Genomic DNA, 42,826 nt, shown 5'->3' on the forward strand with positions numbered 1-42,826 from the left:
TTCGTGGTAGATCCCCGTGGCTTCCATGCCCACCGCCGCTTCCGGGGCGTGAGCCTGTCTCCAGGCCAGCAGTTGTTCCCAACCCGCGGCGGTGTTGCCGAGCTTGCCCCGGGTGCGGTACTTGCCCTGCCCCAACGGCAGGGCGATGTCGAAGGTGGCCTTGGCCACGTCGATGCCTATCACCTGCATGTCTCTGTCTCCTGCTGTCGAACCGGATCCAGTGACCGCCTGGCTTGCCCTTGTTCGTGCTGGCTCTCGCAAAAGCGGGCCGAAGATACCGTTCAAGCTCCAGGGCGGAAAAGGGTTCCGATGTGCCGGATCTACGGTGCGAGCTCGAAGGCTCAAGTGCGGAGACGGCATCATCGGAACCTCCCGGATCACTCCGGGGAAGTCTGCCTGATCGGGGCTGGCTTCAAGACACAAGGTGCGGGGCTTGCCCCGCACGGAGCGTTCCCGGCGAGGCCTCGTGCCGGGCAAGCCCGGCCCTACATCATGTTTGCCGATGTCTTGAGGGCCTTCCCGAAGGCTGAATGCGCGGCCGGTCATGAACCGTACCGATACCGGTTTCCGCCCCTTGCCGGAACCTTTTTTCAGGCGTAGGGTCAATCGTCCGGGCGGCAACGTCGTCGCCCGGACAGCAGGAGGACCGGGCCGGTGCAGCAATGGCGCGAACCAGTACCAAGCAACTTCCGGGGCATGGCCCGGAAGCGGGGCGGGGGGTCGGTCATGCGTGGCCAGGTTTCTCCGATCCAGCAACGCCCCGTGCCGCAAGGCCGGGGCGTTCTTGTTTCCGCATGAAGGAGGTCACCATGTTCGAAGAGCAGCCGCAGAATGAAATCGATGCACTGATGAAGGCCAACCCCGAATTCAGGCAGCTCTACCAACAGCACAAGAAGCTGAACAAGAAATGCATGGATGCGGAGCTGGGGGTACTTCCCATCGACGATGCCACGCTGGGAATGATGAAGCGCGAGAAGCTGCTGGCCAAGCAGCGGCTGTTGCGCATGTACGAAAGCCGACCCAACTGAACCTTCCCCACGCAGCACCTTTCCGTCGCGGGCGGTGGTGGCCTCCTCGTCGGTCGCCGCCGCCCGCGTCACCTGCCGGCCGCGGTGCGGGCAGCGACCTTGCCTGACTTTCAGGCACATCCATCGGATAATCGGGCTCCAGCCGCGGTGCGGCGCGATTCCCAGACACATTCGATGGCCATCCATTCCTCCGTACTCGAACTCATCGGGCGCACGCCGATCGTCAAGGCGCAGCGCCTGGACACCGGCGTCTGCGAGCTGTTCTTGAAGCTGGAGAGCGCCAACCCGGGCGGTTCGATCAAGGACCGCATCGGCCTGTCGATGATCGAGGCGGCGGAAAAGCGCGGTGACCTCAAGCCCGGCGCGACGCTGGTCGAAGGTACCGCCGGCAACACCGGCCTGGGCCTGGCGCTGGTGGCGCAGCAGAAGGGCTACAAGCTGGTCCTCGTCGTGCCGGACAAGATGAGCCGGGAAAAGATCTTCAACCTCAAGGCGATGGGGGCCGAAGTGGTGCTGACCCGCTCGGACGTGGCCAAGGGCCACCCCGAGTACTACCAGGACCTGGCCAGGACCATCGCCGAGCAGACCCCCGGCGCCTACTTCATCAACCAGTTCGGCAATCCCGACAACCCGGCCGCGCACGAGTTCGGCACCGGCCCGGAAATCCTCGAACAGATGGAGGGCGAACTGGACGCCATCGTGTTCGGCTGCGGCAGCTCCGGCACCATGACCGGCCTGTCGCGCGCCTTCGCCAAGCTATCGCCGGCTACCGAACTGGTGCTGGCCGACCCGGTGGGGTCGATCCTGGCCGAATACATCAACGACGGCACGCTGAACGAAAAGTCCGGCAGCTGGCTGGTGGAGGGCATCGGCGAGGATTTCCTGCCGTCGATCTCCGATTTCAGCCGGGTCAGGAAGGCCTACGCCATCAGCGATGCGGAAAGTTTCCACACCGCGCGCGAACTGCTGGCAAAGGAAGGCATCCTCGGCGGTTCCTCGACCGGCACCCTGCTGGCGGCGGCGCTGAAATACTGCCGCGAGCAGGCCACGCCGAAGAAGGTGCTGGTGCTGGTGCCGGACACCGGCAACAAGTACCTGTCGAAGATGTACAACGACTACTGGATGCTGGACAACGGCTTCATCGAGCGCCCGCAGCATGGCGACCTGCGCGACCTGATCCTGCGCCCGTACAGCCAGCGCGACACCGTGGTGGTCGGCCCCAACGACCTGCTGACCACCGCCTACCAGCGCATGAAGCTGTACGACGTCTCGCAGCTGCCGGTGATGGAGGGTGAGCAGCTGGTCGGCATCATTGACGAGAGCGACGTGCTGCTGCACGTCTACGGCGACGAGGCCCGCTTCCGCGACCCGGTATCGGTGGCGATGGTCAGCAAGCTCGACCGGCTCGACGTGAAGTCGCCGATCGAGGCACTGCTGCCGGTGTTCGACCGCGGCCAGGTCGCCATCATCATGGGCGACGGACACTTCCTCGGCCTTATCACCCGCATCGACCTGCTGAACTACCTACGGCGGCGGGTGCAGTGATGCGACAGGGCCCAATGGCCGGTTCAGGCCAGGCTGGTAGAATCCCACCCCTTTAGCTGGAAGGCACCATGACGGATCAGCATCCACGCGGCCAGGAAGGCGAGCGCAGCTTGTCGCTTGCCACGCTGGCCATCCACGGCGGCCAGTCGCCCGACCCGGGCACTGGCGCGGTGATGCCGCCGATCTACGCGACCTCGACCTACGCCCAGTCCAGCCCCGGCGTGCACCAGGGCTTCGAGTACTCGCGCACCCACAATCCCACACGTTTCGCCTACGAGCGTTGCGTGGCGGCGCTGGAAGGCGGCAGCCGCGGCTTTGCCTTCGCCTCGGGCATGGCCGCCAGCTCCACGGTGATAGAACTGCTTGACGCCGGCAGCCACGTGGTGGCGATGGACGACATCTACGGCGGCAGCTTCCGCCTGTTCGAGCGCGTGCGCCGCCGCACCGCCGGGCTGGATTTCAGCTTCGTCGACCTGACCAACCCGGCCGCGCTCGAGGCCGCGATCACGCCGAAAACCCGGATGGTGTGGATAGAAACCCCCACCAACCCGATGCTGAAGATCGTGGACATTGCTTCGGTTGCCGCCATCGCCAAGCGTCATGGCCTGATCGTGGTGGTCGACAACACCTTCGCCTCGCCGATGCTGCAACGCCCGCTGCAACTGGGTGCGGACATCGTCGTGCACTCGGCCACCAAGTACCTCAATGGCCACTCGGACATGGTCGGCGGCATGGTGGTGGTCGGTGACAATGACGAACTGGCCGAACAGATGGCCTTCCTGCAGAACTCGGTGGGCGGCGTGCAGGGCCCGTTCGACAGCTTCCTCGCCCTGCGTGGTTTGAAGACGCTGCCGTTGCGGATGAAGGCGCACTGCGCCAACGCACTGGCACTGGCGCAATGGCTGGAAACCCACCCGGCCATCGAGAAGGTGATCTACCCCGGCCTGCCCTCGCACCCGCAGCACGCGCTGGCGGCCAAGCAGATGAATGGCTTCGGTGGCATCGTCTCGATCGTGCTCAAGGGCGGTTTCGATGCCGCCAAGCGCTTCTGCGAGCGCACCGAACTGTTCACTTTGGCCGAATCGCTGGGCGGTGTGGAAAGCCTGGTCAACCACCCGGCGGTGATGACCCACGCCTCGATTCCGGTCGAGCGCCGCGCGCAGTTGGGCATCAGTGATTCGCTGGTGCGCTTGAGCGTGGGGGTGGAGGATGGAAGCGATTTGCGGCTGGATGTTGAGTCAGCACTTGCATGAACCAATTGGATGCACAGAGCAGGGCAGCGAGCGAAGCATTAAGGCGGCGGATGACCATCAAGATTTTTTCCCAACTCAACCTGAGTCTGCGACGCCCCGAGTTCTGGGCGTATTCCAGTTGGCTTGACATCGTTACGCGGTATCGGCGGACGAGGCTTGGCCTGGTCTGGCTGCTGGCGCCGGTAGCCGTGTTCATGCTGATCACGGGGCCACTGTATGCGCGGATGTTCAATCGCGATCTGGCCTCGTACATGATCCATCTGGGCATGGGTTATGCCGTCTGGCGCCTGATGGTGATGGTGCTCAACGATTCGGTGAGCGCATTCCGCAGCAACAAGTCGTTCATTCAGGACGGCAATACCCGTTTGACCGACTACACGCTAAAGTCGATCGCCAAGTCATTGTTCTATTTCGCATTCTCGATGATCGGCATGCTGGCCGTAATGATATGGTCGCCAGCCGTATCTGCCCCCGCCATCCTGACCCTGTTCATCAGCATTCCGATAGTGCTGATCAACCTGTTCTGGGTTGGCTACAGCCTGAGTATTCTGGGCGCACGCCTGCCGGATCTTGGCGAGGTGCTCAACACCATATTGATGGTCGGTTTCCTGTTTACTCCGATCATCTGGGAGGGAAATCGCTATCCTGCGGACAGCCTGGGGGGCGTGGTCGTCAGGCTCAATCCAGCTTTCCATATGCTGGAAATCGTCCGCGAGCCATTGTTCGGGCGGATGCCGCCGCAATCCTCGATTGCATATGTGGCACTGCTGACCTTGTCAGGCTGGCTGCTCGCCATCTTCCTCTGCCGACGGTATTCGCGTTATGTCCCCATCTGGATCTGATGAAGTGGCAACTCCCGTATCCATCGAGGTCCGCAACCTGTCGTTGGTGGTTCCCTATTACGCACAGCCGGACAAAATAGCTTCCTCCTGGTTCTCCACGCTGATCGGTGCCGCGACTTCTGTGCCGCGGCGGCGTTTCGCAACCTTGCTGGACGATGTGAGCTTCACCATCAGGGAAGGCGAGCGCGTTGCGCTGGTGGGGCGCAACGGTGCAGGCAAGAGCACCCTGCTACGCGTGTTGGCGGGTGCGTTCGAACCGACTGGCGGGACCGTGAACATAGATGGTACCCGGCAGGCACTTCTCAGCATCGGTTTGGGTTTCAACCCCGAGGCGACCATCATGGAGAACATCTTCTTGCGTGCTACCGCAATGGGGGTGCCCTCCCAGGAAATTCGTCACATGGTAGAGCCGGTGCTGGAGTTCTCCGGGTTGCGAGAAGTCGCTAACCGGCGTCTGCTCACGCTTTCCAGCGGGCAGCGCATGCGACTCGGGTTCGGCATCTCCACTGCGGTTCATACCGACATCATGTTGCTGGACGAATGGTTCGGGGCTGGTGACGCAAAATTCGTAAGGCGTGCGCGGCAGCGCATGACGGACCGGGTGAATGGAAGCAAGATAGTGGTGGTCGCCAGTCACAACGATTCACTGCTTCGGAAGCTCTGCAACCGTGCATTGCTGGTCGATGATGGAAAAATTGTGTCCGATGGCAGTGTGGCGGACGTGATGGCCGAGTATCGCCGTCTGCACCCGATCATCGAGACGCCCGAGGACGCAGCACGCCGGCGTGCCGCCCGGAAAGCCAAGCTCAAGGCGGCCGAGAAGCTGGTCGCCAAGGCCAAGGCCAGGGAGCTGGCAAAAAAAGAGGCAAAGGCGACTGCCATGGCGGAAAAGAAGAAGGCGAAAGCGTCGGCTCTGACTACTGAAACCGAAGTTGCAGGGCAGGAGATGGTTGCAACAAATGGCAATGCGGATGCGCGAGCCAGCGTTGGGTCGCATGAATCACATGGCGAACTCCAAGGCAAGAACAATCCTTCCGCCACTTGAGCCGCGATATGCGCATCCTGCTTATCGCCTATGAGTTTCCGCCCAGTCCATCACCGCAGTCCTTGCGTTGGACCTACCTGTGCCGTGAACTGGCGCGGATGGGGCATGAAGTCCATGTGCTGACGGCTGAGCTGGGTTGGGAAACCGCTGGATTGCCTGAGTTGCCGGGGCAGGTTCGAGTACACCGCGTGTTCGGAGGACCGATCACCGGTGTGGTAGCCATGCTGGCACGACGCCATGCGGGCAAGGTGGCGAAAGCTGCCCGGAATCGACCGGCTGCAATGGATATCGTGGTGGGAATGGCAGTGCCACCGGTGGATGGCGCCGTGGTGAAGCCGGTGATGGCCCTGCGCGAGTCACGGCTGAACTGGAAGGGAAGGCTGGTAGAGAAACTGAGGAAGATCGCAACGCAGGCAATATTCCCGGATGCGCGTGGCGAATGGTATTTCCCTGCACGGCGCGCTTCGATGAGCCTGCTTGGGGATATACGTCCGGACATCATCGTGAGTTCGCATGAACCGGCAACGACGCTGGAGTTGGCAATCAACCTGAAACGGCGCTACCGGGATATTCCCTGGATTGCCGACCTTGGCGATCCTGTGCTTGCCGATTACACGCCAAGGCGCTGGCGGCGCCGGGCGTTGCGGCTCGAACGCCGGGTCATGGAATTGGCCGATGGCGTTACCGTCACCGCACCGGGGACGCGTGATTTGCTCCTGGAACGGCATGGCGCGGCAGGACTGGCACCAAACAGGGTGCAGATACTGACGCAGGGTTTCGAGGATGATGCGCCGCCGCCGATTTCTTCCGCCGCGGGGTTCTTCGATACCTTGCGGCTCGAGCTTCTCTATACCGGTTCGTTCTATCAGTTCCGGCGTCCGGATGTGTTGCTGGATGCGGTCGCGCAGACGCCTGGGGTCAGGCTGAACATTGCGTCGTCGAATATTCCGGAGTGGCTCAGGCCCAGGCTGGAGGCGCAACCGGAACGATTCCGGATGCTCGGCTTCCTGCCGCACCGCAATGCCGTGGCTTTGCAGCGGCAGGCGGATGTATTGGTCAATATCGCCAATGACAATCCATGCCAGGTGCCGGGCAAGATCTATGAATATCTTGGGTCAGGGCGCCCGATCATCCATGTCGGCAATGTCGTGGAGTCGGATGTCTCGGCGGCTCTAATCCGGGGGCGACGGAGGGGATGGGTATGTGGCAATGATCGGGAGGCGATGGCTGGGCTTCTTGAGGCGCTGGCCGAGCGAAAGCGGGCTGGAAGGCTCGATTCAATCGATCTGGATCTGGACGACCGGGTTGTCGCGGAATTTGGCTGGAGCCAGGTGGCCCGTCATATGGCCGCGATGATGGAACGCCTGGTGGCAACGGGCGAACGGGCCCCGCCGGAACAAGGGCAAGGGTGCTGAGCGAATGGATCGATCGAATACACAGATTCTCGGTAGGCAACTGGCGGAGGCTCGCCGGGACGTGCAGCGGCTGGAGTCTACGCTTGCCAATGAGAAGGGAGCATGTGCGGCCCTGCTCCAAGAGCGTGATGCAATGCTCAGGAGTCGTTCCTGGCGGCTGACGGCTCCACTGCGCTGGCTGGTAGCCAAATTGCAGCGTGGCTCGGCCGGACCGGCTGTGCATGCTCCGGTAGCGACCGCGGTGGCGGGCGATGAAGGCATGGCAGCCAAATGCGGGCTGTTGGGCCTACCGGCGGGTTTGCGCCGACCGCAACTGGACGATCTGGAAGCGGCCAATGCCACCTGCCGGATGCTCAACTTGTACCCCGGGTTGGAAGGGGTCGTGCAGACCAAGGTATTGCATGCTCTAGATGGTCTCGGATCGGAACCGGGTGATGAATACTTGGGCTGGAGGGATGACGCGCCAGCCATCGGTTTCATCGGCAGTGCCGAGCTACGTACCGAACTGTCCTTCGATGCCAAGGTGGCCATGCTCGATGAGGCGAACTGGCGGACCAGGCTGGTTCCCGGTGCGCTGCGTTTCCTGATTATCGAAACCGTCTGGCATGTCGAGCACCGGAACTGGCGCTATGCATTCACGAGTGAGGGTGATCGCAGCGAGTGCCAGCATCTATTGGATCATTGCAAGGCGGTGGGGCTCCCGGTCATCGTATGGTTCCGGGAAACACCCGGCAACTACCGGCATTTCGCATGGTTGGCCGGCCAGGCCGATCTGGTCTGCGTTGCAGATGCGGAGGTTGCCGCGCAACTCCACAAGGATTTTCCCGAAGCCAGAATCGAGTACCTGCCTCCGGCGATCCAACCGGCGCTGCATAATCCCTTGCGTAGTTGCGGGTTGATGGGGGCTGCCGATGCTTTGCGCACCAACATCGTGTTCGATGGTTGGTGGGATCTGCATAACGGGCTTGCCGAATTGCCCCGTTTGCATGAATTGAAGGCTCATGGCCTGCTCGTTGCCGAGAGCCATTGGGATTTCGGCAAGGTCCGGCTTGCCGATTGCGCCGCTTTCGAAAATTTCACCATTGGGTGTCTCGGGTGGCAGGAAAAACTGGTCATGAACCGCCTGCAGGGGGCGGAAGTCTTCGCCGCGGCTCCGCTTGCGGGTGGCTGGCGCAGTGAGCTGGGAATGGCTCGTGCTGCTGCTAGTGGCGCGATGGTTCTGCGTCTGGATGGGAACGAACCGTGGTTGCCGGAGTTGAGGCTGCCTGACGACACCCATGGGGAAGGGCCATTGGCGGGACTGTTGAAGTTCATGGCCGATCCGTTGCTGCATGCGCGCCGGGGCCACTTGGCATGGCGCAGGCTGATGTCGGCCCACACCATTGCCCATCGGCTCCAATACATGGCCGATAAGCTTTCGATAAAAGTGGATTTCATTCCCTCCTGCCCACGCATCGCCTGCCTGCTGGTGACCATGCGCCCCGATCGGTTGGAGGAATGCATTCGGCGTTTCCGCAGTGACCTGTACCCGAATAAGGAATTGGTGATCGTCATTCATGGCGACGACGTGGATATCGACAGATACCGAATCTTGGTGCATGAAGGCGAGCCTATCCGCTTCTTCCGGGCCGGCAAGAGCCTCAGCCTTGGCGCGTGCCTGAATTTTGCCGTCAGCCAGACCGATGCCCCCTACTGGACCAAAGTGGATGACGATGATCTATATGGAGCCAATTACCTGAGCGACGTCATGCTGTACCAGCAAACGGGGCAATTCGACGTTTTCGGCAAGCCCCCGATGTTCAATTATCTGGAAAGCCGTGACGAACTGTTGTGGGATGCGGAGTGGGCAAGGCATGCCAACCTCGTCCATGAGGCCACCAAGGCACGCTCGGCCTTGGTGGCGGGCGGAACCTTGGGGGGACACCGTCGTGTACTGGAAGCGATTCCATTCTCGGAGCGTCGTCGCGGAGGATCCGACTCCGATTTCATCAGGCATTGCTACGAAGCGGGGTTGAATGTGTTGTCCATGGATGGATTCAACTTCGTACGCTGCCGCAGTGCACAGCCGGGATTCCATACCTGGAGCATCGACGAGCAGGATATCCGACTGAGATCGCGTCGAGTCGGTGGCCTGGTGGACTCTTCCCGAGAGGCATTGTGTTGATGCCTCAAACGTACATGTTGCCTGTGCGGCCCCAGCGCTCCCCGGGCCAGTCGTTGGCGAATAGTCTTCGTTCATCGCATGGCAGGCAATGTCGGATGCGACGGGGAGGATGTTTCATGGGAAACCTTCGTTTCACATGTGGTGGCAGACATTGGCAAACTGCGAAGAATGCCGCGTCCACAAGGAGTCAAGGGTGCCATAATGTCGGATGGCACAGCGATTGCGTCCTGGTGGAGTATTGAGTGTCCCGGCAACTATGCCTCGGCCAGTTGATGATGGAGTCGAGAATGCGTACTTGCGCGGGTCGAGTGCTTCCAGCGGTCTCTCGGATCACAGACAAGGCATCCGCCGACCACCAGCCGTGGATGCCGCATGATGTTGAGTGGATTGCTGCTCGTGCGTCTCCTTGGGCCTTTGCGGAGAGTCGATGCCCGAGGCAGGCTCTATTGGAATGAGAGTGATACATGGGCGGGTAATCGACGCTTGTAATGGATTGCCGCCTGTTTTTTTATGGCCTGAAACTGATGAAGAGGGAATGATGGGAAAGACTGTTTATGTCGGAATGAGCGCGGACCTGGTACATCCCGGGCATCTGAACGTGATTCGCAAGGCGGCGGAGCTGGGCGAGGTGACGGTGGGGTTGCTCACGGATCGTGCCATCGCCAGCTACAAGCGGCTTCCCTACATGGCGTATGAACAGCGATGCCAGGTAGTGGAGCAGCTCAAGGGCGTAAGCCGCGTCGTTCCGCAGGAGACGCTTGATTACGTGCCGAACTTGCGTCAATACAAGCCGGATTACGTGGTGCATGGTGACGATTGGCGTGAGGGCGTCCAGCGTCAGGTTCGACAGGACGTCATCAATGCACTGGCCGAGTGGGGCGGGGAACTGGTCGAGGTCAGCTACACCGACGGGATATCTTCCACCCAGCTCAACAAGGCACTGCGCGAAATCGGCACCACCCCGGACATTCGTCGCAACAAATTCCGTCGCCTTCTGGATGCCAAGCCACTGGTGCGGCTGATGGAAGCGCATAACGGCCTCACTGGCCTGATTGTGGAAAACGCCTACTTCGATGGCCCGGAAGGGCGCCGGGAATTCGATGGCATGTGGGGCAGCAGCCTCACCGAGTCCACGGCCAAGGGCAAGCCCGACATCGAAGCGGTGGACGTGACTTCGCGCACCAATACCCTGCACGACATACTCGAGGTCACCACCAAGCCGATCGTCTATGACGCCGATACTGGTGGCAAGGTGGAGCATTTCCAGTTCACCGTACGGACTCTTGAGCGCCTTGGCGTTTCGGTGGCGATCATCGAGGACAAGGTGGGCCTGAAGAAGAACTCGCTGTTCGGTACCGATGTGCCGCAGATGCAGGACTCGATCGAGGGCTTCTGCGAAAAGATCAAGGCGGGCAAGGCCGCACAGGTCACCGACGATTTCATGATCGTTGCCCGTATCGAAAGCCTGATCCTGGATCAGGGCCTGGAGGATGCGATCACGCGGGCGGATGCCTACATCAAGGCCGGCGCCGATGGCATCCTGATCCATAGCCGCAGGAAGACCCCGGACGAGATCTTCGAATTTTGCGATCTGTATGCAAAGTTGGAGCGACGCCCCCCCCTCATCGTGGTTCCTTCCAGTTACAACCAGGTTACCGAGCAGGAGTTGATCGATCGTGGTGTACGGGTGGTGATCTATGCCAACCACCTGTTGCGTGCCGCCTATCCGGCGATGATGGATACCGCGCGCTCGATCCTGGAGCACGGTCGCTCCAAGGAAGTTGATTCCAAGCTTCTGTCCATCAAGGACATCCTTGAACTGATTCCGGGGACCAAGTGATGTTGCAGCCGGAGAAGACCTTCGAGCAGATCCGCGCTCAGGGCGTGCGCTTGTTCACCGGGGTGCCGGATTCGCTGTTGGCCGATTTCTGCGCATATGTCACCGACCATGCGCCGGACAGCGATCACGTGATCGCTGCCAACGAAGGCAATGCCATCGCGCTGGCGGCGGGACACTATCTCGGCACTGCCGAGCCGGCTCTGGTTTACATGCAGAATTCCGGGCTGGGCAATGCGGTCAATCCGCTGCTGTCGCTCGCCGACGCAGAGGTGTACAGCATTCCGATGCTGATGCTCATCGGTTGGCGTGGCGAGCCCGGCGTCAAGGACGAGCCGCAGCACGTCAAGCAGGGACGCGTGATGACGGCGATGCTCGATGCCATGGAGGTGCCGTGGTTCGAGCTTGACGCAAGCATGGATGACGCAGGGGACGTGATAGCCAAGGCGTGCGGCCTGATGCGGGAACGCAAGATCCCGGTGGCGCTTCTGGTGCGGAAGGGGACATTCGCCAAGTACAAGCTGAAGAAGGATCAGATGACCGACTTCCCGATGAACCGGGAAGGAGCGGTGAAGTGCATCGTCGACCTGCTTGGCAGCGAAGACGTCGTCATCTCGACTACAGGCAAAACCTCCCGGGAGCTTTATGAATACCGGGCGTCGCGAGGCGAGGGGCAGGGCAACGATTTCCTCACGGTCGGTGCCATGGGGCACACGGCCTCTATCGCGTTGGGAATGGCCAGGGTGCAGCCGGGACGCCGGGTCGTGTGCATGGACGGCGATGGGTCGGTACTGATGCACATGGGTTCCCTGGCGATCATCGGCCAGTCAGGCCTGTCGAACTTCGTGCATGTCGTTATCAACAATGGCGCGCATGATTCCGTCGGTGGCCAGCCCACCGCGGGCTTCGACATCGACTTGGTGGGGATTGCCAGGGCCTGCGGATACAAGCAGGCGCTTTCGGTGTCCACGCGCGAGGATGTCGCTTCGGCACTGGCAGAGCTTTCGCATGCCCAGCAAGGACCGGTGCTGCTCGAGGTCCGGGTGAACAAGGGCGCGCGCGATGACTTGGGCCGCCCGAAGTCGAGTCCGGTCGAGAATCGCGATGCTCTGATGAAGCAGATCGGCTTGTGATCGTTGCGGTGGCGGCCAAGCCGCCACTTCTTCCTTGAAGCCGAACCATGGAAATACAGGTGTGATCGTGACGAATTGGACGTATTTCAACCCAGTGCGGGTGATTGCCTCCGCGGGAAGCTCCGCGCGATTGGCCGAGCATTCCGGCTTCCGGCGGATGGTATTGGTGACCAGTCCAGGTTTTTCCCGGCGAGGTGTCGTCGATCGCATCCGTGCTTCGTTGGGCGACCGTCTGGTGGCGGTACTCGATGACGTCAAGCCGAATCCCGATGTCCGCGATGTGGACGCACAGGCGCATGTGCTGCGCGGGATGGAGCCGGATTGCATCGTGGCGCTGGGCGGGGGCAGCAGCATGGACACCGCCAAAGGGGTGGCGCGCCTGCTTACCCAGCCGGCGGGGACAACTTTGGCCGGGCATTTCCGCGAGGGCATCGCCATGCCCTCGCCGGTGAAGGCACTGCCGGTAGTCGCCATCCCCACGACCGCCGGGACAGGCGCCGAGGTGACCCCGTTCGGTACGATCTGGGATTTCGAACTGGGCAAGAAGTATTCGGTGACCGGCGTCGATCTCTATCCGGCCATCGCAATCCTGGATCCCGAACTGACTCTGGAACTACCCGAGGAGGTGACCATATCCTCGGGCCTGGATGCCGTGTCGCATGCCCTAGAGTCCACCTGGAACCACAATGCCAATCCCATTACCCTGGGACTAGCGGCGAAATCGTTGCAACTGTCGCTGCCCGCGCTGCTCCGCCTGAAGGGGAACTCCCGCGACATCGAAGCCCGTGGCCTGATGATGCAGGCCAGCCTGCTGGCGGGCATGGCGATCAGCCAGACGCGCACGGCGCTGGCACATTCGATCTCGTACCCATTGACTACGAAGTTCAACCTTCCGCATGGGGTCGCATGCAGTTTCACCTTGCCGGTGCTGATGAGGTTCAACGCCGGGGCCGACGATGGAAGGCTCCATGACCTTGCGCGTGCGGTTGGGCATGCGGATGTCGATGAGTTCGTGGGCCGGTTGGGCGAACTCTTTGGGGAACTGCAGGTCGCGGAACTGTTCCGCAAGTATGTACCCGATAGCGGGGATGCGATGGCCCTCGTTGGTGAGATGATCACGCCGGGAAGGGCCGACAACAATATCAGGAGCGTTTCCACCGGTGAGGTGGCGGAGTTGCTCGCGGCAGCGTTGGAGCAGGTGGAAACTGACTACGGGTTGCAGGTTCGGCAGGGTGCCGCTTCTCCGATTTGATGCCTGGCTTCCGGTCCTGCCGTCTTTTTGTGAATTGGATAACATCTCGTCATGCGCATAGGTTTTCTCGTCTGGAACCAGTTCCAAGTCGCCCATTCCGTCGAAATCGCCAGGCATTTCGACGAGCCGGATTTCATCTTCATCGACCGCAGTCCCGAGGCGTTAAGGGATTTTGATCCTGCTTGGCTTGTTCCTTACGGTGCGTATTGCCGGTTCCTGTCGGAACTTGACCTGCACTCTCTGGATGGCCAGTACGATGCCATCGTCAGCCAGTTCCGCCCGCCGCTGAAGCAACCCTGGAAACTCACGAAGCTGGTCATGCAGCAATACTCGCTGGCCAAGCCTAAGACCGCATACAACGCCCGCTGGTTCACCGCGGAACGGGGCCTTGTATACGGCGCCTACAGTGAGTCCCTGATCGGACAGATGTGCCAAGTCTCCCAGACCGGCAACCCCCGTTTCGATCCATATTTCGAACATCGGCTCAACCCGGACCGGCTGGACTTGGTGCGGAGCCGCCTTGATCCAGAAAAGAAGACCTTGGTCTACCTGCCTACATGGGGGGACTTGAGCACTTCGGATGCGTTTGCGACGGCACTTGGCGGGTTCAGCGACGAGTTCAATGTCATTGTTCGTCCGCACCACCTGAGCTCGATCAGGGACAAGGAAGATGGCGCGCGTTCGTCGGGGCTCATCTATGCCGATTCCTTTCCCCCGATGCTTGATCTGGGCCTCCATCTGCAGGAGGTCGCCGACGTCGTTGTTTCGGACATGTCCGGCGCGATATTCGATGCGCTCTATTGCCGCAAGCCTGTCGTGCTGGTTGGCGACGAGGATGCCGACTTCGCCGGGCACAGGAAAGCGGACGATTCGGCGCTCGAGATATCACAGCGGCATCGCATCGGTCCCTATATGACGGACAAGGGAGATCTCAGGCGTGTTGTGGATGAACTGGTCGAGCACCACCCCTACCATGATGTGAACGAAGCGCTCGTGGAAGAGTGCTTCGTGCAGCGCGGCGGATGTGGCGCACTGGCGGCGGCAGCCATCCGTGAGACAGTTGAGGTCGAACCTCGGCGTCCCTTGCTGCAAACCTATGCTGCGCCCGATTTTTCGGCTCTGCTGCTGTCCCGCTCAGTTGCCGCTGCAAAGCAGCGCAGGAGCAAGAGCAGGAAAAACAGATTGTCGGAGAATGGGCAGGATGCCGTCGCAAAGACAGGGATTGCAGCGGGTCAAGTTCCCATGACTGCATGGTCCATGCGCACGACACAGGGAGAAAGGGGGGGGCAGGCCGCCAGAAAGGCCGGCGCCGAACCTGTGACGATGAAGGCGCTGGTAAAGAGTGGGCGCTTCTTCGAAGCAGGACTCAAGCTCGAGGAGTGGAGCAGGCGTCCCCAGGAGGCGCGTGCGCAGAACCTACTTCAGGCTCATAGAACCACATCGTCGATCAGATTCAGTCGTACTGCCTGGAGGGACATTCTGGCCAGGTTGTTCCACGGCGCGTATTCGCCATCCACGGCGGATGGCCGGGCGCTGCTTCAGAGGCTCGGCATGCTCAGGAGCGCCGAAGCACTGTACCTGCAGGAACAACAGGTGGAACCGCAGGAGCTCATCGAGCGCGTGCAGATGCTCGGGTCGCTTTCCGGTGTCATCGACCTGGCCGCACGCAACGAGGTCGCATGTGCCGATGAGCAAATGTGCATTACTCCGCGGGGAGAAGTCGTGGAACTGGCCGGCCGTGAGGGAAACCGGGCGGTCGAGCTCTATCTGCTGTCGAGCCTGTCGCTTCAACTCAATGACGAGGAGCAGCGCGCCTACCGTTCATCGCAGCTGAGGTTCGCGCAACATCTGGTCGAAGGGCTTCTGGCTGCGGGGTACAGCGTCTATCCGCGTCTGCAGGCCGGCGTCGATGGTGCCACCCCGGTTTCCGCGCTACGGCCTGCATTTACCTGGCATACGCTGGACTCAGGCCGGCGTGGGCAGTTCCACCTCAAGATCGGAACGCTGTTCGGCTATTTCATCGTCGACTCAAAGGGCTATAGCGGCTGGAGCTCGGTTGCTGGCAGGCCGTTGCCGGAACTCGTTGCGGAGGTCGACCAGACTGAGGCCGACGCGCATTGGCGACAATTGAATGGAGAACTGGTCGCGGGCGGGAAGTCGAAGTACGCGCAGGCGGAAGAGGAGCTTCCCGCGGAATTGGGTGAGTACATCTTCCTGCCGATGCAGGTTGCCAACGACACCGTCGCGCGCCTGGCCGATATCGATACGCTGTCACTGCTACGCGCGCTCGTGAGCTGGGCCAGCACGAGGGGTTCCACCGTGGTCGTGAAGCGCCACCCGATGTGCCGCAGCGACGAAATCGCCCAGACCATCGAAGAGGCCGAGCTCGCAGGACACATCCGCGTTTCCAATGCGAACATCCACCAGTTGGTGGCTGGTGCTGCCTGCGTGGTGACCGTCAACTCCGGCGTTGGCGCCGAAGCGTTGCTCCAGCTCAAGCCCGTAGTGAGCACCGGACGATCGGATTATGCAGCCGCCACGAGGCGGGTGAGGACGGAAAATGAGCTTTTCACCGTACTCGATAACAAGGATTGGTCGCCCGCCAGCGAGGGCGACATAAAGAAGTTCCTCTGGTTCTACACCAAAAGATATATGGTCCGCTTTGATGATGTCCCGGCCATCGGGGATCGTCTGCGCGAACTGCTTGCCGGGGTGGGCCATGCGGTGCCCGGTGCCGAGCCGGACGGGGGGATGGCCTTGGATCTTCCGGGCATTACGGCCATCCCCTTCACGTCTCCCAGGGAGATGCCTGCCGAAGGCCTGCATGCTGGCGATGATCCATTGCTCGGCGAGCAGTGCGAGCAACTGCTGCGGATGTTCAACGCGGAGGGCGTGCGCTGCTGGATGGACAGCGGCTCGTTGCTTGGCCTGGTGCGTCATGGGCGGCTGAACCACTGGGAAAAGGATATTGATCTCGGGATTTGGATCGACGACTATGAGAAGGCACGGGATATCTGTCGTGAAGTCGCGGAAAGATATTCGCTCTGGTATCGCGAGAAATGGCTGAAGGGGGCACCCTATGCATTCCTGCTGTGCTCGCATCCCGGTGGGAAACGGACGACGCTGCCCCTGTCGGTTCATGTGTTCTACAGGCACGGAGATGCTGCTTGGTCACCACAGAAATATTCGCTGGTTTCCGCCAGGTCGAAATATCCCCGCTACGTCTACAGATCGGTCAACGGCGAAGGTAGGGCAAGCCTCCGGAGGAAACTGGCATTCATCGCCCGCCGTCCCGCCTACAGCCTTTGTATTATTGCGGAGAAACTCAACCTCACCAAACGGATAGGTCAACCGCTGATGAGGATTGAGCAAGGCGATTCCCTGAAGGACCGATTGCTCACGCACCTGTTCGTCGAAATATTCCAGTGGAAGATTCCAGGGCGGTATTTTGACGATCTGCAGCCGATATCCGAGAGTCATCCATACATACTCGCCCCGAGCGACGTTAATGGGTATCTGAGAGCCAGATATGGCGATTGGCAGACGCCCGTGAAGAGCTGGTTCTATCTCGTCGATGATGGTTGCATCTCGTCAATATCGGGCGACGAACTCAACATTCGCTTGGCCGATGCCAGGAGGCAGGTGCCGGTTCCCCTGCCGACGCGAGGGTGAGTTGTCGCCCGGTCTGATGCTGGGCTTTGCGCGCCTGGGGACCTCGGGGAATTGCGAATCCCGCAATTGGATGTAGGAACTGGAAGAGGTGATCGTGCGAAACCAGGCCATATAGGTGCAGCAGGTGAGGACGAAATCTTTTCGGAAGCTATGGTGCGCGGATAAGCTGATTTCCGTCCCTGTAATGCAATAGTTTTTTCTCTCCGGAGGCAATGAGGCAGAAGAGGGGAGAGTCATCCTTGAACATGGTCTCCTCCGCTTCGGCCTGCGATGCAAAGGCAATATCAGCCATTGGAAGGGCCGTTCTGTACCTGGAAAGTCGCTTTTCCCAGTTATGGCGCTTGAGCTCTCCGTTGAAATGGAGGGGCGACAGAACCATGCTCTGCGGGAATCCGTCTTTCATGTCGTCCGGAATGACGTCAGCCAATCTTGCGATGATGCTCACGTTGTAGCCATATCGAGCCAGGCGCGCGGAGCCCATGTCGAATCCCGACATGCCGAAGTTGAGGAGCAGCATTCCGGGGTTCCAGAAGCTCAGATGATTGAACGCCATCTTCTCACCGCGAATCGGCGGGACGGTTGCAACGCAATAGCCATCCGGCGCCAGATCCAGGGTCATTTTGTCGATGAACAAGCCGACGTTGCGGACATGCTCGAGTACATGGCTTGACCATACGACGTCATAAGGCAGGCGCGGTTTGAACTGAAGATAATCCCCGACGAATGCCGGGGGTTCATCACCGGCGACCATATCGACGAGGTCCACATGGATACCATGGTCACGAAAGAATCGCGCATGGACCCCATGTGACCCTCCTATATCGAGCAGACGTACTTTCCTGTTCGCGTGCGTACGTTCCAGATCTGAAAGCAATTGGTAAGCGGCAAGACATGCACGGAAGGCGTGTACCCCCGTTCCGACCTTGGGATTTTTCCTGGCAGCCATGGGGGGATCTCCTGATATCTCAATTCAAGAGCAGTGGTATGCCTGGTCTTGGTGGTTCGATCAGGCCTGCGGTCCACGCGGGAATCGTTGGCCCGAAATCATATGCGCCATCCTTGTTCGATGCAGGTATGTCGCCATCATTCGTTTGCGGCGTCAATGGGCAGGCACGCCATGAACTGGAATATGCCGCTGGCCAATGAAGCTCATGTGCCAAGGAGCATGCCGGGGAGCTATCGTGCAGTGGTTTGTCCTGCAAGGTCGAGGTGGCATGAATGAACATATATTCGGCTTCCATCATATATCGAGTCGAGCAACCTCGGTCTGTCATTTCATCGCCTTGAAGGCAGGGGGAGCTTCGACGGCCTCGCCGCTTGCAATCCTTGATTCGAGCACCTCCAGTGCTTGTGCCGGCTTGTCGAAGGGGAGCCCGGAGAGCGTCTTGGCATCGAACCTCCACCACTTCGTTTCCAGAAGTTGTTGGATGGTATTTTCGGGGAACCTCATGCGAATTACCTTCGCAGGAACCCCGGCGACTATTGCATAGGGTGGCACGGACTTGGTCACGACGGATCCTGCCGCGATGATCGCGCCATCTCCGATGCTTGCTCCATTCAGTATGGTGACGCCGGTGCCGATCCAGACATCATGGCCGATGGTTGTCGGCAGGAGCTTCCTGGTCGGATCATTCTCTGTTGTCCTTGGAGTAAAGTGGAATCCTTCGTGCCAGTTGGAAAATGCGAACTTCTTCTTCGAATACTGGAAGGGCGAAGTGCTCAACCAGTTGGTCGGGTGATCGGAAGGGGCTGCATTCAGGCCGGGAGCAATGCTGCAGTATCGACCGATGGAGCGTACGTTTCCGATTCTGGCTGGCCCCACGATATAGGTATAGGCGCCAATCATTATGGAGTTCGCAATCTTGATCGAGCCAATCAGGTTGACTGGTGCTTCATACTGGACTATCACTTTCTTGCCGGGCCTGACCCCGGGCGCTGAATATTCGTCAATGTGACTCATGCTTTGGTCCATGTATTCGTGGTGATTGTAAATCCGTGTCAGCCTGCCCGGGGCATGAGCGTAACGATGCGATGCGTGCAGAAGTGGACAGGCATATTAAAGTGCACTTTGCCCGGTTGTTTGCGGGCAGGGCCTGCCATCTATTTTCCCGCTGCGGCCGCAGGCTTCCTTGGTGGTTGATGGTAGCAGGAGACGAAGATCGATGATCGAGCTGCAGTTATGGGGGAGCGTCGGCCAAGCGGGCTCCCCTCCTGCACATGGGCAGCGCCCATTCTGCTGTGATCGCCCAGGTCTTGGTATCATGATGAAAGTGCCCGATGGACGTGATGCCGGCGGGATTCCATGGCTCCATTTACAGGCAATCCTTTCAAAGTGAGAAGCTTCAGAAAGTATCTGCGGAAATTCATCGATTCGCGTGGACCACGTACGCGTTTCGTCATATTCAAGGCGGTCATCATGGCCGGCCGGCCGTTCGACGTGGAGATACTGCATCGGCTGGCGATCGAGTTGGAGCGCGAAGGCCCGTTCCGGCTGGCGCTGCAATGCTGGGAGTTGATCCACCGGGTTGCGCCTTATGGTTCGGATGGGTTGATCGATCACCTGCCCGTGGCAGTGACATCGGGCGAAATGGCTCAAGTCCGCTGGTTCACCGAGCAGGCGAGACGGGAGGTTGGCCTCCCACCCGGGCAGACGATAGGACTGGCCGGGATGCTGGCGTGTGCGGGACATCATGGCGAAGCCGGTCGGGTACTCGGATTCCTCGCCCATGCGTCCTCCGACGGGCGGCGGGCGGTATCGCAGTCTCCTTCGGTGCTTCTCGGCAGCATGCCAAAGGACCTGACGCGCTTGGCACAGGAACTGGAACGGCCGAGGTCAGGTGCGGAAGAGGGTGGGGTGCATCCGTATCTGGAACTGGCGCGGCTTTGTTTCACCTTCAGGAAGATGGAAGTGGCGGCGAAGCTGTTCCGGCTTGCTGCCAACCATGTCGACTTGACGGCGCTCGATTCGGTGGCGATGTCGTACGCAGGTGCCCGCGCCGGTATGGCGACTGATTTCGCCACTATCGATGAAGAGGCGCTTGCCTGGCTAGGCAAGCGTATGTCCACCAATCCTGACGCGCTCGCGATGCTGGCCCATGTGGCATTGGTTTCGGGAGATGGCAGGTCGGCTGCGCGGGCCATGGAGCGAGCTGTCCGGGTGAAATACGCGGGTCTGGAGCAGGTGGAAGAGATCGTGGGCGACTGCCTTGCGATGCTCGGGATCATCGATACCTTGAAGGAGCGGCCATCCGAGTTGCCCGGAGAATTGCTCGAGGAACCGGACGGGAACCGGGACGACGGCGTGCCCAAGGTTTTCATCTGTGGCTTTGGCTGGTCGGGTTCCGGCGCCGTATATGACGAGATCCGCGGCAGCGAAGGCTTCAGCGAATTCGAAGGAGCGGGTGATGCCCCCCTTCTGAACGCCGATTCCGGTACCGAAGCGACATTCATCCAGGCGGACGCGGGTCTGGGCGACTTCTGGATAGCCGCAAGGTCAACGCGACGAGTGGCGTGGCAACGGCTCTGGGACATGCTCTGCCTCCATGTGACAGGTCTGTCGGGGATCGGTTACAACAGCTACAAGAGCTGTGCGGCGGCGACGAACAACGTACAGCGGCATGCCCACGCCTACACGCGCCCTTTCCGCGAATTCTTCGAGGGGTATGCCGCCTTGCTGGAAGCCCCTATGCGTGCCGGGCTCGGTGATCTTCTTGGCCGGACCACGGAGTCCCTCTGCCGCATGTTGCTCGAGCAGAAGGGAGGCAGGGCCGTCCTGTTCAACAATGCCATCTTCGGGCGTGAGGTCGAGATGCTGCAGATATTCAAGGCCAGCCGGGCCGTCGTAGTGTTCCGCGACCCGCTGGATGTCTATGCGGATCGCAGGCTCAAGGACAAGAACCATTGGCGTAGCCCGCGCCAGCTTGCGGAACTCTACGGATGGGGATTGCAGAAATACATTACCTATCGCCAGGGCAGGCAGGAACGGGTGCTCGGGAACCTGCGCGAGGTACCTTTCGAGCGCTTCGTGCTGGATCGGGTGTACCGTGAGCAGGTACGGGACTGGCTGCTGTCGGGGACGGTGGACAATGTGGGCAGGAGCCATTTCGATCCCGTGGTCTCAAGCGGAAACATCGGGATCCACCGCGGGATGCTTGACGCTAACGGGTGCAACCAGATGCAGGCCATGACCGCTTCCTATCGCAGGATGCAGGAACTGGCTGCCATGGCATGGGATGCAGGGGAGTAGGAAAGCATGGTGCGAAATAGCCCCGCTACGGCGCAGATGTTGACGCAGATATTCCTGTTGATGTGCCATTGTGCCGGGTCTCATGAGGCCCGGTGAATCTTTAAGGCATGGGCATACCACGGGATTACATGGATCCCGAGCACCGGATCCGATGCGCACGCGCCCCCTGGAATGACGTGCATTCATTGCCGGGGGCGGCCCCTGGTTGGGGTTGAATCAAGGGTCCAGCGGCAATTTCCATCTGCTGGCTCACGTTATCTCAATTGTGGCGGCGGAGTTGCACGGCTTGGCCGTTGGGCGAGGTGGGGCAACAGATTGCCGGCCGGCTGGAACCCATGCGCTTGGACACTGCACGTGACAGGCACCGACTACCGGGTATCTTATTGCCGCCTATCGACGGCGAACACGACTACTACTGCATGGCTCGGCACGATGCAGGCCAGTTCATGTTGCCGCCGCGCGGGATTCGTGCCCTGGCTGCTCACCGGCATGAGGCTGTGAAGTCTGCAGCGACAGGTGCGCGGCCTGCTCCAGGTAGCTGAAGGCCAGCAGCATGGACTTCCGGTTAAATGCATGCTTGCCGCGGCGTCGTGATGCACAAGGTGCGGCAACGGCCTAGGATATCGATAAATATCATCGCGCCGGATCATCCGAAGCTGGCGGGCCAAGGCGAAATGCAAGGGAACGAGAAGGGCGGCAACATCAGGATGCGCCCCGAGATACAAGGGCTGCGTGCGATCGCCGTCGCCGCCGTTCTTCTCTTCCACGTCTGGCCTGCCGCCATTGGTGGAGGCTACGTCGGCGTAGACGTGTTTTTCGTGATATCGGGCTTTCTGATCACCTCGCTTCTGCTCAGAGAACTTGAACAAGATGGAAGCATAGGCTTAGGAATCTTTTACCTGAAGCGGATGCGCCGCCTTCTACCTGCGGCGACGATCGTACTGGCTGTGATTGCGTTGATGACGCCGCTACTGCTCCCCCCGACAGCGTGGAGGGATACCGCGTTCGAGGTGATCTCCAGTGCGTTGTACGTGGAGAATTGGAGGTTGGCGCATCTGTCCATGGATTATCTGGGGGCGGAAAACCCGGCCAGTCCGGTTCAACACTATTGGTCATTATCGGTCGAGGAGCAGTTCTATCTGTTCTGGCCCGCTTTGATGGCGATCTTGGCGTGGGGGGCGAGGAGGGCAGGGCTGCCATTGCCCGGGTGCCTGCGGATGGCTTTGGCAATCGTCACCATGCTGTCGCTGGGCGCCTCGGTCTGGCTGACCCGAGCTGATCCGGCACATGCCTATTTCGTCACCCATACGCGGATCTGGGAACTGAGTCTGGGAGGCTTGCTCGCGGTAACTCCGATCCCATGCCGGCAATGGTCACGGGATCTGGTGGGCTGGATCGGCCTGATCGGTATCGCTCTGGCGGTTTTTGCATTCGATGCGGCTACCCCCTTTCCAGGATATGCGGCGTTGGTGCCCACGATCGGAGCGGTCTTGGTCATCGTTGCGGGAGGCAGCGATTCCCGTTTCAGCGCGTATGCGTTGCTGGCAAGCCCACCATTTCGCTGGATGGGGGATGCGTCATATTCGATCTACTTGTGGCATTGGCCAATCGTAGTGTTCTTCATGGCGAAGGCCGGTGACGGAGCGATCGGCCCAGTGGCTGGTGCCATTGTGATCGTGGCGACACTGGGGCTTGCCTCGTTCAGCAAGGTGCATGTCGAAGACCGATTCCGTCACCATGGCGCGGGCGCCACATCAATCCACCGGCCGATCCGGAGCATTGCCACAGGTGCCTTGGTTCCCGTATTGCTGGCTGGCGCGTTGCTGGGGGGTGTTGCCCGCGAGGAGGCGGAAGCGCAGCGGCTGCGGGATCGCTATCCCGGAGCCGGGGTGCTTGCACGGGGAGGTGATCCGCCCACGCAGGGCAATGACTATGTTCCCTCGTTGGCAGCACTGAAGCAGGACCGGGCGGCAGCCTACGACAACGGATGCCATCTGCGGTTCAAGGATTCCGAACCCGTTGCCTGTCGTTATGGTGATCCGCAGGGAAAGTTCAAGGTCTTCCTGATTGGAGACTCCCACGCGGCGAACTGGATTCCTGCTCTTGAAGAGGTTGCGGAGCAGAAGGGCTGGAACGCATTCAGCTATACCAAGTCGTCCTGCCCACTGATGCCGGTGATGCTGAGGCGGGCCGGCAAACCCTATGGTGAGTGCCTGGCGTGGGGACGACAGGTGCTTCGGATCATTGCCGAGGAACGTCCCGATCTGGTGATCCTTGCGCAAATGCATAGTGGCGTCCGTACGTGGTCTGCGGAAGGAGATAAGCCTCCGTCGCCACGGAAAGCGATGGTTGGGCTATGGCGGGAGATCATGGCCGGGGGATCCCGGGTGGTGGCGGTGGTGGACACGCCACGCTGGCGTGATCCCAGTCCCGAGTCCTGCCTTGCGAACGACAGGAAATGCCGGATCAGGCTTCAGGAGATCGCTGCCTCGAAGCCGGATCCGGTGATTGCCGCACGTCGGGAGGAGAGGGAGGTCGCACTGTTGGACTTCACCGATCTGGTTTGTCCGGACGGAATATGTCCGGCGGTCATCGGCAACGTCGTCGTTTGGCGCGATAGCCACCATCTGACCGCGACATACTCACGGTCCATGGCCAACTTCTTCGCTGAGCGCCTTGAAAAGGCGATGGCGGGAGCCGCCGGAGTTCCAAATCCGGAGCGTACCGAGGCGAGCGTACGACCCTGAGGGAGATGGACCAGTCGGATTGGGATGGGACCGATAGCAGTCCATCACCGGTGATGCCGCACGGCTGCCACGTGGGCCTTCTTGGTCGCGGGATATCGGGGTATGTCAAACCGCTGGCAGAGGGATGAGGCCCACAGCCTGCCTCACTCTCTGGTGGTGGCCGTGATCGTGCAGTGCCTTCCCCGCTTGGAAACGATGCGGATACGTCCGTCGTCGAGTCGCTTCGGCTCACCGGACGGCCGGCGACGGTGATGGCAATTGCGTCGGTTACCTAATGCTGTTCCAGACATGGCTATTCGATCCAGATTCTGAGCTGGAGCCTGCAAGCCACGGCCTCTTTGATCCGATCGCGCCGAAGGCAACAGGCAAGGTGCAGGTTGGATCCCGTAAGAGAGCCTTTTCGGCTGTCTGGCCTGACCAGCGGCATTGGTGACCGCGGAAGCGGATTTGTGGGGCTTCTGCATGGCGTTGCCCGTCCGGGAGCAACCGATAAAGGCCTTTGTCGGCAGCAACGGGGCGACAAGCAGGATTGTCATCCTCTTTTGTTACTTTCCGGAGATGGCTGATGACGGCACGGGGGCGATTGTTGCAAGGAGCCCGGCCGCGATATCCGATGGCTCCGAATCTCCACATGATGCCGTCCGGGAGTATGTGGTCCTTCAGATGGGCGGATGCATCCAAGCGTGGATCGTGTCGACGATCCTGGCGGCGGCAAGACCGTCACCATAGGGATTGTGTGCCCGTGCCATGACGGTGTAGGCATCGTCATCATCGAGTAATCGCATCGACTCGGCGACGATCCTTCCCCGGTCAGTGCCCACCAGTCTCACTGTTCCCGCTTCGACTGCTTCGGGCCTTTCGGTGGTGTCCCGCATGACCAGAACCGGCTTGCCCAGCGAAGGTGCTTCCTCTTGGACACCACCTGAATCTGTGATTATCAAGTGGGTGCGGCTCATCAGGTGAACGAAAGGTAGATAGTCCAAAGGTTCGATCAGGTGGACCCGAGGGATGTCGCCAAGCAACCGACGCATGGGTTCCTGCACTCTGGGATTCAAATGCACCGGATAGACCACTTGCACGTTGCCGGATGCGGCGATATCGGCAAGGGCGCGAGCGATGTTTTCCATGCCTGTGCCGAGGTTCTCGCGACGATGCCCGGTCACCAGTACGAGACGATGGCCTGGCTGTAAGAAAGGAAACATCGCATCCAATCTGGATCGCAGTTCTCCATCCCGTTCGATGCGGGCAACTACTTCCAACAGCGCGTCGATCACCGTATTGCCCGTGACATGAATGTCGCTGGCGGCAATGCCCTCCGTGATGAGATTGTCGCGGGCACGAGCCGTGGGGGCGAAGTGCAGCGACGACAGTGGAGCGGTCAGACGGCGATTGGCTTCTTCCGGCCACGGAGCGGTCAGGTCACCTGTGCGCAGTCCTGCCTCCACATGCGCCACGGGGATACGGGCATAGAAGGCAGCCAAGGCGGTGGCCAGGGTCGTACTGGTATCGCCATGTACTAATACCAAGTCGGGCTTCCTGCGTGCCAGCACTTCGCTCATCCCGGCAAGGATGCGGGCGAACAAGTCTGGAAGTGTCTGCGATGGAGCCATCAGGTCCAGATCCTCGTCCGGGACGAGATGGAACAACTCAAGGACCTGATCAAGCATTTGCCGGTGTTGCGCGGTGACAACTACTTGCGGCGTCAATCCTGGATGGGCTTGGAGGGCTCGAACTACCGGAGCCATTTTGATGGCTTCCGGCCGCGTGCCGAATACCGCCATGATCTTCTTGCTATCCATCGATCTGTCAGCCTTCCGATACGCCATGAAAAAGGGCCACCGTAGTGGCCCTTGCCTCAGTGCATCGATTATAGCGCCGCATCCAACTCAGGCAGGATCGCGAACAAATCCCCCACCAGCCCGATGTCGGCCACCTCGAAGATCGGCGCGTCGCCGTCCTTGTTGATGGCGACGATGGTGCCGGCGTCCTTGATGCCGGTCAGGTGCTGGATGGCGCCGGAGATGCCCACGGCGACGTACAGTTCCGGGGCGATGATCTTGCCGGTCTGGCCGACCTGCATGTCGCTGGGGACGTAGCCGGCATCCACCGCCGCGCGCGAGGCGCCCACCGCCGCGCCGAGCCTGTCGGCCAGCTTGTAGATGATCTGGAAGTTCTCTTCCGAGCCGACGCCGCGGCCACCGGAAACCACGCGCTTGGCGCTCTGCAGGTCGGGGCGGTCGCTCTTGCCGGCGGCCAGACCGATGAAGCGGGTGTGCGAAGGCAGTGCGGCATCGATGCTGATCGCCTCGACCGGGGCGTTGTTGCCCTTGGCCGCTTCCGGCCACGAGGCGGCGCGCACGGTGGCCACGACCACCTGGTCGGCCGGCACTTCGACGGTAACGATGGCGTTGCCGGCGTAGATCGGGCGCTTGAAGGTGTGCGGGCCTTCGACGGTCATCAGGTCGGATACCTGGTTGACGCCGAGTAGCGCGGCCACGGCCGGCATCAGGTCCTTGCCGGTGGTGGTGGACGGGCCGAACACGTGGCTGTAGCCGGCGGTGGCCTTGGCGATCTGCGGGGCCTGCACTTGGGCGATGGCGTGTTCGTTGGCCGGGTTGGCGAGGGTCAGCACCTTGCCGACGCCGGCGATCTGCGCGGCTTCGGTGGCGACGGCGGTTGGGTCGGCGGCCAGCACCAGCACGTCGATGTCGCCACCGATGGCGGCGGCGGCCGAGACGGTCTTGGCGACGGCGCTGTTGAGCTTGCCGTCCAGGTGTTCGGCGATGACGAGAATCTTGGCCATTACAGCAACCCCTTCTGCTTGAGTGCGGCCACCAGTTCGGCGGCGTCCTTCACCATCACGCCCTTGCTGCGCTTGGCGGGGGCGGCGTAGTGGGTGGTCTTGAACGTGTCGGCGGCCTCGACGCCCAGGTCGGCCAGCTGCAGGGTCTCGAGCGGCTTGGCCTTGGCCTTCATGATGTCCGGCAGCTTGATGAAGCGCGGTTCGTTCAGGCGCAGGTCGGTAGTGATGACCGCCGGCAGATCGACTTCCAGCGTTTCCAGGCCGGCGTCGACTTCACGGGTGACCGTGGCCTTGCCGTCTGCAATCTCGACTTTGGAGGCGAACGTGGCTTGCGGGCGGCCCCACAGCGTGGCCAGCATCTGCCCGGTCTGGTTGGCGTCGTCGTCGATGGCCTGCTTGCCGAGGATCACCAGGTCCGGCTGTTCCTTCTCCACCAGCTTGAGCAGGGTGCGCGCGGCGGTCAGCGGCTGGATGGCCTGGTCGGTGACCACGTGGATGGCGCGGTTGGCGCCCATGGCCAGGCCGTTGCGCAGGTGCGCCTGGGCATCGGCCGGGGCGATGGTGGCGACCACGACCTCGGTGGCGATGCCCTTGTCGCGCAGGCGCAGGGCTTCTTCCAGCGCGATTTCGTCGAACGGATTCGGCGAGAGCTTGACGCCGTCGGTGACCACGCCGGAACCATCCGGCTTGACCTGAATGCGGACGTTGTAGTCCACCACGCGCTTGTACGCGACGAGGATTTTCATGTGCTGCGGGATCCTTCGGTTGCTGGGGGCCGGCGCCATGCCGGACGGATGAAAGCCCGATTCTAGCGGGTGGGGGATTTCCATGCGAACGCGTATGGAAGCCTGTGCATTCACCGGCGCGGCCCGCCCGGCATCGGCCACGGCGGGGCGAATGCCGCAGCCTGTATCCTTGCGGCCTGAAACAGGCTGCGGATCGACGGAAACCGGGCACAGTGAATGAAAACGGAGAACGGGCAATGCCCACGTGGCTGGTGACCGGTGGCGCCGGTTTCATCGGCGGCAATTTCGTGCTGGAGGCGGTGGCCCGCGGCATCAGGGTCGTCAACCTCGATGCCCTGACCTATGCCGGCAACCTGCGCACGCTGGCGGCGCTGGAAGGCAACCCGGGCCACGTGTTCGTGCAGGGTGACATCGGCGACCGCCAACTGGTGGCCCGCCTGCTGGCCGAACACCGGCCCGATGCGGTGCTGAACTTCGCCGCCGAGAGCCACGTGGACCGTTCCATCGACGGCCCCGCCGCCTTCATCCAGACCAACGTGGTCGGCACCCTGGCGTTGCTGGAAGCCGTGCGCGATTACTGGAAGGCGTTGCCGGCCGGCAACGGCGCGGCGTTCCGCTTCCTGCACGTCTCCACCGACGAGGTGTACGGTAGCTTGGGCGAGACCGGCAGGTTCACCGAGACGACGCCCTATGCGCCCAATTCGCCGTATTCGGCATCGAAGGCGGCCTCGGACCATCTGGTGCGCGCGTTCCACCACACCTATGGCCTGCCGGTGCTGACCACCAACTGCTCGAACAACTACGGCCCGTACCATTTCCCGGAGAAGCTCGTTCCGCTGGTGATCGCCAAGGCGTTGGCCGGCGAGCCGCTGCCGGTGTACGGCGATGGCAGGCAGGTGCGCGACTGGCTGTTCGTGGCCGACCACTGCGAGGCGATCCGCACCGTGCTGGCCAGGGGCCGGGTGGGCGAAACCTACAACGTCGGCGGCAATTCGGAGAAGCAGAACATAGAAGTGGTGCAGGCGATCTGCGAACTGCTCGACGCGCGCCGGCCGCGTGTGGACGGCCAGTCGCGCAGCAGCCAGATCACCTTCGTCGCCGACCGTCCCGGCCACGACCGCCGCTACGCCATCGATGCGTCCAAGCTGAAGAACGAGCTGGGCTGGGAGCCGAAGCACAGCTTCGAGCAGGGCATCGCCTTTACCGTCGATTGGTATCTGGACAATCAGGAATGGGTGAACGGCGTGCTCGACGGCAGTTATCGCCTGCAACGCATCGGCACCGCGGCTTGAGGATGGATGACATGACCCAACGCAAGGGCATCATCCTCGCCGGTGGCTCCGGCACCCGGCTGTACCCGATCACCAAGGGCGTCAGCAAGCAGCTGCTGCCGGTGTACGACAAGCCGATGATCTACTACCCCTTGAGCGTGCTGATGATGGCTGGCATCCGCGAGGTGCTTATCATCAACACGCCGCACGAGCAGGCGCTGTTCCAGGCGCTGCTGGGCGACGGTTCGCAGTGGGGCATGGACATCCGCTACGCCGTGCAGCCCAGCCCTGATGGCTTGGCCCAGGCCTACCTGATCGGTCGCGAGTTCGTCGCCGGCAAGCCCAGCTGCCTGGTGCTGGGCGACAACATCTTCCACGGCCACGGCCTGCGCCAGTTGCTGCGCAATGCCGGTGCGCGCACGCAGGGCGCCACCGTGTTCGGCTATTGGGTCAACGACCCCGAGCGCTATGGCGTGGCCGAATTCGATGCCGCCGGCAAGGTCGTGGGCATCGAGGAAAAGCCCGCGCGGCCGCGCTCGAACTACGCCGTGACCGGCCTGTATTTCTACGACGGCAACGCCAGCGACCATGCCGCCGAACTGCGGCCCTCGCCGCGCGGTGAACTGGAAATCACCGATCTGAACAAGCGCTACCTCGACGCCGGTGCGCTGTACCTGGAGCAGCTCGGCCGTGGCTACGCGTGGCTGGACACCGGTACCCACGCCTCGCTGCTGGAAGCCTCCAATTTCATCGAGACCATCCAGACCCGGCAGGGCCTGCAGGTCTGCTGTCCGGAGGAAATCGCCTATGGCCAGGGCTGGATCAGCGACGCGGAGCTGGAAGCGCTGGCCGCGCCATTGCTGAAGAACGGTTATGGCCAGTACCTGCACACGCTGCTGCAACGTGGAATAGTGCCGTGAAAGTGATCGAAACCTCCCTGCCGGGCTGCAGGGCGATCGAGCCGGCGGTATTCGGCGATGCGCGCGGCGTGTTCTTCGAAACATGGAACGCCGAGCGTTTCGCCGAACATGGCCTGCCGACGCAGTTCGTGCAGAGCAACGTCTCCACCTCGGTCAAGGGCGTGCTGCGCGGCCTGCATTACCAGTGGCCGCGGCCGCAGGGCAAGCTGGTCAGCGTGCTCGAAGGCGAGGTGTATGACGTGGCGGTGGATATTCGCCGAGGTTCGCCGACCTTCGGCAGGTGGGAGGCGGTGATCCTCAGTGCCGAAAACCGTCGCCAGTTCTGGATACCGGAGGGTTTCGCCCACGGCTTCGCGGTGCTGTCCGAGCGCGCGGTGTTCAGCTACCTGTGCACCGACGTGTACGTGAAGGAAGCCGATGCCGGCGTGCGCTGGAACGATGCCGACATCGCCGTGGACTGGCCGCTCAGCGCGCCGGTGCTTTCGGCCAAGGACGAAAAAGCGCCGTTCCTTGGCGACATTGCGGAAGACCGCCTGCCGGTTTACCGGCCATGACCGTGCTGGTGTTCGGCGGCAACGGTCAGGTCGGGCAGGAACTGCTGCGCGCGCTGGCGCCGCTGGGCGAGGTGATTGCGACGACCCGTAGCGGTGCATTGCCCGATGGCAGTGCCTGTGAAGTGGCCGATTTCGACCAGCCCGGCAGCTTGCCGGCGTTGCTGGATCGGCTGCGGCCCTCGCGGGTGGTCAATGCCGCCGCCTGCACCGCGGTGGATCGCGCCGAGCAGGAGCCGGAAGCGGCATACCGCGCCAATGCGCAGGCACCGGGCGTGATCGCGCGCTGGTGCGCGGCGCGCGGCGCGCCGCTGGTGCACTACTCGACCGATTACGTGTTCGATGGGCGGGGAACGCGCCCCTATCTGCCCGGTGATGCAACCGCGCCGCTGGGCGTCTACGGCCGCAGCAAACGCGACGGCGAGGAGGCAGTGCGCGTGGCCGGTGGCCGCCACCTGATCTTCCGCACCGCGTGGGTCCATGCCGCGCATGGCCACAATTTCCTGCGGACCATGCTGCGGCTGGGCGCCGAGCGCGATGAACTGCGGGTGGTCGCCGACCAGATCGGCACGCCGACGCCGGCGGCGCTGATCGCCGATGCCACCGCGCGGGCATTGCGGCATCCGGGTGGGTTGTCCGGCACCTGGCACCTGACTGCCTCCGGGCAAACCAGTTGGCATGGTTTCGCCGAAGAAATCTTCAGGCAGGCATTGGCTGCCGGCATGATCGAACGCGCGCCGCGGGTGACGCCGATCACCACGGCGGAGTACCCGACGCCAGTGCGGCGCCCGGCGTATTCGCGCCTTGATACCTCGTCGCTGGAAACCGATTTCGGTATCGAACTACCGGATTGGCGCGACGGCGTGGGCAAGGTGCTGCGCGAGTTGGCGCAGCGCTGAATCGAAAGGGTGACGTAGATGCGGGGCTTGCCCCGCATGGGGCATTCTCGATACAGCTTCATGCGGGGCAAGCCCCGCATCTACCAGAAAAACGGCATCGGCGAGTGGCACCCGACAGTTGGTCGGGCAATGGCGCGGCAGCGCCGTGGGGCATTCATGCGGTCGATGGGACAGTGCCGGCCAACGGCCGGCCCCCACCGGAGATCGCTGCTGTGCTCAGCTGCGCCCGTAGGTGTCCTCGAAACGCACGATGTCGTCCTCGCCCAGATAGCTGCCGGACTGCACCTCGATCAGTTCCAGCGGCAGCTTGCCGGGGTTGCGCAGGCGGTGGGTGACGCCGAGCGGGATGTAGGTGCTCTGGTTCTCGCCCAGCAGCAGCACCTCGTCGCCGCGGGTGACCTCGGCGGTGCCGCTGACCACCACCCAATGCTCGGCGCGGTGGTGGTGCATCTGCAGGCTCAGCGTGCCGCCGGGCTTCACGGTGATGCGCTTGACCTGGAAGCGCGCGCCGTTGTCGATCGAATCGTAGGCGCCCCACGGGCGATAGACCTTGCGATGCCAGCTGGCCTCGCTGCGGCCCTCGGCCTTGAGCCGCGCCACCACGTCCTTGACCTCCTGCATGCGGTCGGCCTTGCCGACCAGCACCGCATCGTCGGTCTGCACCACGATGACGTCGTCCAGCCCGACCAGCGCCACCAGCTTCTCGCCATAGGCGTAGGTGTTGCGGCAGTCGATGGCGATCACGTCGCCGCGATGGGCGTTGCCGTGGCTGTCCTGGGTGGAAACATCACGCAGCGCGGTCCACGAGCCGACGTCGTTCCAGCCTGCGTCCAGCGCCACCACCACCGCGTCGGCGGTCTTTTCCATCACCGCGTAGTCGATGGAGTCGGACGGCACCGCGGCGAATGCCGCGGCATCGAGCCGGGTGAAGTCGGCATCGCGGCGTGCGCCCTGCCAGGCGCCGCGGCAGGCCTCAAGCATGGCCGGGTTGAAGCGCGCCAGCTCGTCCAGGTAGCGCGAGGCGCGCAGCAGGAACATGCCGCTGTTCCACAGGTAGTGGCCGCTGGCGACGTAATCGGTGGCGGTGGCCAGGTCGGGCTTCTCGACGAAACGCTCGACCGCGCGCGCGCCATTGCCGGGTGCGGCCTTGATGTAGCCGTAGCCGGTTTCCGGGCCGCTCGGCACGATGCCGAAGGTCACCAGCTTGCCGGCTTCGGCCGCGGCCGCGGCCAGCCGCACCGCGGCATGGAAGGCGGCCTCGTCGGCGATCACGTGGTCCGAGGGCAGCACCAGCAGCAGCGGGTCCTCGTCGTTGCCGGTGGCTTCCAGTGCGGCCACGGCGATGGCCGGTGCGGTGTTGCGGCCGACCGGCTCAAGGATGATCGCCTGCGGCTGCGCGCCGACCTGTTGCAGCTGTTCGGCGGCGACGAAGCGGTGCGCCTCGTTGGCGATCACCAGCGGCCCGTGCGCGGCGATGGCGGCCACGCGCTGCCAGGTGGCCTGCAGCATGGTCGCCGTGCCGGCCAGCGGCAGGAACTGCTTGGGGTAGGCCTCGCGCGAGAGCGGCCACAGGCGGGTGCCGGAGCCACCGGACAGGATGACGGGAGTGATGGCGTTCATGGCAGGGCCTCAGGCCGAAAGCAGGGTGGAGATTTCGTCGGTGCGCGCGCGCATCAGCGCGGCGTCGCCGCGCGCTTCGACGTTCAGCCGCAGCAGCGGCTCGGTGTTGGAGCTGCGCAGGTTGAAGCGCCAGTCGCCGAAGTCGGCACTGATGCCGTCGGTGTGGTCGAGTACCGGCGATTGCGCGGCGAAGTGCCGCATCACCCGTTCGACGGCGGCGGTGGCGTCGGCGACCTTGAAGTTGATCTCGCCGCTGCACGGGTAGGCGGCCATGCGGTCCTCCACCCAGTCGGCCAGCGAGCGGCCCGATTCGCTGACCAGCGCGGCGATCAGCAGCCACGGGATCATCCCCGAATCGGCATAGGCGAACTCGCGGAAATAATGGTGGGCGCTCATTTCGCCGCCGTAGACCGCGTTATCGGCGCGCATCTTCTCCTTGATGAAGGCATGCCCGCTCTTGCACAGCACCGGCACGCCGCCGGCCGCCTCGACCATCTCCACCGTGTTCCACACCAGCCGCGGGTCGTGCACCACCTTGCCGCCCGGATTGCGCGCCAGGATCGCCTGCGCCAGCAGGCCGACCAGGTAATAGCCCTCGATGAAGCGGCCGTTGTGGTCGAAGAAGAAGCAGCGGTCGAAGTCGCCGTCCCAGGCGATGCCGAAATCGGCGCCGTGCGCGCGCACCGCCTCGGCGGTGGCGGCGCGGTTCTCCGGCAGCAGCGGGTTGGGGATGCCGTTGGGGAAGCTGCCGTCCGGCTCGTGGCAGATGCGCACGAATTCAAACGGCAGATGCGGCGCGAGCAGGTCGATGATCGCCCCGGCGCCGCCGTTGCCGGCGTTGACCACCAGCTTCAGCGGCTTGAGTTTGCCTGCATCGACGTAGGACAGCAGGTGCGCGATGTAGGCGCTCTTGTCGTGCCGTTCGACCTGCCCGGCATGCGGCGCGGTGGCTGGTGATTCATCGGCGGCCACCGCATCGGAAATGGCGAACAGGCCGGTATCCGAGCTGATCGGCCGCGCCTGCTCCTTGACCAGCTTCATGCCGTTGTAGTCCATCGGGTTGTGGCTGGCGGTGACCATCACCCCGCCGGCTGCGCCGAGGTGGTCGGTCTGGAAATAGACCTCCTCGGTGCCGCACAGGCCAATGTCGACCACCTCTCGGCCCTCGCCGCGCAGCCCGGCAGCCAGCGCTTCCTGCAGGCCGGGGCTGGTCAGGCGCACGTCGTGGCCCAGCACCACCGCGCCTTCGCCCAGCCGCGCCGCCAGCGCCTTGCCGATCTTTCTTGCGAGGTCCTCGTTGAGTTCCCCGGGCACGCGGCCGCGGATGTCGTAGGCCTTGAATGCGGGAAGCGGCATGGATTACTCCTTGGGAATGCGGGATGCGGTACTCGGACCGGCGGGTATTGTCCCACTTGCCTCCTCAACCTGCGGCAAACCAAGCAGCTGCTGCAGCGTGCGCCGTGCCAGGGCCGAGGAGAAATGGGCTTCGATGTTGCGGTAGCCGTTGCGCGACAGCCGTTGCCACAGCTCGCCATCCCGGTACAGGCGGGCGGTGGCCTCGGCGAAGGCGATGGCGTCCTCGGCAATCAGCGCGTTCTCGCCATGCGCGAGGAACATGCCCTCGGCCGCGACGGGCGTGGCGACCACCGGCAAGCCGTGGCTCATGGCCTCGTTGATCTTTCCCTTGACGCCGGCACCGCTGAGCAGGGGCGCGAGGCTGATCCGGCAGCCCAGCAGGAACGGCTCGACTGTCGGCACCTGCCCGTGCACCCGGATGTCGTCGCTGCGCAGCCCGGCCGCGGCGGCCTCGGGGATGTCGCCGACCAGGTGCAGGACCACGCCGGGCAGGTGCTTGCGCAGTTCCGGCATGATCGCCTCGCACAGCCATGCGATCGCCTCGCGGTTCGGGTGGTGCTGGTAGCCGCCCACGAAAAGCAGGTCGCGGCTGTCCTCGAAGCGGCGCTCGCCCGCCGCCACGTCGTGCACGTTCGAAAGTACCCACAACGGGGTGCCGACGCCGGACCGGCGCAGGTAGTCATGCTCGGCATGGCTGACCACCACGGTGGCGTCGCACGCCCGGATCAGCGCGAATTCCTCCCGGCGGGCCCGCTCGGCCTCGGCCTGCAGGTCCGGCGCGGCCTGCAGGGCGGCGGCGCGGTGCAGCCTGACGTGGTGCAGGTCCACCGTGTCGAACACCACCTGCGCGCTGGTCATCGCGCGCAGTAATTGCAGGTGGCGGCGGGCGACATGGTGCCGGCAGAGGAACACGGTCCAGACACGTTCGCCATTGCGCGCCAGCCATCGGTCCAGGCGCGGGCGGCCGGGAACCCCGATTACTTCCACGCCCAGCTCGCCGAGCAGGCGCGCGGATGGCTCCGGCACCTGGCCGTTGTCCGGCATGAAGGCCAGTTGCCAACCCAGCTCGCGGCACGACTGCAGGATGCGCCAGGCGCGCACCGAGCCGGAATCGCGCTCGGGCGTGGGCGCGCCGGCATCGATGAACAGCAACAGGGGGCCGCCGGAAGATGCCAGCTCCGGCGTGGCCGCTGCCGGCGTCGGCACGTCCACCGGTTGCAGCCGCCTGCGGATGGTGGCCGCCGTGCCGCCGATGCCGCGGTTGGCCAGGCTGCGCAGGGCGCCCGAAAGCAGCATCCCGTGGCGCGCCAGGCGCCAGCGCAGGATGGCCAGGAAACGATGGAGGGAAGGACGCATGGATGCCGTTCGGTGGCCTACCTGCATGCAGGCCGGAAGACAGACCGATGGCCGGGCGGACGATTCTGCGCAAAACCCGCCGGGCAGGCAAACCGCGCGCGGTGGATGCGCCGGAGCCCGTCGGCTGGACGAAGGTCCAAGGGGGGCGGCATGCGAGTGCGGCTAGAATGCGGGCATCTTTCGACTGCGGGCGTGGTGCAATGAGCGATCCCTCAACTTCGAGCGGGCGGCGCGGCAAGGTGTATGCCAGCGCGGCCCAGGCCCTGGACGGCATCGTCGCCGACGGGCAGACCCTGGCGGTCGGTGGCTTCGGCCTGTGCGGCATCCCCGAGGCGTTGATCGCCGCCCTGCGCGACAGCGGGGTCAAGGGCCTGACCGCCATTTCCAACAATGCCGGCGTCGATGGCTTCGGCCTCGGCCAGCTGCTGGCCACGCGCCAGATCAGGAAGATGATTTCGTCGTATGTAGGCGAGAACAAGGAGTTCGAGCGGCAGTTCCTGGCCGGCGAACTGGAACTGGAATTCAACCCGCAGGGCACCCTGGCCGAGCGCCTGCGCGCCGGCGGCGCGGGCATCCCGGCGTTCTTCACCGCCACCGGCTACGGCACGGTGGTGGCCGAGGGCAAGGAAATCCGCGAGTTCGACGGCAAGCACTACGTGATGGAAACCGCGCTGCGCGCCGACGTGTCGCTGGTCAAGGCGTGGAAGGCCGACGCGGCCGGCAACCTGGTGTTCCGCAAGACCGCGCGCAACTTCAACCCGGCCTGCGCGATGGCCGGCAAGGTCTGCGTGGTGGAAGTGGAGGAGATCGTGCCGGTTGGCGCGATCGACCCGGACCAGGTGCACCTGCCGGGCATCTACGTGGACCGCATCGTGTTGAACGCGACGCCGGAAAAGCGCATCGAGCAGCGCACCGTGCGCGCGGAGGAGAACTGAAATGGCCTGGACCCGTGACGAGATGGCGCAGCGCGCCGCGCGCGAACTGACCGACGGCGCCTACGTGAACCTGGGCATCGGCCTGCCGACGATGGTCGCTAACCACATCCCCGAGGGCGTGGACGTGTGGCTGCAGTCGGAAAACGGCCTGCTCGGCATCGGCCCGTTCCCGACCGAGGCCGAGATCGACGCCGACCTGATCAACGCCGGCAAGCAGACCGTCACCGCGCGTGCCGGCGCCAGCTACTTCGGCAGCCATGACTCGTTCGCGATGATCCGTGGCGGCCACATCAACCTGGCCATCCTCGGCGCCATGCAGGTCACCGACAAGGGCGACCTGGCCAACTGGATGGTGCCCGGCAAGATGGTCAAGGGCATGGGCGGGGCGATGGACCTGGTGGCCGGCGTGCAGCGCGTGGTGGTGCTGATGGAGCACACCGCCAAGAACGGCGAGCACAAGATCCTGCCCGAATGCACGCTGCCGCTGACCGGCGTGGGCGTGGTGGACCGCATCATCACCGACCTGGCGGTGTTCGACGTCACCGAGGCCGGGCTGAAGCTGGTGGAAACCGCGCCGGGCGTGGAGCTGGAAGAGCTGAAGGCCAGGACCGGCGTGGCCTTCGCCTGAGCTGTCACAGGGCCCGGACGGGCCAATGGTTCCGGGCACCGCCGTGCCCGGAGCCATCCGCGATCCATCGGGTGCACATCGAAACCGTCCGCCGGGGAAAGTCGCCTACAATCCGCGGCCTTCCGACTGGATGACGATGTGTTGATGCCCGCCAAGCCGATGTCCCCTGCCGGGAAACTGTTCGCCGCCGCCGCCTTCATCGAGGGTGCCACCTGGGCTGGGCTGCTGGTCGGCATGCTGCTCAAGTACGGTACCCAGACCACCGAGCTGGGGGTCTGGCTGTTCGGCCGCCTGCACGGGCTGGCCTTCCTGCTCTACGTGGTGGCCAGCGTGTACGCCGGCATCCGCCAGCGCTGGCCGCTGTGGGCGCTGCTGCTGGCCCTGCTGGCGGCGGTGCCGCCGCTGGTCACCGTGCCGCTGGAATGGTGGTTCCGCCGTCGCGGCCTGCTGTCGCCGCCGCGCTGAGCGATTCGCTGCCCCGCGAGCCGGGGCTGGGACGAACCCGGAGGATGGCGTCCGGGGAAGCCGACATCGGGGGCGATCGGGCGCACACTATGCCGTTTCCATCGGGGCGTCTTCGCGGTCCGTTTAGGTTTGATCTTCTAGATTTCCCCGTTTGCCTGTCCCTGGAGCCCCACGTGAACCACGGAAGCCGTGTTTCCCGCCATGCCGCCTGCCCGTTGGCGGCGCCCCCTTCCCGAAAGGCGCCTGCCGGCGCGTGGCATCGCCCATGACGGCGGGGCAAGGCACGGCCGTCGCCGTGGATGCCGGCAACGCGGTCCTGCCGGCGGAGCATCCGCTGCCGATGCCCGAGCAGTCGCTGCGGCAGGGGCGGCTGCAGGGACGCCGGCAGGACACCTCGCCGCCGAACATCGCATGGCGGCGCCTGTACGTGTTCGGCACCACCATCGCGATGACGCTGGTGGCGACGTGGATGATGGTGCAGGTGCTGGCCCGGGGCGGCATCGGCGTGCTCGAAGCCTGCCTGCTGGGCCTGTTCGTGCTGCTGTTCGCCTGGGTCGCGCTGTCCTTCGTCAGCAGCCTGGCCGGCCTGCAGGCGCTGCTGCGCGGGCGCCGCAAGCTGGGTATCCACCCCGATGCGCCGTTGCCGGAACTGCGCAGCCGCACCGCATTGCTGATGCCGACCTACAACGAGGACCCGCGGCGGATGATGGCCGGCCTGCAGGCCATCTACGAATCGGTGGCGGCTACCGGGCAGCTGGACCGCTTCGATTTCTTCGTGCTCAGCGACACCACGCGCGCGGCCATCGGCGAGGCCGAGGAGCAGGTGTTCGCGCGCCTGCTTGCCGCCACCGGCGGGGCCGGGCGGCTGTTCTACCGGCGTCGCGCCGACAACAGCGGACGCAAGGCCGGCAACATCGCCGACTGGGTGCGCCGCTTCGGCGGGGCCTACCCGCAGATGCTGATCCTGGACGCGGACAGCCTGATGACCGGCGAGGTCATCGTGCGGCTGGTGTCGGCGATGGAGAACCACCCCGGCGTCGGCCTGATCCAGTCGCTGCCGTCGGTGGTCGGCGGGCGCACCGCGTTCGCGCGCATGCAGCAGTTCGGCGGCCGCGTCTATGGCCCGGTGATGGCCTATGGCGTGGCCTGGTGGCATGGCGCCGAGAGCAACTACTGGGGCCACAATGCGGTGATCCGCACCCGCGCCTTCGCCGAGCAGGCCGGCCTGCCGGAGCTGCCGGGGCGCAAGCCGTTCGGCGGCCACGTGCTCAGCCACGATTTCGTCGAGGCGGCACTGATGCGCCGCGGCGGCTGGGCCGCGCACATGGTGCCCTACCTGCACGGCAGCTACGAGGAAGGCCCGCCGACGCTGACCGACCTGCTGATCCGCGACCGCCGCTGGTGCCAGGGCAACCTGCAGCATTCCAAGGTGGTCGGCAGCGCCGGCCTGCATTGGGTCAGTCGTGTGCACATGCTGATCGGCATCGGCCATTACTTCACCGCGCCGATGTGGGCGATGCTGATGCTGATCGGCATGGCCATCCCGCTGTTCCAGGGCGGCATCGACCTGGCGGAGGAACTGCATCTGCGGCTGTCGCCGCTGCATTACTGGCGCGGCTTGGACGAGCGGGGCGTGCTGTGGGTGTTCGTGGTGACGATGGCGGTGCTGCTGGCACCCAAGGCGATGGGCTACGTGGCGATGCTGGCCTCGCGGAAGGAGCGCAGTGGTTGCGGCGGTGCGTTGCGCGCGCTGTTGAGCGTGCTGCTGGAAACGGTGCTGGCCGCGCTGATGGCGCCGGTGGTGATGTACGTGCAGTCGCGCGGCGTGGCCGAGGTGCTGTCCGGCAGGGATTCGGGCTGGGATGCGCAGCAGCGCGACGATGGCAGTGTTTCCTGGGCGGCGCTGCTGCGCAGCTACGGCGGGCTGAGCATGTTCGGCGTGGCGATGGGGGCGATGGCCTACGCGGTATCGCCGTCGCTGGCGGCGTGGATGGCGCCGGTGGTGATCGGCATGGCGCTGGCGGTGCCGGTGGTGGGGATCACGTCGTCGCGCAAGGTGGGTGACTGGTTGCGCCGGCATCGGTTGCTGTCCATTCCGGAGGAAAGCGTGCCGCCGCCGGTGTTGGTGCGGGCGGCCGAGTTGCGGGCCGCGGCGATGGTTGAGCCGCTTTAGGCCGCTCTGAAAGCCCCGCTTCCTCCGGGAGAGGGGTTGGGGTGAGGGGCGGCGAAGTCCTGATGTCCCTGTTGCTGGTTGGAAGTAGGTGAAAGCAAAGGCTTTCACTCCTGCTTCGCAGGAGCGAGCCACCTTTCTTTGCTCGTGCAAAGAAACGTGGCCCAAAGAAAGCACGGCCGGACGCGAGCCGATGCGGCTGCGCCGCATCGGTTCCCTGCGCTCCTCGCGGAACGAGGGGACGGCGCACAACTCGCTTCGCTCAGACACGTGCGCCTCTTCGCCCCTCGTTCCACTGCGGTGCTCGGCTCGCTTTACGGCGGGGAAGTCAAAAGCCGGGAAGCAAAATCACGAGCAACGGCAACGGCAACGGCAGGCGTTCCGTTGGCGCAGGCATAATGCGTCCCGGTCCCTTGGAGTCGCATGCAATGCTGGAAACGGTGGAACAGCAGACCGGCGCGTCGCCGGAATGGTCGGTGATCTGGCTGCATGGGCTGGGGGCGGACGGGCATGATTTCGCGCCGATCGTGCCGGAGCTGGTGCGCCCGCACTGGCCGGCGATCCGCTTCGTGTTCCCGCATGCGCCCAAGCGCCCGGTCAGCATCAACAATGGCCTGCCGATGCGCGCGTGGTACGACATCACCAGCATGGATTTCCGCAATCGCGCCGATGCGGCGGGCGTGGCCGAGTCGGTGGCGCAGGTCGAGGAATTGATCGCCCGTGAGCAGGAGCGCGGTATTCCGCTCGAACGCATCCTGCTGGCCGGCTTCTCGCAGGGCGGGGCGATCACCTTGTCCGCTGGCTTGCAGCGCCGCCAACCGCTGGCCGGGCTGGTTGCCCTGTCCACCTACCTGCCGGAAGTGGATGCCGCCGCCGCGCAGCTGGCCGCAGGCGCCACCGCGCAGCCGGTGTTCATGGCCCACGGCAGCGGCGACCCGGTGATCCCGGTGCAGGTCGCCGAACACAGCATGCAGGTGCTGAAGGAACTGGGCTTCGGCGTGGAATGGCACCGCTACCCGATGGCGCACCAGGTCTGCGCCGAGGAAATCCACGCGCTGGGCGACTGGTTGCAGGCCCGTTTCGCGCAGCCGTGAGCCGCATCGCGGAATAGCCCCGCCGGCCGCCCGCGCCGTACCGGGGATGGCTAACATGGGCGCCTCGGGGAACTGGCAGACGAGAGAAGGGCGATGCAGGTGCTCATTGCCGACGATGAACCGCTGGCGCGCGGGCGCCTGCGCGCGCTGCTCGCCGCGCACGCTGACGTGAGCGTGGTGGCCGAGGCGGGCAATGGCGCCGATGCGCTGGCGGCCTGCATGGCGGCGGCGCCGGACCTGGTGCTGCTGGACATCGCCATGCCCGGCAGCGACGGGCTGACGGTGGCCCGGCAACTGGCGCAACTGCAGCCGCGGCCGGCGGTGGTGTTCTGCACCGCCTACGACGCGCACGCGCTGTCGGCGTTCGAGGCGGCGGCCATCGACTACCTGATGAAACCGATCCGCGCCGAGCGGCTGGCGGCCGCGCTGGAGCGGGTGCGCACCTTCCTTGCCGGCCGCGCCCCGGCACCGGGCACGCCGGCGCGCAAGGCGCTGTGCGCACGCCTGCGCGGCAGCCTGCGGCTGATCCCGCTGGAGGACGTGCTCTACCTGCAGGCCGACGAGAAGTACGTGGTGGTGCACCACGTCCACGGCGAGGACCTGATCGAGGAACCGCTGCGGGCATTGGAAGAGGAATTCGCCGCGCAGTTCGTGCGCATCCACCGTAACTGCCTGGTGGCGCGGCCGCGCTTGCGCGAGTTGCGGCGCACGCCGGCCGGGCAGGTGCAGGCGCTGCTCCACGACGTGCCGCAACCGCTGGAAGTCAGCCGCCGCTGCGTTGCCGCGCTGAAGGCGGAACTGGCCGGGGCATGACCGCTGCGCCGATAATGGCGCCATGAACACGCTGCGCATCGCCACCCGAAAGAGCCCGCTTGCCCTGTGGCAGAGCGAACACGTCGCCGACCGCCTGCGCCGGGCGCACCCGGGGCTGGTGGTCGAACTGGTGCCGATGAGCACGCGCGGCGACGAGGTGCTGGACCGCTCGCTGGCCGCCATCGGCGGCAAGGGCCTGTTCCTCAAGGAACTGGAACTGGCGATGCTGCGTGGCGAGGCCGATTGCGCGGTGCATTCGCTCAAGGACGTGCCGATGGAACTGGATGCGCCGTTCGCGCTGCCGGCGATCCTGCAACGCGCCGACCCGGCCGACGCCTTTGTCTCCAACCGCTACGCCACGCTGGACGCGCTGCCGCAGGGTGCCTGCGTCGGCACCTCCTCGCTGCGCCGCCAGGCGCAGCTGCGCGCGCTGCGCCCTGACCTGCAATCGCGCGACCTGCGCGGCAACGTCAACACCCGCCTGGCCAAGCTCGATGCCGGCGACTACGACGCCATCATTCTGGCCTGCGCCGGGCTGGAGCGGCTGCAGCTGGGCGCGCGCATCGCCGACCGCCTGCGCGCACCGCAATGGTTGCCGGCGCCGGCGCAGGCAGCGGTGGCGGTGGAATGCCGGGCCGATGCGAACGCGGTGGTCGCGCTGCTGGCGGTGCTGGACGACGCCCGTACCCGGCCCTGCGTGGAAGCCGAGCGGGCGATGAACCGCGCGCTGGACGGCAGCTGCCACGTGCCGGTGGCCGGGCTGGCGCAGTGGCGCGGCGACGACCTGTGGCTGCAGGGGCTGGTCGGTGGCGTTACCGACGGCCGCAGCGTCCGCGCCGAGGCGCAGGGGCCGGGCAGCGACCCGGAGGCGGTGGGCCGGGAAGTGGCGCGGCAGCTGCTGGAGGCCGGTGCCGGCGAGTTGTTGCGGTAAGGCGGGGAATGGGGAATGGAAGTGCGGTGAGAGCTCGTGATGTCCCGCAGGGAATCATTTCCCCGCCTGGCCCCTAGGCCGAATCGACA

32 protein-coding genes and 1 pseudogene are annotated in these 42,826 nt (G+C 63.8%); 24 read left to right on the forward strand and 9 right to left on the reverse strand.

Annotation, left to right across the window (positions count from 1 at the left end; genetic code table 11):
- Positions 1–189, reverse strand: a 189-nt coding sequence (locus ABB34_RS12070) for an IS110 family transposase (RefSeq protein ID WP_152979609.1), incomplete at its 3' end; no start/stop codon positions are given.
- A gap of 620 nt (positions 190–809) precedes the next feature.
- Between ABB34_RS12070 and ABB34_RS12075 the strand changes: the two genes are divergently transcribed.
- The 11 genes and pseudogenes from ABB34_RS12075 (at position 810) to ABB34_RS12125 (ending at position 17,186) form a co-directional block, all read left to right on the forward strand.
- Positions 810–1,028 carry an HP1242/YdcH family protein gene (locus ABB34_RS12075; protein WP_057641610.1) on the forward strand — a complete coding sequence of 73 codons (219 nt, stop codon included), beginning with the start codon at positions 810–812 and terminating at the stop codon, positions 1,026–1,028.
- A gap of 174 nt (positions 1,029–1,202) precedes the next feature.
- A complete protein-coding gene (locus ABB34_RS12080) occupies positions 1,203–2,573 on the forward strand; it encodes a pyridoxal-phosphate dependent enzyme (protein WP_057641582.1) in 1,371 nt (456 codons plus the stop codon).
- A gap of 68 nt (positions 2,574–2,641) precedes the next feature.
- Complete coding sequence (locus ABB34_RS12085; protein ID WP_057641583.1) at positions 2,642–3,826, forward strand: cystathionine gamma-synthase; 1,185 nt, start codon at positions 2,642–2,644, stop codon at positions 3,824–3,826.
- Positions 3,827–3,876: 50 nt separating this feature from the next.
- The gene (locus ABB34_RS12090) at positions 3,877–4,668 is read left to right on the forward strand and encodes an ABC transporter permease (RefSeq protein ID WP_057641584.1); all 792 of its coding nucleotides are present in this window, start codon (positions 3,877–3,879) and stop codon (positions 4,666–4,668) included.
- 160 nt (positions 4,669–4,828) lie between these two features.
- Positions 4,829–5,713: pseudogene (locus tag ABB34_RS12095) on the forward strand (ABC transporter ATP-binding protein); the annotation flags it as partial.
- 8 nt (positions 5,714–5,721) lie between these two features.
- The gene (locus ABB34_RS12100; protein WP_083490184.1) at positions 5,722–7,128 is read left to right on the forward strand and encodes a glycosyltransferase; all 1,407 of its coding nucleotides are present in this window, start codon (positions 5,722–5,724) and stop codon (positions 7,126–7,128) included.
- A 4-nt stretch (positions 7,129–7,132) separates the two neighbouring features.
- Positions 7,133–9,292, forward strand: coding sequence for a glycosyltransferase (locus tag ABB34_RS12105; RefSeq protein ID WP_152979610.1), 2,160 nt, complete (start codon positions 7,133–7,135; stop codon positions 9,290–9,292).
- 535 nt (positions 9,293–9,827) lie between these two features.
- The gene (gene aepX / locus ABB34_RS12110) at positions 9,828–11,132 is read left to right on the forward strand and encodes a phosphoenolpyruvate mutase (RefSeq protein ID WP_211258205.1); all 1,305 of its coding nucleotides are present in this window, start codon (positions 9,828–9,830) and stop codon (positions 11,130–11,132) included.
- Positions 11,132–12,262, forward strand: coding sequence for a phosphonopyruvate decarboxylase (gene aepY, locus ABB34_RS12115; protein WP_057641588.1), 1,131 nt, complete (start codon positions 11,132–11,134; stop codon positions 12,260–12,262). The genes aepX and aepY overlap by 1 nt, the downstream gene beginning before the upstream one ends.
- A gap of 61 nt (positions 12,263–12,323) precedes the next feature.
- Entirely contained in the window at positions 12,324–13,514 is a 1,191-nt protein-coding gene (locus tag ABB34_RS12120; RefSeq protein ID WP_161808913.1) for a phosphonoacetaldehyde reductase, read from the forward strand.
- Between the two features lie 51 nt (positions 13,515–13,565).
- Positions 13,566–17,186: a capsular polysaccharide export protein, LipB/KpsS family gene (locus tag ABB34_RS12125; RefSeq protein WP_057641590.1), complete on the forward strand. Its 3,621-nt coding sequence runs from the start codon at positions 13,566–13,568 to the stop codon at positions 17,184–17,186.
- Positions 17,187–17,334: 148 nt separating this feature from the next.
- Here the strand turns inward: ABB34_RS12125 and ABB34_RS12130 are convergent, their stop codons facing one another.
- Positions 17,335–18,132: a class I SAM-dependent methyltransferase gene (locus tag ABB34_RS12130; protein WP_083490186.1), complete on the reverse strand. Its 798-nt coding sequence runs from the start codon at positions 18,130–18,132 to the stop codon at positions 17,335–17,337.
- A 324-nt stretch (positions 18,133–18,456) separates the two neighbouring features.
- Positions 18,457–19,146, reverse strand: coding sequence for a CatB-related O-acetyltransferase (locus ABB34_RS15800; protein WP_275452846.1), 690 nt, complete (start codon positions 19,144–19,146; stop codon positions 18,457–18,459).
- Between the two features lie 342 nt (positions 19,147–19,488).
- Here ABB34_RS15800 and ABB34_RS12140 point away from each other — a divergent pair, with 342 nt between their 5' ends.
- Positions 19,489–21,432: a hypothetical protein gene (locus ABB34_RS12140; RefSeq protein ID WP_152979611.1), complete on the forward strand. Its 1,944-nt coding sequence runs from the start codon at positions 19,489–19,491 to the stop codon at positions 21,430–21,432.
- 593 nt (positions 21,433–22,025) lie between these two features.
- Positions 22,026–24,179, forward strand: coding sequence for an acyltransferase family protein (locus ABB34_RS12145; protein ID WP_057641594.1), 2,154 nt, complete (start codon positions 22,026–22,028; stop codon positions 24,177–24,179).
- Positions 24,180–24,838: 659 nt separating this feature from the next.
- Here the strand turns inward: ABB34_RS12145 and wecB are convergent.
- The 3 genes from wecB to ABB34_RS12160 all read right to left on the reverse strand — a co-directional run bounded on the left by wecB (position 24,839) and on the right by ABB34_RS12160 (position 27,728).
- Positions 24,839–25,978 (reverse strand): non-hydrolyzing UDP-N-acetylglucosamine 2-epimerase, encoded by a 1,140-nt coding sequence (gene wecB, locus ABB34_RS12150; RefSeq protein WP_057641595.1) that lies wholly within the window; start codon positions 25,976–25,978, stop codon positions 24,839–24,841.
- A gap of 68 nt (positions 25,979–26,046) precedes the next feature.
- Positions 26,047–26,982, reverse strand: a complete 936-nt coding sequence (locus ABB34_RS12155) for an electron transfer flavoprotein subunit alpha/FixB family protein (RefSeq protein ID WP_057641596.1) — start codon at positions 26,980–26,982, stop codon at positions 26,047–26,049.
- Positions 26,982–27,728 carry an electron transfer flavoprotein subunit beta/FixA family protein gene (locus ABB34_RS12160; protein WP_057641597.1) on the reverse strand — a complete coding sequence of 249 codons (747 nt, stop codon included), beginning with the start codon at positions 27,726–27,728 and terminating at the stop codon, positions 26,982–26,984. Before ABB34_RS12160 ends, ABB34_RS12155 begins: the two co-directional genes overlap by 1 nt.
- A gap of 236 nt (positions 27,729–27,964) precedes the next feature.
- On the opposite strand from ABB34_RS12160, the gene rfbB reads away from it, so the two are divergent.
- The 4 genes from rfbB to rfbD are packed head-to-tail and all read left to right on the forward strand — an operon-like array spanning position 27,965 to position 31,369.
- Positions 27,965–29,020, forward strand: coding sequence for a dTDP-glucose 4,6-dehydratase (gene rfbB, locus ABB34_RS12165; protein ID WP_057641598.1), 1,056 nt, complete (start codon positions 27,965–27,967; stop codon positions 29,018–29,020).
- An 11-nt stretch (positions 29,021–29,031) separates the two neighbouring features.
- Positions 29,032–29,919, forward strand: coding sequence for a glucose-1-phosphate thymidylyltransferase RfbA (gene rfbA / locus ABB34_RS12170; protein WP_057641612.1), 888 nt, complete (start codon positions 29,032–29,034; stop codon positions 29,917–29,919).
- Complete coding sequence (rfbC, locus tag ABB34_RS12175) at positions 29,916–30,473, forward strand: dTDP-4-dehydrorhamnose 3,5-epimerase (RefSeq protein WP_057641599.1); 558 nt, start codon at positions 29,916–29,918, stop codon at positions 30,471–30,473. Before rfbA ends, rfbC begins: the two co-directional genes overlap by 4 nt.
- The gene (rfbD, locus tag ABB34_RS12180; protein WP_057641600.1) at positions 30,470–31,369 is read left to right on the forward strand and encodes a dTDP-4-dehydrorhamnose reductase; all 900 of its coding nucleotides are present in this window, start codon (positions 30,470–30,472) and stop codon (positions 31,367–31,369) included. The genes rfbC and rfbD overlap by 4 nt, the downstream gene beginning before the upstream one ends.
- A 216-nt stretch (positions 31,370–31,585) precedes the next feature.
- Here the strand turns inward: rfbD and ABB34_RS12185 are convergent, their stop codons facing one another.
- Genes ABB34_RS12185 through ABB34_RS12195 form a run of 3 tightly spaced genes read right to left on the reverse strand, consistent with a single transcriptional unit; the run spans position 31,586 to position 35,701 of the window.
- Positions 31,586–32,989 carry a mannose-1-phosphate guanylyltransferase/mannose-6-phosphate isomerase gene (locus ABB34_RS12185; RefSeq protein ID WP_057641601.1) on the reverse strand — a complete coding sequence of 468 codons (1,404 nt, stop codon included), beginning with the start codon at positions 32,987–32,989 and terminating at the stop codon, positions 31,586–31,588.
- 9 nt (positions 32,990–32,998) lie between these two features.
- Entirely contained in the window at positions 32,999–34,345 is a 1,347-nt protein-coding gene (locus tag ABB34_RS12190; RefSeq protein WP_057641602.1) for a phosphohexomutase domain-containing protein, read from the reverse strand.
- A gap of 3 nt (positions 34,346–34,348) precedes the next feature.
- Positions 34,349–35,701: a glycosyltransferase gene (locus tag ABB34_RS12195; protein WP_057641603.1), complete on the reverse strand. Its 1,353-nt coding sequence runs from the start codon at positions 35,699–35,701 to the stop codon at positions 34,349–34,351.
- A 200-nt stretch (positions 35,702–35,901) separates the two neighbouring features.
- Between ABB34_RS12195 and ABB34_RS12200 the strand changes: the two genes are divergently transcribed.
- The 7 genes from ABB34_RS12200 to hemC all read left to right on the forward strand — a co-directional run bounded on the left by ABB34_RS12200 (position 35,902) and on the right by hemC (position 42,737).
- Entirely contained in the window at positions 35,902–36,636 is a 735-nt protein-coding gene (locus tag ABB34_RS12200) for a CoA transferase subunit A (protein WP_057641604.1), read from the forward strand.
- Between the two features lies 1 nt (position 36,637).
- The gene (locus ABB34_RS12205) at positions 36,638–37,264 is read left to right on the forward strand and encodes a CoA transferase subunit B (RefSeq protein ID WP_057641605.1); all 627 of its coding nucleotides are present in this window, start codon (positions 36,638–36,640) and stop codon (positions 37,262–37,264) included.
- 159 nt (positions 37,265–37,423) lie between these two features.
- On the forward strand, positions 37,424–37,729 hold the full coding sequence (locus tag ABB34_RS12210; protein WP_057641613.1) for a DUF3817 domain-containing protein: 306 nt from the start codon (positions 37,424–37,426) through the stop codon (positions 37,727–37,729).
- A gap of 265 nt (positions 37,730–37,994) precedes the next feature.
- Positions 37,995–39,902: a glucans biosynthesis glucosyltransferase MdoH gene (gene mdoH, locus ABB34_RS12215; protein WP_057641606.1), complete on the forward strand. Its 1,908-nt coding sequence runs from the start codon at positions 37,995–37,997 to the stop codon at positions 39,900–39,902.
- Positions 39,903–40,327: 425 nt separating this feature from the next.
- A complete protein-coding gene (locus tag ABB34_RS12220; RefSeq protein WP_057641607.1) occupies positions 40,328–40,993 on the forward strand; it encodes an alpha/beta hydrolase in 666 nt (221 codons plus the stop codon).
- A 93-nt stretch (positions 40,994–41,086) separates the two neighbouring features.
- The gene (locus ABB34_RS12225) at positions 41,087–41,806 is read left to right on the forward strand and encodes a LytR/AlgR family response regulator transcription factor (protein ID WP_057641608.1); all 720 of its coding nucleotides are present in this window, start codon (positions 41,087–41,089) and stop codon (positions 41,804–41,806) included.
- Between the two features lie 22 nt (positions 41,807–41,828).
- Positions 41,829–42,737, forward strand: coding sequence for a hydroxymethylbilane synthase (gene hemC, locus ABB34_RS12230; protein ID WP_057641609.1), 909 nt, complete (start codon positions 41,829–41,831; stop codon positions 42,735–42,737).
- Positions 42,738–42,826: the final 89 nt, after the last annotated feature.

The organism is Stenotrophomonas daejeonensis, assembly GCF_001431505.1.
Lineage (GTDB): Bacteria > Pseudomonadota > Gammaproteobacteria > Xanthomonadales > Xanthomonadaceae > Stenotrophomonas > Stenotrophomonas daejeonensis.

Bases quoted from the DNA above. Each gene is read 5' to 3' on its own strand.
- ABB34_RS12075 (WP_057641610.1), top strand. From the start codon at position 810: ATGTTCGAAGAGCAGCCGCAGAATGAAATCGATGCACTGATGAAGGCC.
- ABB34_RS12080 (WP_057641582.1), top strand. From the start codon at position 1,203: ATGGCCATCCATTCCTCCGTACTCGAACTCATCGGGCGCACGCCGATC.
- ABB34_RS12085 (WP_057641583.1), top strand. From the start codon at position 2,642: ATGACGGATCAGCATCCACGCGGCCAGGAAGGCGAGCGCAGCTTGTCG.
- ABB34_RS12090 (WP_057641584.1), top strand. From the start codon at position 3,877: ATGACCATCAAGATTTTTTCCCAACTCAACCTGAGTCTGCGACGCCCC.
- ABB34_RS12100 (WP_083490184.1), top strand. From the start codon at position 5,722: ATGCGCATCCTGCTTATCGCCTATGAGTTTCCGCCCAGTCCATCACCG.
- ABB34_RS12105 (WP_152979610.1), top strand. From the start codon at position 7,133: ATGGATCGATCGAATACACAGATTCTCGGTAGGCAACTGGCGGAGGCT.
- aepX (WP_211258205.1), top strand. From the start codon at position 9,828: ATGATGGGAAAGACTGTTTATGTCGGAATGAGCGCGGACCTGGTACAT.
- aepY (WP_057641588.1), top strand. From the start codon at position 11,132: ATGTTGCAGCCGGAGAAGACCTTCGAGCAGATCCGCGCTCAGGGCGTG.
- ABB34_RS12125 (WP_057641590.1), top strand. From the start codon at position 13,566: ATGCGCATAGGTTTTCTCGTCTGGAACCAGTTCCAAGTCGCCCATTCC.
- ABB34_RS12130 (WP_083490186.1), bottom strand. From the start codon at position 18,132: ATGGCTGCCAGGAAAAATCCCAAGGTCGGAACGGGGGTACACGCCTTC.
- ABB34_RS15800 (WP_275452846.1), bottom strand. From the start codon at position 19,146: ATGAGTCACATTGACGAATATTCAGCGCCCGGGGTCAGGCCCGGCAAG.
- ABB34_RS12140 (WP_152979611.1), top strand. From the start codon at position 19,489: ATGGCTCCATTTACAGGCAATCCTTTCAAAGTGAGAAGCTTCAGAAAG.
- ABB34_RS12145 (WP_057641594.1), top strand. From the start codon at position 22,026: ATGCACAAGGTGCGGCAACGGCCTAGGATATCGATAAATATCATCGCG.
- wecB (WP_057641595.1), bottom strand. From the start codon at position 25,978: ATGGATAGCAAGAAGATCATGGCGGTATTCGGCACGCGGCCGGAAGCC.
- ABB34_RS12155 (WP_057641596.1), bottom strand. From the start codon at position 26,982: ATGGCCAAGATTCTCGTCATCGCCGAACACCTGGACGGCAAGCTCAAC.
- ABB34_RS12160 (WP_057641597.1), bottom strand. From the start codon at position 27,728: ATGAAAATCCTCGTCGCGTACAAGCGCGTGGTGGACTACAACGTCCGC.
- rfbB (WP_057641598.1), top strand. From the start codon at position 27,965: ATGCCCACGTGGCTGGTGACCGGTGGCGCCGGTTTCATCGGCGGCAAT.
- rfbA (WP_057641612.1), top strand. From the start codon at position 29,032: ATGACCCAACGCAAGGGCATCATCCTCGCCGGTGGCTCCGGCACCCGG.
- rfbD (WP_057641600.1), top strand. From the start codon at position 30,470: ATGACCGTGCTGGTGTTCGGCGGCAACGGTCAGGTCGGGCAGGAACTG.
- ABB34_RS12185 (WP_057641601.1), bottom strand. From the start codon at position 32,989: ATGAACGCCATCACTCCCGTCATCCTGTCCGGTGGCTCCGGCACCCGC.
- ABB34_RS12190 (WP_057641602.1), bottom strand. From the start codon at position 34,345: ATGCCGCTTCCCGCATTCAAGGCCTACGACATCCGCGGCCGCGTGCCC.
- ABB34_RS12195 (WP_057641603.1), bottom strand. From the start codon at position 35,701: ATGCGTCCTTCCCTCCATCGTTTCCTGGCCATCCTGCGCTGGCGCCTG.
- ABB34_RS12200 (WP_057641604.1), top strand. From the start codon at position 35,902: ATGAGCGATCCCTCAACTTCGAGCGGGCGGCGCGGCAAGGTGTATGCC.
- ABB34_RS12205 (WP_057641605.1), top strand. From the start codon at position 36,638: ATGGCCTGGACCCGTGACGAGATGGCGCAGCGCGCCGCGCGCGAACTG.
- ABB34_RS12210 (WP_057641613.1), top strand. From the start codon at position 37,424: ATGTCCCCTGCCGGGAAACTGTTCGCCGCCGCCGCCTTCATCGAGGGT.
- mdoH (WP_057641606.1), top strand. From the start codon at position 37,995: ATGACGGCGGGGCAAGGCACGGCCGTCGCCGTGGATGCCGGCAACGCG.
- ABB34_RS12220 (WP_057641607.1), top strand. From the start codon at position 40,328: ATGCTGGAAACGGTGGAACAGCAGACCGGCGCGTCGCCGGAATGGTCG.
- ABB34_RS12225 (WP_057641608.1), top strand. From the start codon at position 41,087: ATGCAGGTGCTCATTGCCGACGATGAACCGCTGGCGCGCGGGCGCCTG.
- hemC (WP_057641609.1), top strand. From the start codon at position 41,829: ATGAACACGCTGCGCATCGCCACCCGAAAGAGCCCGCTTGCCCTGTGG.